This window comes from Pseudomonas sp. AL10 (assembly GCF_029960685.1).
Taxonomy (GTDB): domain Bacteria; phylum Pseudomonadota; class Gammaproteobacteria; order Pseudomonadales; family Pseudomonadaceae; genus Aquipseudomonas; species Aquipseudomonas lactis.
The window spans coordinates 112,627-170,297 of record NZ_JASBQZ010000005.1; the positions used below are offsets into that span (position 1 = coordinate 112,627).

The window sequence follows — 57,671 nt, forward strand, 5'->3', positions numbered from 1 at the left end:
GGCATCGCCAGGGCGGTGATCACCACCGGCGCTGCCACCGTAATGTCGTCCCAGTCGATTTCGGCCAGGCCCTGGCTCATCAGCACCGCCACAAACAGCAAGGCTGGCGCGGTGGCATAGGCCGGCACGCTGGCAGCCAGTGGCGAGAAGAACAACGCCAGCAAAAACAGGATCGCGACCACGATGGCGGTCAAGCCGGTGCGGCCACCGGCGCTCACGCCTGCGGCCGATTCGATGTAGCTGGTGGTGGTCGAGGTACCCAGCAGGGAACCGGCCATGGCAGCGGTACTGTCGGCAATCAGCGCACGGCCCATTTTCGGCATATGGCCGTCCTTGCCCATCAGGCCGGCGCGCTTGGCGACGCCGATCAGGGTGCCGGAGTTGTCGAACAGGTCAACGAACAGAAAGGCGAAGATCACGCTGACCAGGCCGATGTCCAGCGCGCCCTTGATGTCCAGCTGCAGGAAGGTCGGGGCCAGAGACGGCGGTACCGAAGTCACACCGATGAACGGCGTGAAGCCCAGGACGATGGAGGCGACGGTCACCGCCAGGATGCCGATCAGCACCGCGCCGCGTACGGCCAGGGCTTCCAGCGCGACGATCAGCACGAAACCCAGGGTGGCCAGGATCGGTGCCGGTTGTTTCAAATCGCCCAGGCCGAGCATGGTGGCTGGGTTGCTCACCACGATACCGGCGTTATGCAGGGCGATCAGCGCCAGGAACAGGCCGATGCCGGCGGCAATCGCCGAGCGCAGCGGCAGCGGGATGGCATTGATGATCCACTCGCGGATGCGGAAGATCGACAGCAGGAAAAACAGCACCGCCGAAATGAATACCGCGCCCAGCGCCACCTGCCAGGTGTGGCCCATGTGCAAGACCACGGTGTAGGTGAAGAAGGCGTTGAGGCCCATGCCCGGTGCCAGGGCAATCGGGTAGTTGGCGATCAGGCCCATCACGGTCGAACCAATGGCCGCCGCCAGGCAGGTGGCAACAAACACCGCGCCCTTGTCCATGCCGGTCTCGCCGAGGATGCTCGGGTTCACGAACAGGATGTAGGCCATGGCCAGAAAGGTGGTGATCCCCGCGAGAATCTCGGTGCGCACATTCGTATTGTGGGCTTTGAGTTGAAACAGCTTTTCCAGCATGCCGGCTCCCTGTGACGCTAGTGTGCGTCGTGATTTGTTGACCTCTAAGTCAAAGCACAAACTGCGCCAAGCGCTTGTGGATTCAGAGAGGATCGGAAAAAGCGGCGCATCATACCAGCAGCCGAGGCTGTGTGGCGCATGGGCTTGAGGCATACTGCGCCGACGTTCAACAGCCGGTCATCGACAGCATGAAAAAAGCCAACCCGTGGAGTCTAGCTCTGATCGTCAGTATCAGCCTGTGGCTGGGCGCGGCACCGGTATGGGGCGCGGCTGCACCGGCCTTGAGCGAGGTGCGAGTGTTCAAGGTGGAATCGGCCAAGTGCAGCGAAGCGATCCCGGAGCGGGTCAACACTACCCAGATGTGCGAGCACCGCGGGCCCACCCAGGTCTCGGTGATGGAAGTTGGCCTGGGCAACAGCCCCATGGGCCGCTTCAACGGCGCAGAGTTGAATGGGCAACGCACAGCGGTGTGCCAGGTCGGCAACATCAGTGAGGCGTGCAACGGCGTCGGCACCTTGATGGGCTACATCTATGTGTTCGACCTGAACGTCCAGGCCCAGGGCTGGTTCGAATTCACCAATACCTCGATCAACCCGCCGCAAAACACCCTGAAAGCCCAGCTCAATATCCGCTGATCAATCATCTTGAACGCTCAAAAAACCGGGAAGTCGTACCCCTAAGACGGCGATTTTCCAGAACGCCGCGGACGTACACCAACCCGTGAGGTGTTTATGAGCGCGACCCCCAATGGCGCGGCGGCCCAGCCGTTCGTCACCCACCCGATACGCCTGACACTCAACGGCCAGGCTCGCCAACTGAACGTGTTGCCCTGGACCACCTTGCTGGACTTGCTGCGCGAGCAGTTGGACCTGGTGGGCAGCAAAAAAGGCTGCGACCACGGCCAGTGCGGCGCTTGCACCGTGTTGCGTGACGGCAAACGCGTGAATGCCTGCCTGACCCTGGCCGTGATGTGCGACGGCGCCGAATTGATCACCATCGAAGGCCTGGCCGACGGCGACCAACTGCACCCCATGCAACAGGCCTTTATCCAGCACGACGCTTTCCAGTGCGGCTATTGCACCCCCGGCCAGATCTGTTCTGCCGTGGGCCTGGCCAATGAAGGCCGCGCCCACGACCGTGCGCAGATCCAGGAATTGATGAGCGGCAACCTGTGCCGCTGCGGCGCCTACAACAACATCCGTGATGCCATCGAAGACGCGCTGCCGGCCTGCCGTCGCCAGGGAGGTGAGTCATGAATCCCTTCCACTACAGCAGGCCGACCGATGTGCAGCAGGCCGTACAGCTGAGCAGTGCCGCCTCACGCTTTATCGCCGGTGGCACCAACCTGCTGGACCTGATGAAAGAAAACATCAGCCATCCCGAGCACCTGATCGACATCACCGGCTTGCCGCTGCATGACATTCAAGAGACCGCCGAGGGTGGCCTGCGTATCGGTGCGCTGGTGAGCAACGCCGACCTGGCCTGGCACCCGCTGATTGAGCAGCGTTACCCGTTGCTGTCCCAGGCCATCCTCGCCGGGGCGTCGCCGCAGTTACGCAACATGGCCAGTACCGGCGGCAACCTGTTGCAGCGCACCCGTTGCTATTACTTCTACGACGCCGCGGTGCCGTGCAACAAGCGCCACCCCGGCAGTGGCTGCCCGGCGCGCAACGGCTTGAACCGTATCCATGCGATCCTCGGCGCCAGTGAACAGTGCGTGGCCACCCATCCTTCGGACATGTGCGTGGCCCTGGCGGCGCTGGCGGCGCGGGTGCATGTAGAAGGACGCGGCGGCGCGCGGATGATCGAGTTCGCCGACTTCCATCGCTTGCCAGGCGATGCGCCGCAACGTGACAACCAATTGGCCGACGATGAGCTGATCACGGCCATTGAGCTGCCCGCCGATCACCTGGCCCGCCACAGCCATTACCTGAAAATCCGTGACCGTGCCTCCTATGCCTTCGCCCTGGTGTCGGTGGCCGCCGCCTTGGAACTGGACGGCGATGAAATCATCGACGCCCGCCTGGCCTTGGGCGGCGTGGCGCATAAACCCTGGCGTGACCGCGCAGTGGAAGCCTTGCTGATTGGCCGCACGGTCAGCCGCGAAACCTTCAGCGCTGCCGCCGACGCCCTGCTGCAAGACGCCGAACCGTTGGAACACAACGGCTTCAAGGTCAAGCTGGCCCGGCGCGCAATCATTCGTGCCCTGAGCGACGCCGCCGTCGCAGGAGAACAGCCATGAGCGCCATCGGTAAACCCCTGGACCGTGTCGACGGTCTGCTCAAGGTCACCGGCCAAGCACGCTACGCCGGTGAATTTCCCGAGGACGGCCTGCTGCATGGCAGCGTGGTGTCGAGCACTATCGCCAAAGGCCGAGTGCTGCGCATCGATGCGTCCAAGGCGTTGGCGTTGCCGGGTGTGGTGGACGTGATCCATCACCTCAATCGGCCGAAAATCGCCAGCTATGATGAGGCGTTCGCCGATGCCGATGCGGCCGATGGCTCGCCTTTTCGCCCGCTGTATAACGACCGCGTACTCTACAGTGGCCAGCCCCTGGCCTTGGTGATTGCCGATAACCTCGAACTGGCGCGGCACGCTGGCTCGCTGGTGCAGATCGACTACGCGCCTGAAGCCTTCGAAACCGACCTGCTCACCCAGCAAGCGGCGGCGCACCCGTCGCCCCAGACCCCACCCAAACCGCGAGGCAACTTCGAGGCTGAATGGGCCGGTGCCGCAATCAGTCTGGACTTGCACTACAGCACGCCCATCGAGCACCACAACCCGATGGAGCCCCACGCCAGCACCGTGCTGTATCAGCCCGACGGCACCCTGCATATTCACGACAAGACCCAGGGCCCGCAGAACTGCCAGGCCTATGTGCAAAAAGTCTTCGGCCTGGACAAGCACCAGGTGCGTATCTTTGCTGCCTTTGTCGGGGGCGCCTTCGGTTCGGGCCTGCGCCCGCAATACCAATTGCCGCTCGCGGTGATGGCGGCCATGGCGCTCAAGCGCTCGGTGCGCGTTACCCTGACCCGCCAGCAGATGTTCACCTTCGGCTATCGCCCGCGCACCTTGCAGCGTTTGCAGATGGGCGCCGCCGCCAATGGGCGCTTGCTGGCGCTGGGGCATACCGCGATTGGCCAGACCTCGCGCTTTGAGGATTTCAGCGAGCACGTGGTGGAGTGGAGCGGCATGCTCTATCACTGCGACAACGTGCAGCTGACCTACAAGCTGGTGCCGCTGGACGTCTTTACTCCGCTGGATATGCGCGCGCCCGGTGCGGCACTGGGCGTGATCGGCCTGGAGTGTGCCATGGACGAACTGGCCTGCGCCTTTGCCATCGATCCGGTGCAATTGCGCCTGATCAACTACGCCGAACGCAACCAGAACGAAGACAAACCCTGGTCGAGCAAAGCCCTGCGCGAATGCTATAGCGAAGGCGCCGAACGCTTCGGCTGGAGCCAGCGCAACCCGGAACCGCGCAGCATGCGTGACGGCCGCCAGTTGATCGGCTGGGGCATGGCCGGCGGCGTGTGGGAAGCCATGCAGATGAAAGCCAGCGCCAAGGCGCGCCTCGACGCGGACGGCAAGCTCACCGTCAGCAGCGCCACCACCGACATTGGCACCGGCACCTACACCGTGATGACCCAGATCGCCGCCCAGGCCAGCGGGGTGGCCATGGCCGACGTACGTTTTGTGCTGGGCGATTCGTCGTTGCCCACTGCGCCGTTGCAGGGCGGCTCGTTTACCGTCTCGTCCGTCGGCACTGCCGTGCAGCAAGCGTGCGAAGCGCTGAATGCCAGGTTACTGGAGATCGCCCGCCAGACTTACCCGGTATTCAAGGATGCCGATTCGGTTCGGTTTGAAGACGGCCAGCTACACTGCGGTGACGTGAGCGTGTCGTTGGCGCAATTGGTCAAGGACAGCGGTGAAGAAGCCCTGGAGGTACAGGTCGACAGCCAGCCCGACAAGAAGCGCGAGGGTTATGCCAGCGCTACTCACTCGGCGGTGTTCGTCGAAGTGCGGGTGGATGAAGACCTGGGCACCATCAAGGTCAGCCGTGTGGTCAGCGCTATTGCCGCCGGGCGCGTGGTCAACCCCAAGATGGCCCGCAGCCAGATCCTCGGCGGCGTGGTGTGGGGCATTGGCATGGCCCTGCATGAAGAGACCCAGGTGGACCATGAGCTGGGGCGCTACATGAACCACAGCCTGGCCGAGTACCATATCCCGGTGAACGCCGATATTGGCGAGATTGACGTGCTGTTTGTCGAAGAGCACGACGAGATCGTCAATGCGCTCGGGTCCAAGGGCGTGGGGGAAATCGGCATTGTCGGGGTGGCGGCTGCGGTGGCGAATGCGGTTTACCACGCCACCGGCAAGCGGGTGCGGGAGTTTCCGATTACCTTGGATAAGGTGTTGTAGCGCAAACCGTCAGGTCAATGAAGTTCCAATGTGGGAGCTGGCTTGCCCGCGATAGCGGTGTATCAGCCACCAGAAAGTTGCCTGATACACCGCTATCGCGGGCAAGCCCGGCTCCCACAGGGTATGGCGGTGACGCCTATAACTTGGTTTCTTCCACCGGCACATGCATGCGATCCCGGTTAGCCAGGGTCGGGAACAGCTTGATCCACACCCCGGTCACCACCAGCGTACCAACCCCGCCCATCACCACCGCAGGCACCGTCCCAAACCAGTGGGCGGTTATCCCGGATTCGAACTCGCCCAATTGATTTGAGGCGCCGATAAACAGGCCATTGACCGCACTCACCCGCCCGCGCATTTCATCTGGGGTTTCCAACTGCACGAACGACGCACGGATCACCATGCTGATCATGTCCGCCGCGCCCAGTACCACCAGCACCGCCAGGGAAAACCAGAACGAGGTCGACAGGCCGAAGGCAATGGTTGCCACCCCGAACACGCCGACGGCAGTGAACATCACGCGGCCCACCTGGCGGTCGACCGAAAAGCGCGCCAGCCACAGTGACATCAGCAACGCGCCCACGGCCGGTGCCGACCGCAGCAGGCCCAGGCCCCAGGCGCCGGTCAGCAGGATGTCCTTGGCGAACACCGGCAACAGCGCGGTGGCGCCGCCCAGCAGCACGGCAAACAGGTCCAGGGAGATGGCGCCGAGAATGTCCGGGCGGCTGCGGATAAAACGAATGCCGGCCAGCAGCGAGTCCAGGGTGGCCTTGGCTTTGTTCAGCGGAGTCTGGCGCGCGGGCAAGTTCAGGGTCAGCACGCAGGCGATCAGGTACAGCGCCACGGTGGGGCCGTACACCCACACGCTGCCAAACGCGTAAAGCAAACCGCCCACGGCCGGTGCGACGATGGTCGCCAGTTGCTGGGCCGATTGCGAGGCGGCCACCGCGCGGGGGAACAGCGTGCTTGGCACGATGCTGGGCAAGAGCGCCTGGGTGGTGGGCATTTCAAACGAGCGCGCGGCGCCCAGCAGGAAGGCGAGGATAAAGATCATGTCGCGGGTCACGTTGCCGGTCAGGCCACCGATGGCCAGGGACAAGGCAATCAGCGCCTGCAAGGTCTGGCAGATAGCGGCGACCCGGCGGCGTTCATAGCGATCAGCCACGTGCCCGGTGTGCAGCATGAACAGCACGCGCGGTATGAATTCCACCAGGCCGACCAGGCCCAGGTCCAGCACATTGCCGGTCAGTTGGTAGAGGTTCCAGCCGATCGCCACGGTGAGCATCTGGAAGCCGCTGGCGGTAAAGATCCGCGCCAGCCAGAACGCGATGAAAGGGCGGTGGTGACGTAACAGCAACGCAGGTTCACTGGGCATCGGCAATCAGGTCGGCAACGGGAGAAGGGCGAGATTAGCATCAAGCTGTAACAAATAGTTGCAAGAACTGAGCTGAGGCAAGCTGTCACGCGGCAAAAGACCACACAGTCCTACCGCAAAAATGGGACTATTCTTTCAACGATGCTTGATCCAGATCAAAACCTGCCCCGGGATTGTTCTGGTGGTCGAAAGGCCAGATTCCCCACGCGATGGGTAATAAAAGAAACGAATTGAAATTCGCCACACTCCATATCCGTGGGGGCAGTGGGTGCAGGCTCCCAGCCAGCAGCCGGTATTACCTGACAGAGGAAGACTTATGTTCGGTTTGGAGGCGCTAGATCTCGCCCGAATTCAATTCGCGTTCACCATCTCATTCCACATCCTGTTCCCGGCGATCACCATCGGCCTGGCCAGTTACCTTGCGGTGCTGGAGGGCTTGTGGCTCAAGACTCATAACGATACTTACCGTGACCTCTACCATTTCTGGTCGAAGATCTTTGCCGTCAACTTCGGAATGGGTGTGGTATCGGGCCTGGTCATGGCCTACCAGTTCGGCACCAACTGGAGCCGGTTCTCGGACTTCGCCGGCTCTGTCACCGGGCCGTTGCTGACGTACGAAGTGCTCACGGCCTTCTTCCTCGAGGCCGGTTTCCTGGGCGTGATGTTGTTCGGCTGGAACAAGGTGGGGCGCAAGCTGCACTTCTTCGCCACGGTGATGGTGGCCGTGGGTACGTTGATCTCCACGTTCTGGATTCTTGCCTCCAACAGCTGGATGCAGACGCCCCAGGGCTTTGAAATCATCGATGGCCGCGTAATACCGACTGACTGGCTGGCGGTGATCTTCAACCCGTCGTTCCCCTACCGCCTGATGCACATGGCCACGGCTGCTTTTGTTGCCACGGCGTTCTTCGTCGGCTCGTCGGCGGCCTGGCATTTGCTGCGCGGCAAGGACAACCCAGCGATCCGCAAAATGCTTTCGATGGCGATGTGGATGGCGCTGATCGTTGCGCCCATCCAGGCGGTGATCGGCGACTTCCATGGCCTTAATACCCTCAAGCATCAGCCGGCCAAAATCGCCGCGATTGAAGGTCACTGGGAAAATATCGGCAACGAGCCCACGCCGTTGATCCTGTTCGGCTGGCCGGACATGAAAGCCGAGAAAACCAAATATGCCGTCGAGATTCCGTACCTGGGCAGCCTGATCCTGACTCACTCCCTGGACAAGCAGGTGCCGGCGCTCAAAGAGTTCCCGCCTGAAGACCGCCCCAACTCGACCATTGTGTTCTGGTCGTTCCGGGTCATGGTCGGCCTGGGGTTCCTGATGATCTTCACCGGTCTGTTCAGCCTGTGGCTGCGCCGGGGCGACAAGATGTACACGTCCAAGCCGTTCCTGTACCTGGCGTTGTGGATGGGCCCATCTGGCCTGATTGCGATTCTGGCCGGTTGGTTCACCACCGAAATCGGTCGCCAGCCCTGGGTGGTCTACGGGTTGATGCGCACGGCGGATGCCTCCTCCGGGCATAGCCTGACGCAGATGACCATTACCCTGGTGTTGTTCGTGGTGGTGTACTTCGCGCTGTTCGGCGCGGGCCTGGGCTACATGATGCGCCTGGTGCGCAAAGGCCCCGTGACCCACGACAGTACCGAGCCAGCCCACGGCGGCCCTGGCCAGAAACGCACCCCCGCGCGTCCGTTGTCTGCTGCCGACGATGGCAGTGATAACGACCACGACCACATCCAGCACAAGGGGAATTGAGATGGGTATTGATCTTCCGCTGATCTGGGCCGTGATCATCATCTTCGGCATCATGATGTACGTGGTCATGGACGGCTTCGACCTGGGGATCGGCATTCTTTTCCCGTTTATCCCGGGCAAAGTCGACCGTGACGTGATGATGAACACCGTGGCGCCCGTATGGGACGGCAACGAAACCTGGCTGGTACTTGGCGGCGCGGCGTTGTTCGGCGCGTTCCCGCTGGCCTATTCGGTGGTGTTGTCGGCGCTGTACCTGCCGCTGATCCTGATGCTGATCGGGCTGATTTTTCGCGGCGTGGCCTTTGAGTTTCGCTTCAAGGCCAAGGACCACAAGCGTCACCTGTGGGACAAGGCGTTTATTGGCGGCTCGCTGGCGGCGACCTTCTTCCAGGGCGTGGCGTTGGGCGCCTTTATCGACGGTATTCCGGTGGTGGACCGCCAGTTTGCCGGCGGCTCACTGGACTGGCTCACGCCGTTCACGATGTTCTGCGGCGTGGCGCTGATCGTGGCGTATGCCTTGCTCGGCTGCACCTGGCTGATCATGAAGACCGAAGGCAAGCTGCAGGAGCAGATGCACAACCTGGCGCGGCCTTTGGCCTTTGTAGTGTTGGCGGTGATCGGCATCGTCAGCATCTGGACGCCGCTGACCCACCCGGAAATCGCGTCGCGCTGGTTTACCCTGCCGAACCTGTTCTGGTTCCTGCCGGTGCCGATCCTGGTGCTGGTCACCATGTACGGGCTGATCCGCGCTGTGGCACGTAATGCGCACTACACGCCGTTCTTGCTGACGCTGGTGCTGATCTTCCTCGGCTACAGCGGCCTGGGGATCAGCCTGTGGCCGAACATCATCCCGCCGTCCGTATCGATCTGGGATGCCGCCGCGCCGCCGCAAAGCCAGGGCTTCATGCTGGTGGGCACGCTGTTCATCATCCCGTTCATCCTGGGCTACACCTTCTGGAGCTACTACGTGTTCCGCGGCAAGGTCACCCACGAAGACGGCTATCACTAGGAGGGTTGAAACATGTCCAAACCTTCGTTGCACGAGATTGAACAGGCCGAGAAGCAGCCGTTGTGGCGGCGCCTGGGGTGGCTGGCGATGATCTGGACCGGCAGCGTGCTGGCCCTGTTCGTGGTGGCCAGCCTGATGCGCATGTTCATGAATGCGGCAGGCCTGAGCACGCACTGACACCCATACCAATAATGTAGGAGCGAGCTTGCTCGCGAAAAACGTCAAAGATAACGCGGGGTGCCTGGCGCCCCGCGGTATTCTCAGGTTTTTCGCGAGCAAGCTCGCTCCTACAAGTAAGCAGGGGTTTTTTATTTACGCGCTTTGAGGATGACAAACTTGGGCGTGGCCGCTACTTGCTCGACGCCACGGAACAGCCGCGCCAGCTTGCTGTGGTAGCCCAGGTGACGATTGCCGACGATGTACAAGGCGCCGCCGACCACCAGCGCTTCGCGTGCCTGCTGGAACATGCGCCAGGCCAGGAAGTCACCGACCACTTGTTGTTGGTGGAACGGTGGGTTGCACAGCACCACGTCCAGCGACTGCGGCTCCTGGCCGGCCAGGCCGTCGCCGGCATGCACGGTGACGTCCCGTTCACCCAAGGCGGCTTGCCAGTTTTCGGCGGCCGATTGCACCGCCATGTACGACTCATCCACCAAGGTGTAGTGCGCATCCGGGTTGTGCAGGGCGCTGGCAATTGCCAGTACGCCGTTGCCGCAACCCAGGTCCGCCACGCGGGCGCTGCCCAGGTTTTTTGGCAGATGTGGCAGGAAGGCGCGGGTGCCGATGTCCAGGCCTTCGCGGCAAAACACGTTGGCGTGGTTACGCAACTCGATGACCGGAGCATCCAGGGTATAGCGGGTCGGGTAGGGCGAGACCGCAGCAGGACGGGCCTCGACGCTTGCGATCAACAGCCGCGCCTTTTTGACCGCCAATGAGGCGTGCATGGGGCCGATGTAACGCTCCAGCAACTCGCCTGCGGCCCTGGGCAAATGCTTGACCATCGCACCTGCGATCACCTCGGCGCCGGGCGCCAGTTGCCCTTGCAGGCGGATCAGTTGTTCTTCCAGCAACGCCAGGGTTTTCGGCACGCGGATCAACACGCGATCGAACGGCCCGGTCGCGAGCTGGCTAGCCGGTATGAAGGGCACGGCATCGAAGGGCTTGCCGTTGCGCACCAGGTTTTTTTCCAGGCCCTGGGCGGCGAGGAACGAGTCACCGCTGGAGGTCACCTGCACCTGGCCTTGAAGGCTGGCCGCCAGGGCGCCGAAGCTGTCATTGAGGACCAGCACGCGGGTGGCGGCAGTAGGCTGCTGCGCGGCGAGGTGGCTGAGCAGGTATTCGTCGGCGGCATCGAAGGCTTGCAGCGGATCATTGTGTTGCTCTGGCTGACGAATCAGGTCGAGCTGGGCGAAAGGGCTGTCAAGCAGGGGCATGGCGGGGCAAGGCTCTGGGTAATCGACGGACCGTCTGAGTGAACGGCGGGGCAACCATGGGAAGCGCACCCTCAACACTCAGAATTGGCCGTAAATGTTACGTTTTTTTCAACGCGATGACATGCGGTGTTTTGCGTAGGTTAAAACAGCCCGGCTTTAGCGGCACGCAGCACCGCCTGGATCTTGTTATGCACGCCCAGCTTCTTGAAGGTACTGCTGATATGAAAGCCCACGGTGCGTTCGGACAGGCAAAGAATCGCGGCAATCTCGGAGGCCGTCTTGCCCATCGCAGACCACTTGAGGATTTCCGTTTCACGGGCGGTCAATTTTCTGGGCGCTTTGATGTCGGGCGCGTCGGCGTACTTCTGCGCGACGACCGCATGCATTGCATGGCAAAGCCACAACACCTGGCCGGCTTTTTCGTAAAGCTCTTGCGGGCTGACCTCGCCCTTGCTGCGAACCAGGGTCAGCATGCTGAATACACCCTGGAAATCATGCACGGCTTGGGTCCAGCCTAAATGCACCCCGCAGGACTGGGCCAGCTCCCACAACTGGGGGGTGTTGGCAAAGGTTTTTTGCTCCCAGAGAATGGGCAGTACCGAACTTTTGCAGTGGGTTACAACGGGGTCTACATCGAAGTAGTGTGCTTGTTTATAAATGTGGCTCCATTCGTTTGGATAGTTACTAAATAGAATGGGTTTTGTTTGAGTGTCTTGTGACTGGGAGCTCATCGTAAAAGAGCAATATTCGAAACCCAGTTCATAGGTGTGGTTAATCACCATCTCAAACACACTGGTGATTTCACTCTCGCCTTCCAGCTTGGGCAGCCGGGTGTTATGCCAATTGACCATCGATGACTCTCCATAGGTTTCTGTGTGACTTGGGTACGTCCTGATCTCCCAATGCAACTCGAAAACAAGTGTAGGGGAAGTCCTACAACTGAGTCTGAAAAATATTTTACTTACAGGGTTTGTTTCGCACGCCGGTTTTGTACAAGGCTTGAAGTTTTGTATAAGGGAGTTTGTCGGCTTTTTTTTCTTCAATATTCTTAATGGCTTGGAGGTAATATTGAAATGATATTGTCGTGGATGCCGTTTCATCTAGTGAGGTGTGCGAAGCGTGCTAATAGCCAAATAGTTAGTGCCAGGGTGGCGCGCAGGGTTCACGTGTGACTGTGCCAAAAACGGCCAGGCTCGCCCGCAAGGTGGCTGCCCGTACCTTGGACGATTTTAAATGCCAGTACCAATCATCGGTGTTTGCGCGGTCTGTTTTGAGGGACACTAAAGGTCTGTGCAAAACGGAGCCCCCCATGACGGCCAGTGCTGAGAAATTTACCCGCCAGACCCTGCTCGATGTGCAATCGCTGACCCCCAGCCTGTTCACCCTGCGCACCACCCGCGATGCCGGTTTTCGTTTTACCGCCGGCCAGTTCGTGCGCCTGGGCGTTACCAAGGCGGATGGCAGTACCGTCTGGCGTGCCTATTCCATCGTGTCTTCGCCGTTTGACGAGCATCTGGATTTCTTTTCCATCGTGGTCCCCGGTGGTGAGTTCACCAGTGAACTGAGCCGCCTGAAGGTGGGCGATACCTTGCTGGTAGAGCGCCAGGCCACCGGTTTTCTGACCCTCAACCGCTTTGTCGACGGGCGCGACCTGTGGATGCTGGGAACCGGTACGGGCATTGCGCCGTTCCTGTCGATCCTGCAGGACTTCGAAGCCTGGGAAAAATTCGAGCGCATCATCCTGGTGTACAGCGCCCGGGAAGCCAAAGAGCTGGCCTACCAGTCGCTGATCAACACATTGGGTGAGCGCGAATACCTGACCGAATACGCCCACAAACTCACCTACATCCCCATCGTCACCCGTGAGCAGCATCCGGGCGCGTTGAATGGGCGTATTACGGCCTTGATCGAAAATGGCGAATTGGAGCGGGCCGCCGGCGTGGAGTTGACGGCGCAGGATTCGCGCGTATTGATTTGCGGCAACCCGCAGATGGTCGATGACACGCGCCAGTTGCTCAAGCAGCGGGACATGCAACTGAGCCTGAGCCGACGGCCTGGCCAGGTTGCGGTAGAAAACTATTGGTAGAAAAAAGGCGCCTTGCGAGGCGCCTTTTTTTTGCAACCGCGGGTTAAAGCGGCTTGTTGTTCTGTGCCTTGAGCAGATCGCGGATCTCGCCCAGCAGCACTTCTTCCTTGCTCGGCGTCGGCGGCAGGCTTGGGGCCACGGCTTCTTCGCGCTTCAGACGGTTGATCGCCTTCACGCCCATGAAGATTGCAAACGCGACGATCACAAAGTCGATGATGCTCTGGATGAACTTGCCGTACGCCAGGACAACAGCGGGGACATCACCCTGTGCGGCCTTGAGCGTGATGGCCAGATCGGCAAAGTCCACACCACCGATCAGCAGGCCGATGGGAGGCATTATCACGTCGCCTACAAATGAGGAAACAATCTTACCGAAGGCAGCACCGATGATGATACCGACGGCCATGTCGACCACATTACCTTTGACCGCGAAGGCCTTGAACTCACTGATCACGCCCATAGGTTATTCCTTGTTACAGTTGAGGAGGGTGGAGGTCAGTGTAATTCAGTCGAACAGCGCTTGCTCGACACAACTGTTAACACTGTCGGTTTTTATCGACACATCAAATCGCAAATAGTTTGCAAAGTGCCATCAATCGCGCGCGAATTACCGGCTATTTCAGCGAGTTACCAGATTATTTTCTTAATCGGTCCTGTGGTGTTTTTCTATTTATCTTCTGACTCGCAGGTCACTAGCCTCTGACAAGCACAACAGAATGTGCGCTAAAAAAACCAGAGGAAACCTCGATGAACACTCCAATCAGCCGCAGGCCCGTGTCGGCGCGCCATGCGCTGGCACTGGTGACCGCCAGCCTGCTTTCCCTCTCCGTACAAGCCGCGAACCTGACCCGCGATAACGGGGCCAACGTCGGTGATAACCAGAACTCCCAGACCGCCGGCGCCAATGGCCCGGTGCTGCTGCAAGATGTGCAACTGATCCAGAAGCTGCAGCGTTTCGACCGCGAACGCATTCCCGAGCGCGTAGTACACGCGCGCGGCACGGGCGCCCATGGCACCTTCACCGTAACCGACAACCTCAGCGACCTGACCAAGGCCAAAGTATTCGCCGCCGGTGAAACCACACCGGTGTTCGTGCGCTTCTCGGCTGTGGTGCATGGCAACCACTCCCCCGAAACCCTGCGGGACCCACGGGGCTTCGCCACCAAGTTCTATACCGCCGAAGGTAACTGGGACCTGGTCGGCAATAACTTCCCCACGTTCTTTATTCGCGATGCCATCAAGTTCCCGGACATGGTCCATGCCTTTAAACCGGACCCGCGCACTAACCTGGACGATGACTCGCGCCGTTTCGACTTTTTCTCACATGTTCCAGAGTCCACTCGTACACTGACCGAGTTGTATTCGGACTCCGGCACCCCAGCCAGTTACCGCGAAATGGACGGCAATGGCGTACATGCCTACAAGTTGATTAACACTAAAGGTGAAGTGCACTACGTCAAGTTCCATTGGAAGAGCCTGCAGGGCATCAAGAATTTGGATCCAAAACAGGTCAGCGAAGTGCAAGGCCGTGACTACAGCCATATGACCAATGACTTGGTCACGCACATCAACAAAGGCGACTTCCCTAAGTGGGACTTGTATGTGCAGGTGCTCAAGCCTGAAGACCTGGCCAAGTTTGATTTTGACCCACTGGATGCCACCAAGATCTGGCCGAATGTGCCCGAGCGCAAAGTCGGGCAAATGGTGCTGAACCGCAACCCGGCCAATGTGTTCCAGGAAACCGAGCAAGTGGCGATGGCCCCGGCCAACCTGGTACCCGGTATCGAGCCGTCGGAAGACCGCTTGCTGCAAGGGCGGGTGTTCTCCTACGCCGATACGCAGATGTACCGCCTGGGCGCGAACGCCCTGCAACTGCCGATCAACGCTCCACGGGTCACCGTCAACAACGGCAACCAGGATGGTGCGATGAACTTCGGCAAGACCACCACTGGCGTGAACTACCAGCCAAGCCGCCTGTTGCCACGCGAAGAGCCACAAACCGCGCGCTACAGCCAGGCGCCGCTGTCGGGCAGCACCCAGCAGGCCAAGATCCAGCGTGAGCAGAACTTCAAGCAGGCCGGTGATCTGTACCGTTCCTACACCAAGAAAGAGCGCGAGGACTTGATCAACAACTTCGGCGGCTCATTGGCCACCACCGATGACGAGAGCAAGCACATCATCCTGTCGTTCCTCTACAAGGCGGATCCGGAATACGGCACCGGCGTGGCCAAGGTCGCCAAGGGCGATCTGGCTCGCGTGAAGGCGCTGGCGGAAAAACTGACTGACTGATTCGTTGGTTGCGGTCGGCGCCTTCACGGGCGTCGACCTTTGGCAGGAGAACACCCTATGCGCATCTCTATCGGTTTACTGATGGCCATGCTGGCCTTCGCTGCCCATGCCGAGTCTCCCGACCCGGTGGCGCTCAAGGCGCAGTTGCAGGACTACTATTTCGACGCCGCCCGTCGTGGCGACCTCGACATGCTCAACACCTTCATTGAGTCCGGCTACGGTCTCAATACCCAGGACGACAAGGGCTACACCGCGTTGATCCTGGCTGCTTATCACGGCCAGGGCCCGTATGTGGAGCGTCTGCTCGATGCCGGCGCCGACGCCTGTGTGCAGGATAAACGCGGCAACACAGCGTTGATGGGCGCCATCTTCAAAGGCGAGCTGAAAATCGCCCAGCGCCTGTTGGCCACCGACTGCAACCCTGACCAACGCAACGGCGCAGGGCAGACCGCCGCCATGTATGCCGGGCTATTCAAGCGCGTCGAGTTGCTGGGGGCGCTGCAAGCCAAAGGCGCCGATCTGAACGCCGAAGACCCGGTCGGGAACAGCGCTTCACGTTTAGCCAAGGGCGAAATCCGGACCCCAGCGTCGCGCTGAGCTATCATCGCGGTTTTTCGGTTGGAGGTTCTCATATGGCAAAGGCCAAGCGCATGTACGGCTGCACAGAGTGCGGCGCGACCTTTCCCAAATGGGCGGGCCAGTGCTCCGAATGCGGCGCGTGGAACACCCTGACTGAAACCATGATCGAGAGCGGCGGTGCCGCGGCCCCCACCGGCCGTGCCGGCTGGACCGGGCAACAGGCGCAGATCAAGACCCTGGCCGAAGTCAGCGTCGAAGAGATCCCGCGCTTTTCCACCGCCTCCGGCGAACTGGACCGGGTCTTGGGCGGTGGCCTGGTGGACGGCTCGGTGGTGCTGATCGGCGGTGACCCTGGCATCGGCAAGTCCACGATCCTGCTGCAAACCCTGTGCAGCATCGCCAGCCGCATGCCTGCGCTGTACGTCACGGGCGAAGAGTCCCAGCAGCAAGTGGCCATGCGCGCCCGGCGCCTGGGCTTGCCTCAGGATCAGTTGCGGGTGATGACCGAAACCTGCATCGAAAGCATCATCGCCACGGCGCGCATCGAAAAGCCCAAAGTCATGGTCATTGACTCGATCCAGACGATTTTCACCGAACAACTGCAATCGGCACCCGGCGGCGTGTCCCAGGTGCGCGAAAGCGCGGCGCTGCTGGTGCGTTACGCCAAGCAGAGCGGCACGGCGATCTTCCTGGTCGGCCACGTCACCAAGGAAGGCGCACTGGCCGGGCCACGGGTGTTGGAACACATGGTCGACACCGTGCTGTATTTCGAAGGGGAATCCGACGGTCGCCTGCGCCTGCTGCGGGCGGTGAAGAACCGCTTTGGCGCCGTCAACGAACTGGGTGTGTTCGCCATGACTGACCGGGGGCTGAAAGAAGTCTCGAACCCCTCGGCGATTTTTCTCACCCGCGCCCAGGAAGAAGTCCCAGGCAGTGTGGTGATGGCGACGTGGGAAGGCACCCGGCCGATGTTGGTGGAAGTCCAGGCGCTGGTGGATGACAGCCATTTGGCCAACCCTCGGCGGGTCACGCTGGGCCTGGACCAGAACCGCCTGGCGATGCTGCTGGCGGTGCTGCACCGGCATGGCGGCATTCCGACCCACGACCAGGATGTGTTCCTTAACGTGGTGGGCGGGGTCAAGGTGCTGGAGACCGCGTCCGACTTGGCGTTGATGGCGGCGGTGATGTCCAGCCTGCGTAACCGCCCGTTGCCCCATGACTTGCTGGTGTTCGGCGAGGTGGGGTTGTCGGGCGAAGTGCGCCCGGTGCCGAGTGGGCAGGAGCGGTTGAAGGAAGCGGCCAAGCATGGCTTCAAACGGGCGATTGTGCCCAAGGGCAATGCCCCGAAGGAGGCGCCGCCGGGGTTACAGATCATTGCTGTGACACGCTTGGAACAGGCGTTGGATGCGCTGTTCGAATAATCCGCAACACTGCTGAACCCCTGTGGGAGCTGGCTTGCCTGCGATAGCGGCGGGTCAGCTTACCCATCCTTGCCTGATACACCGTCATCGCAGGCAAGCCAGCTCCCACCCTTGATTCATGTTGGCAGCTAGATCTCCAGCAGGGCGCCCAGCTCGCGCTCCAGCTCTTGCTCATCACCCAGGTTCAACTCAACGAACCTGCGCAAATGGCTGATCGAATCCAGATCAATGTGTTTGCACACAAAGCCCAATTGACCAGGATCTTCATGGGTCAGCCGCGCTTGCATCTTTATATGCGTCTTCTGATCCAGGCGTATGTCGACTTCAAAGGGCAGCGCTTTATTTCCCTTCCAGTCGTCAGGCCGTTCCACCAGTAAACCCTTGAGTGATAGATCCAGCAGTTTCACCGGCGATTCGCTGCCGTTTTGCCGAAGTTCGGCCGTGGCATCAAAGGCAATCCGGCGAAAACGGCGACGTTCAGACGCATGCTCGGTCATGGTAAAACCCTCTGTGAATTGGGGGAGTGTAGCCCGGGGCCATCAAGGGGCGATTATTTCGGCTTTTTTTACCGGTTGAAGGCTCTAGACCAACGTAGGGGGCTGGTCTTTAAGGCCAGTAGCGCTAAACTCGGGCTGGCTGTCCTTTCTGTCCACCCTGGCTGGAATATAAAAATGAAAAATAATAATAGCCTGCTACGCCACTTACCCTGGCTGGTGCTGGCAATTGTAGGAGCGTGCGCCCTGGGCGTAGTGGCCTTGCGCCGCGGCGAGGCGATCAACGCCTTGTGGATTGTGGTCGCTGCAGTGGCCATCTACCTGGTTGCGTACCGTTACTACAGTCTGTTCATCGCCAACAACGTGATGCAACTCGACCCTCGGCGGGCAACCCCTGCGGTGGTCAACAACGATGGTCTGGACTATGTACCGACCAACAAACACATTCTTTTCGGTCACCACTTTGCGGCGATTGCCGGTGCAGGCCCGTTGGTCGGCCCGGTGTTGGCGGCGCAAATGGGCTATCTGCCCGGTACCCTGTGGCTGATTGCCGGGGTGGTGCTGGCCGGTGCGGTGCAAGACTTTATGGTCCTGTTCCTGTCCACCCGTCGCGACGGCCGTTCCCTGGGGGACATGGTTCGCGAAGAGATGGGCCGCATTCCCGGGACCATCGCGCTGTTCGGCTGCTTCCTGATCATGATCATCATCCTCGCGGTGCTGGCGCTGATCGTGGTCAAGGCCCTGGCCGAGAGCCCATGGGGCATCTTCACGGTGATGGCGACCATCCCGATTGCGATGTTCATGGGCGTCTACATGCGCTACATCCGCCCGGGCCGCATCGGTGAAATCTCGATCATCGGCGTGCTGTTGCTGCTGGGTTCGATCTGGCTGGGCGGGCAGATTGCCGCTGATCCGGTGTGGGCCAAGGCGTTCACCTTCACCGGTATCCAGATCACCTGGATGCTGATCGGCTACGGTTTCGTGGCCGCTGTGCTGCCGGTGTGGCTGATTCTGGCGCCCCGCGACTACCTGTCGACGTTCCTGAAAATCGGCACCATCATCGCCCTGGCGATTGGCATCCTGGTCACCATGCCTGACCTGAAAATGCCGGCACTCACCCAGTTCATCGACGGCACCGGCCCGGTGTGGAAGGGCGGCCTGTTCCCGTTCCTGTTCATCACCATTGCCTGTGGCGCGGTCTCGGGCTTCCACGCGCTGATCTCTTCGGGCACCACGCCCAAGTTGCTCGCCAGTGAAAGCCATGCCCGTTACATCGGTTACGGCGGCATGCTGATGGAGTCGTTCGTGGCCATCATGGCGATGGTTGCCGCCTCGGTGATCGAGCCTGGCGTGTACTTCGCCATGAACAGCCCGGCTGCCATTGTCGGCACCGACGTGGTTACCGTGGCGCAGACGGTCAGCAGTTGGGGCTTTGCCATTACGCCTGAGGCGCTCTCTGCCGTGGCCCACGATATCGGTGAAACCACCATCCTGGCGCGTGCCGGCGGTGCGCCGACGTTGGCGGTGGGTATCGCGCAGATCCTGCACAGTGTGCTGCCGGGTGAAAACACCATGGCGTTCTGGTACCACTTTGCGATCCTGTTCGAAGCGCTGTTCATCCTCACGGCCGTGGACGCCGGCACCCGTGCCGGTCGCTTCATGCTGCAAGACCTGCTGGGTTCGTTCGTGCCGGCGCTCAAACGCACCGAGTCCTGGACCGCCAACCTGATCGCGACGGCCGGTTGTGTGGCGATGTGGGGTTACCTGCTGTACCAAGGTGTGATCGACCCGCTGGGTGGGATCAATACCTTGTGGCCGCTGTTCGGTATCTCCAACCAGATGCTGGCGGGTATCGCGTTGATGCTGGCAACCGTTGTGCTGATCAAAATGAAACGCCAGCGCTACATCTGGGTGACCATGTTGCCGGCGGTGTGGCTGTTGATCTGCACCACCACGGCAGGCTTCATCAAGCTGTTCGACGCCAACCCGGCGATCGGCTTCCTGTCGTTGGCCAAGAAATACAGCGATGCCCTGGCTAACGGCCAGATCCTGGCCCCGGCCAAGAGCATCGACCAGATGCAGCACGTGATCTGGAACGCCTACACCAACGCAACGCTGACGGCGCTGTTCCTGTTCGTGGTGTTCAGCATCCTGTTCTATGCGCTCAAAGTCGGCGTAGCCGCCTGGGGCAACAAAGAGCGTACGGATAAAGAAGCCCCGTTCCAGGCTGTACCGGACGCGTAAACGAGGATTGCAAACATGTTCAATGACATCAGTCGCCTCGGTAAATACCTCGGTCAGGCCGCCCGCCTGATGGTCGGCATGCCCGACTACGACACCTACGTCGAGCATATGCAAACCAAACACCCGGACAAGCCGGTGATGGACTACAAGGCGTTCTTCCGGGAACGCCAGGAAGCCCGTTACGGCGGCAAGGGTGGGCCCAAGTGCTGCTAGCCTGGTAACGCGGGTCAATGCGATACCCCCTGTGGGAGCAGGGTTTTCTGTGGGAGCTGGCTTGCCTGCGATAGCATCACCTCGGTCTGACGCAAGCACCGAGTTGTCTGCATCGCAGGCAATCCAGCTCCCACAGGGGCCTTTGCTCCCACATTTGTTTCTGTGTTTCTTCAAGGAGAATCTCTTTGTCCTCTCCCATCCCCGTCACTATCCTCAGCGGCTTCCTCGGCGCCGGCAAGACCACCTTGCTGCGCCACCTGCTCAAAGCCGAGCACGGCTTGAAAATCGCCGTGATCGAAAACGAATTCAGTGATGCCGGTATCGACACCCAATTGCTGGGCGACGAGCCGGTGCAAGTGATGACCCTGTCCAACGGCTGCGTGTGCTGCACCATTCACACCGACCTGACCAAAGCCCTGTACCTGCTGCTTGAACGCCTGGACAGCGGCGAGATCGCCTTCGATCGGCTGGTGATCGAATGCACCGGCCTGGCCGACCCGGCGCCGGTGGCCCAGACGTTCTTCATCGACGAAGAACTGCGCGAGCGTTATATCCTCGACGGCATCATCACCTTGGTGGATGCGGCCCACGCCGAGCATCACCTGACCCAGACCATCGCCCAGGCCCAGATTGGCTTTGCCGACCGCCTGCTGGTGAGCAAGCGCGACCTGGTGGACGATGCCGCCTTCGAGGCCCTCAGCCAGCGCCTCACCCGCATCAACCGCCGTGCGCCGATTCGTGTGGTGGACCATGGCAAGATTGACCTGGCCGAGTTGCTGGATGTGCGCGGCTTCAACCTCAACGCCGGCATGAGCCTGCGCCCGGTGAATGCAGCGCCTTCGGTCGACCGCATTTCCAGCCTGGTGCTGCGCACCGACCAGCCGCTGGATATCGACCGCCTCAGCGAGTTCATGAACGAACTGCTGGAAGATCATGGCAAGCAACTGCTGCGCTACAAAGGTGTGTTGAATATTGCCGGGGAAGACCGGCGCATGGTGTTCCAGGGCGTGCTGAAGCTGTATGGCTTCGACTGGGATACCGAATGGGCCGAGGGCGAAGTGCGCGAAAGTGTCATTGTGTTTATTGCCGATGAGTTGCCCGAAGACAAAATTCGCCAAGGCTTTGAGCGGGTCTACCAATAAACCCGGCTTGAAATGCACTCCAATGTGGGAGCTGGCTTGCCTGCGATAGCGGTGGGGCAATCACTGATGGGCTGACTGCAAAACCGCCATCGCAGGCAAGCCAGCTCCCACACTTGACCCTGTTTCAAATTGAAATCGGCATAAAAAAGCCCGGCTCATGAGCCGGGCTTCTTATTCACGCAACTGCCATCAAGCGCCGTATACCGGCAGCTTCTTGCAAATGGCCTTGACCTTCTCACGTACCGCGTCGATCACGGCTTCGTTGTTCAGGTCGGCCAGGATGTCGCAGATCCAGCCTGCCAGTTCCTTGCACTCGGCTTCCTTGAAGCCACGGGTGGTCACTGCCGGGGTGCCGAAGCGCAGGCCGGAGGTGACGAACGGCGAACGTGGGTCGTTCGGCACGGAGTTCTTGTTTACGGTGATGAAGGCTTTGCCCAGGGCAGCATCAGCATCTTTACCAGAAATGTCCTGCTTGATCAGCGACAGCAGGAACAGGTGGTTTTCAGTACCGCCGGACACCACGTCAAAACCGCGCTCGATGAACACGCTGGCCATGGTCTTGGCGTTCTTGACCACTTGCTGCTGGTAGGTCTTGAACTCAGGCTGCAGTGCTTCCTTGAAGCAGATCGCCTTGGCCGCGATCACGTGCTCCAGCGGGCCACCTTGGGCGCCCGGGAAAACGGCGGAGTTGAGCTTCTTCTCGATCTCGGCGTTGGCACGCGCCAGGATCAGGCCGCCACGTGGACCGCGCAGGGTCTTGTGGGTCGTGGTGGTGACCACGTCAGCGTAAGGCACTGGGTTGGGGTAAACGCCCGCAGCCACCAGACCGGCCACGTGGGCCATGTCCACGAACAGGTAGGCACCGACCTTGTCGGCGATTTCACGGAAACGTGGGAAGTCCAGGATCTGCGAGTAGGCAGAGAAACCGGCCACGATCATTTTTGGCTTGTGCTCGACCGCCAGGCGCTCGACTTCGTCGTAGTCGATCAGGCCGTTGGCATCGATACCGTACTGAACGGCGTTGTACAGCTTGCCGGAGGACGAAACCGTGGCGCCGTGGGTCAGGTGACCGCCGTGGGCCAGGCTCATGCCCAGAATAGTGTCGCCGCCTTGCAGCAGGGCCAGGTACACGGCGCTGTTGGCTTGGGAGCCGGCATGTGGCTGGACGTTGGCGTAATCGGCGCCGAACAGCTCTTTTGCACGGTCGATGGCCAACTGCTCAACCACGTCGACGTACTCGCAGCCACCGTAGTAGCGCTTGCCTGGGTAGCCTTCGGCGTACTTGTTGGTCAGAACCGAACCTTGAGCCTCCATCACCGCAGGGCTGGTGTAGTTTTCCGAAGCGATCAGCTCAATGTGCTCTTCCTGGCGCACGGCTTCTTGCTCCATGGCGGCGAAGAGATCGGCGTCGTACTTGGCAATAGTCAAATCACGGCTGAACATGGCGGTCCTCAAGGATCGGGGGCAGAAAAGGAGGGCATTCTAACCCAATGGGTTTTAGATGGCATATGAAAGGACATCATGTCGCGGACAAGTGGTTTTCACTCAGCCCCTGATCGTTCCCACGCTCTGCGTGGGAATGCATCCCGTGGCGCTCTGCGTCACATTTAAAAGCGGACGCAGAGCGTCCAGAATTGCGTTCCCACGCGGAGCGTGGGAACGATCAGGGACGGCACTTTCAGTCAAACATGAACAGCGCATCATTACTGAACTGCACCTCAAACCGATTCGCCGGCATTGGCCGCCCGAACAGGTAGCCCTGCACCTCATCACAGCCATGCTCACGCAGGAAGTCCAACTGCTCATGGGTTTCCACCCCTTCGGCAATCACCGCCAGGTTCAGGCTGTGGGCCATGGCAATGATCGCCCGGGCAATCTGCGCGTCCTGCTCACCCGAGGGCAGGCCGTCGACGAAGGTGCGGTCGATCTTCAGCACATCGATGGGGAATTGCTTGAGGTAGTTGAGCGATGAGTAGCCGGTGCCAAAGTCATCCACCGCGATGCTCAGGCCCAGGTTTTTCAGGCTGGCGAGGATCTGCAGGGCTTCGTTGACTTCACGCATCAGGATGCTTTCGGTCAGCTCCAGCTCCAGGCACGCCGGCGGCAGGCCGGTGTCCTTGAGAATGGTGGCGATACGCGTGCCCAGTTGGCCGTCGGAGAACTGCCGCGCCGAGATGTTTACCGAGACTTTAGGGACTCGCACCTTGTTCTGGTGCCAGGTCTTGAGCTGGCGACAGGCTTCGCCGATCACCCAGTCGCCCACATCCACCACCAGCCCGAGCTCTTCCAGCACCGGGATAAAGTCCCCGGGCGGTACCAGGCCACGGCGCGGGTGGCGCCAGCGCAGCAGGGCTTCGGCGCCGGTCAGGCGTTTGCCGTCGCCGCTGAATTGCGGCTGGTAATAGAGCACGAATTCGTTCTGGTCCAAGGCGTGGCGCAGGTCGCTTTCCAGCTCCAGGCGCTCCAGGGCGCTGGCGTTCATGTCGGCCTGGTAGAACTGGAAGTTGTTCTTGCCGCGTTCTTTAGCGTGATACATCGCCGTGTCGGCGTTTTTCATCAATTGGCTCAGCTCGTTGCCGTCTTGCGGGCTCAGGGCGATGCCGATACTGGCGGTCACGAAGAACTCGCGGCCCTCCAGCACAAAGGGTTTGACCAGGCTGGCGAGGATCTGCTCGGCCACATGGATCGCACGGTTCAGCGCCATTTCACGGCTGACTCGCGGTTGCAGGAGCAAAGTGAATTCGTCGCCGCCCATACGCGCCACGGTGTCGTCCTCGGCCACACAGCCGAGCAGGCGCGTGGCCATTTCCTTGAGCATACGGTCGCCGGCGGCGTGGCCGAGGGAGTCGTTGATCGGCTTGAAGCGGTCAAGGTCGAGGAACATCAGCACCACCCACGACTTCTGCCGTTCGGCGGACTGCAACGCGGTGTGCAGGCGGTCCTGGAACAGGGTGCGGTTGGGCAGGTGGGTCAGGGCGTCGTAGTAGGCCAGACGGTGGATGCGCTGCTCACTGGCCTTGCGCTCGCTGATATCGCTGAAGAAACACACGTAGCTGGCCAGGTCGCCTTCATCGTCGAACACCGCGGTAATGCCCACCCAGGCCGGGTAATGCTCGCCATTGCGGCGCTTGAGCCACACTTCACCTTCCCAGGTGCTGTGCTGATGCAGCTGTTTGAGTACATAACGCAGATGGGCTTCCTGCTGCTCGTCGACGGTGAGCATGTTCGGCAATTGGTCGAGCACATCCGCCACTTCATAGCCGCTGACCCGGCTGAACGCCTCGTTGGCCTGCACGATGTAGCCGGCCGGGTCGGTGATCAGGATCGCCGAGGTGGAATGTTCGAACACCGTGGCCGCCATGCGCAGGTCTTTTTCGGCGCGACGTTGCTGGCTGATATCGCGGCCCACGCCGAGGATGCCTTCAAACCCGCCATGCTCATCCCACACCAGCACCAGGCGCAGTTCTATCGGCACCTTGCGCCCGTCGGCGCGCAGGCAGTCGAACAGAAACAGTTGGGTCTGGACTTCATCGCGCAAGGTGTTCAAGGCGTCGGGGTTGCCGAGGGCGCGGCTGACCTGTTCCATCAGGTTGTAGATGCCGGTCAACTGCTGAGGGTTGGCAACGATCGACTGCCAGCCGTTCTTGAACACCCAGTCCACGTCATAGCCCAGCACGGTGTTGACCGATGGGCTGATGTAGTTGAGGGCCAGTTGGCTGTCGGTGGAGCAGATCACGTCGCTGATGCTTTCGGCCAGCATCCGGTAGCGCTGTTCACTGTCGCGCAGCGATTCACTGGCCTCGATCTGGTCGGTGATGTCCTTGGCCACGCCGATGATCCGAGTGACCACCGTAGACGTATCCCGGGCCAGGGCCTGTTCGCGGATATCGAAGCGGCGCCACTGGTTATTGCGGTGACGAAAGCGCAGTTGGCAGTGCAGTTGGGTCGTATAAGCGGCTTGGCGTTGCTGCTGGCGCAAGTCGTGGTAATGCTCGGCGTCTTCGGGGTGCAGCAGGATTTCCCAGAAGTACTCACCCATTTGCTGCAGTTCGGCCTTGTTGTAGCCCAGGGTGTGGCCCAGATGGTGGTTGCTGAAAATCATGCGCTGGCTGATCACGTCTTGCACATACAGGTGATCGGGCACCGTGCGCACCACATCCGACCAGAAGCTTTCACGCTCCACCAGCGACAGCTCGATCAGCTTGCGGCTGGTGATGTCGCTGATGCTGAGGATCACCGCCTTGACGTCATCTTGCTGCTCCGGCAAACGCATCACCAGCCACAGGTACTGTTCGTTGCCGGCCACGTCGTTGAGCTGGATTTCCAGTTCCAGCTGCTTTTGCCGGGTCAGTACGGCTTCCAGCACCTGATAGCCGATGGACGTGGCATTGCGCGGGCAATCGTCGATCAGGCGTTCCCAGGCCTGCTCGCAGGACGCGACGTTCAGCAGGCGCACGGCCATCTGGTTGACCTCGGTGACGCGCAACTCCTTGAGCAGTTGCTTGCGCTGCGTGGGGTTGGCCTGCAACCAGGCGTGCAACTGCTCGCGGCTTTGCACCTGGGTTTTGTCGCAAAACGCCTTGAGCCCCGACAGGTCCAGCACGCACAAGGCCACGCCGGTGCCTTCGAAGATGTCCTGATAGCGCCGCCGGCCTTCATTCACCTGGCGTTGGCGGCGGCGCATGTTGAGCAGCACGATCACCGGGATCAGCGAAAACGCCAGGCCGAGCAGGCACTTGCCGATAAAGGCCGGCAGCAGTTGCTCCAGCACCGCACTGCGGTCAAACATGCCGCGCAGTTGCCAGTCGCTTTTGCTCAACGGCGTGACCAGCACGCTGCGGTTCAATTCTTCCGGCGTCAGGGCGCCGGACCACTGCGCCGGCATTCCGCTGTCACGGCTGACCACACGATGGTTCAGGCTGTTCTCGATCGCCCACATCGGGCGCTGGCCCTGGACATCCTGGCGGGTGAGGTTGGCCAGATAATTGGGCGCCAGGCGCAAGGCCCAGTACACCTTGGAGCCACCGCTGGGTTGGTGCAGCAACAGATAGATGACCGTGCCGTCATTGTCGTTGCTCAGGTAGTAGGACTGGGCGTGACTGCGCTTGACCAGGTCTTCGAGCAGGGCACTGTCTTGGCTGCCTTCGGCGGTGTCGCTGATCAGTGCGCCGCTGGGGGCGAGCAGGGCGAAGCTGCGCAGGTCTGGCAACGAGCGCTGCAAGGTGCGCATCAGGGCCTGCTGCTGTTCGGCATTGCGCGGCGGCTCGACAATCGGCAACAGGTTCAGGGCGATCTGTGCGCTCAGGGCCATGTTCTGGCTGATTTGCTCGGCCAGGTCGGCGCTGTAGTCGATGGTGTATTGCTGCTGGTTTTTCTGGTTTTGCTGTAATTGATCAAGCAATTGCCAAAACAACAAGGCGAGCAACAGCAGCACAAGCGTCGCCAACGCGCCTTTCAAGGTGCCGTGCAGGGGCGCTCCCGGCGCAATATGAGCGGCGCGCAAGGGCGTGGGCGGCGTGACGTTGGACAAACTGTGATCCTGCGGTTTGGCTGGACTGGCGCGCGACGTGCACTATAAGCCGGACGCCCGAAGGGCGGCTAGCATGCCTTGAGTTGTGGCAAAGTGCCAGTCCTGCCTGGCTGGACTGCCCCAGCGCATTCAGGTAGCTTTGCCGGTTACGCGGGGGCGTTCCAGCCCCAGACATTCAGGCTTTTTTTGCTCGCTGGCATTGATGATAGTCAAAGGCCCGCGCGGCGCATGGCCTGGCACGGGCTTCGTCCGCTTAATTCATCAGTCACTGACGCTAGGTTCACCATGGCTCAATACGTCTTCACCATGCATCGGCTGGGAAAAGTAGTTCCGCCGAAGCGGGAAATCCTGAAAAACATTTCGCTGTCCTTCTTCCCAGGCGCCAAGATCGGCGTGCTCGGCCTCAACGGTTCGGGTAAGTCCACCCTGCTGAAAATCATGGCAGGCGTCGACACCGAGTTCGAAGGCGAAGCCCGCCCGATGCCGGAGCTGAACATCGGTTACCTGCCGCAAGAGCCGATCCTGGACCCGACCAAGACCGTGCGTGAAGTGGTCGAAGAAGCCGTCAGCGTGATCAAGGACGCCCAGGCCCGCCTCGATGAGGTGTACGCCGCCTACGCCGAACCGGATGCCGACTTCGACAAACTGGCCGCTGAACAGGCCAAGCTCGAAGCGATCCTGCAAGCGGGCGATGGTCACAACCTGGAGCGCCAACTGGAAGTCGCCGCCGATGCGCTGCGCCTGCCAGCCTGGGACGCCAAGGTCGAGCACCTGTCCGGTGGTGAGAAGCGTCGTGTGGCCCTGTGCCGCCTGCTGCTGTCGGCCCCTGACATGCTGCTGCTCGACGAACCGACCAACCACTTGGACGCCGATTCCGTCGCCTGGCTGGAGCACTTCCTCCACGATTTCCCGGGCACCGTGGTTGCGATCACGCACGACCGTTACTTCCTGGACAACGTCGCCGGCTGGATCCTCGAGCTCGACCGCGGCGCTGGTATTCCTTACGAGGGCAACTACTCCGGTTGGCTGGAAGCCAAGTCCGACCGTCTGGCCGCCGAATCCAAGCAGCAATCGGCCCACGAAAAAGCCATGAAGGAAGAACTGGAGTGGGTGCGCAAAGGCGCCAAGGCTCGCCAGTCCAAATCCAAGGCCCGTCTGCAACGCTTTGAAGAAATGCAGTCGCAGGAATTCCAGAAGCGCAGCGAAACCAACGAGATCTATATCCCGGCCGGCCCGCGCCTGGGTGACAAGGTCATCGAGTTCAAGAACGTGACCAAAGGCTATGGCGACCGTGTGCTGATCGACAACCTGTCGTTCGCCATGCCAAAAGGCGCGATCGTCGGCGTTATCGGTGGTAACGGTGCGGGTAAATCCACGCTCTTCCGCATGCTGATGGGCAAGGAAACCCCGGACTCGGGCAGCATCGAGATCGGCGACACCGTGCAGTTGGCCTGTGTGGACCAGAGCCGCGACGACCTCGACGGCAGCAAGACGGTGTTCCAGCAGATCTCCGACGGTTCCGACCAGATCCGCATCGGCAACTATGAAATCCCGTCGCGCACCTACGTCGGCCGTTTCAACTTCAAGGGCGGCGACCAGCAGAAGTTCGTCAAGGACCTGTCCGGTGGTGAGCGTGGTCGCTTGCACCTGGCCCTGACCCTGAAAGAGGGCGGCAACGTCCTGCTGCTCGACGAACCGTCCAACGACCTCGACGTTGAAACCCTGCGTTCCCTGGAAGAAGCCCTGCTGGACTTCCCGGGCGCCGCCATTGTGATCTCTCACGATCGGTGGTTCCTTGACCGCGTCGCGACCCACATCCTGGCGTACGAAGATGACTCCCAAGCGGTGTTCTTCGAAGGCAACTACACCGAGTACGAAGCCGACCGTAAGAAGCGCTTGGGTGAGGCCGCTGCCCAGCCGCACCGTGTGCGTCATAAAAAGCTGGCCTGATGCTGCAATAGCCGCAGCAGCCTGTTGAAAAAATACCCCTCACGCAGGGGTATTTTTTTGCCCCCGTTATGCCGGAAGCGTCGTGGGCGCCAGGGCCGGGCGGCTGCGCAGCAATTCTTCGACCACCCCCATAAAGGCCTCTACCAACAATGAGCGTGATGGTGAGCGTGTGAGTATCAGCAGGTGTACCCAGGCTTCGGGGTCTGCCAAGGGGCGGTAGACCACGCCTTCCCTGGCCAGGGTGCGGGTGCACTGGGGCACGAGCGAGACACCTTGGCCTGCCGCCACCAGGGCGATGATCGAGGTGATCTGGCGCCCCGCTGGGCCCGGGCGCAGCGCCAGGCCGCGGCGTTGATACAGGTGCTCGATGGAGCCGTTGAGGCCCGAACCGTAATCGCTGGGAAACAGAATCAACGGGTACTCACTGAGCTGGGCGAGGGTGACTTCGTCCTGCTCCGCCAGCGGGTTGTCGCTGCAAAGCGCCGCCACCAGCGGTTCTTGCCCCAACGACAAAGCCTCGACGCCGGTTTGCCCGGCCTCCGGCAGCAGGCGGCTCATGCCGACGTCGATGCGCCCGTCCAGCACGTGCGTGTGCAGGCTGCCGGAAGCGCTCTCTACCAGGGTCAGTTGCACATCGGGAAAACGCTGGGCGAAGGCTTGCAGGGTTTGGCTGAAGAGTTCCGACAACGCGATCGAGCTGGCATAGCCTACGACCAGTTGGCCGGTCGAGCCGGCAGCCAGCTTGGCGGCGATGTCTTGTGCAAGCCTGGCGTGCTCCAGCGCCGCGCGGGCATAGGGCAAAAAGTGCTGGCCCTGGGCAGTCAGTGTGACCGTGCGGCTGGTGCGGTCGAACAGGCGAAAGCCAAGCTCGGTTTCCAGGGCCGAGATCTGCCGCGTCAGGGGCGGCTGGGCAAGGTGCAGGCGCTGGGCTGCGCGGCCGAAGTGCAGCTCTTCGGCGACCGTCAGGAAGTAACGTAACTTGCGTAGATCAAGCATTCTGTTTCCTGGGTATTGATCGGTCCGAATTCGGTATTGGTGTTCCCTGCGCTGGGTATTCTATAAACATCCTCGACTATAAGACGAGAGGTCACATGAACCCGCGCATGCATCACGCCCGCTTCGCCGTGTTCCTGTGTGGCTGTGCGGCGTTTCTGAATCTCTATGCGACACAGAGCATCCTGCCTGCGTTTGCCGAAAGCTTCCAGGTGAGCGCCCGGCAGGCAGGGTGGAGCATCACGGTGACCACGCTGGCCGTGGCGCTGACTGCGCCGTTTGTCGGGCGTCTGACCGGACGTTTCGAGCAACGCACCGTGATTGCCGTGGCCGCGTTACTGCTGGCGCTGCCGACGCTGCTGACGGCCTATGTGGACGGCTTTGCCGAGCTGCTGGTGTGGCGTTTTGTCGAAGGGATGTTGATCCCCGTGGTGTTCGCCACCAGCGTGGCCTATATCGGCGATCGCTGGCGTGCGGCCAGCGTTACCGAGATCACCAGTTTGTACGTCGCGGGTACGGTGCTCGGTGGGTTTGCCGGGCGCTTTGTCTCGGGTGTCATGACCCAATATGTGGGCTGGCGCGAAGCCTTCGAACTGTTGGCGGTGATCAGCCTGCTGGTCGGCCTGCTGGTCGGCCTGCTGATTGTGTGGCTGTTGCCGGCCAACCCGGTGGCGCGGCCCTGCGTCGCGGCCGTGGGCATGCACGGGGTGCGCCGGCTTCTGCGCAAACCCTTGCTGGCGGCCTATGGCGTCGGTTTCTGCGTGCTGTTCTCGCAAGTCGCAACCTTTACCTATGCCGGCCTGTACCTCAGCCAGGCCCCGTTCAACCTGGGCGCCGCCGCCTTGGGCACTTTGTATGCGGTGTTCCTGCTGGCGCTGGTGGTCATTCCTATTGCGGGGCGCTTGAGCAAATCGCGACCACAATCGCAGTTACTGACCGGCGCTGTGGCGCTCGGCATCTGTGGCTCGGCGCTGACATTGTTGCCGTCCCTGTGGCTGATCGTGCTGGGGCTGGCCCTGAGCTCGACCGGCGTATTCCTGGCGCAGGCATCCGCCAATGCGTATATCGCCACCACGGCAGGCCCTGACAAATCCGGCGCCGTGGGGCTGTACCTGACCGGCTATTACCTGGGCGGCAGCGCTGGCGCCGTGGTCCCGGCCATGCTCTGGAATCAATGGGGCTGGCCGGGCTGCGTGGCGTTGGTCGCAGGTTTTCAGCTGTTGTCGCTGGCGATTGCCCTGCTGGGCTGGAAACCGGTAACGCCCCAGGCCCTGATCGCCGGACAGCGCGGCAAGCCAGCCTGATTTTTCATCCAATAAAGGACTATGCATCTGTAACTGCACCACCGCTATCGCAGGCAAGCCAGCTCCCACATGACCGGTGTACTCGATCAAATGTGTGAGCTGGCTTGCCTGCGATAACGGCCTACCTGTTGGTGCAAAACTCAGAGTGAAATCCCCATTTAAGGGCAGAAAATGGGAGTTATTTATACTTGTTGCACCATTTAATTTCATAAAGGCGACATTTCGCCCTGTCGCGGTGCGAAACGAATTGATAAAGTCCGGCTCATTCTCTGTTTAACAACAATCAATTTGCCGAGACTTTTCATGACCGAATCCGTCGACTCCTTCCTTGCCCGCCTCAAGAAACGCGACCCGGACCAACCGGAATTCCACCAGGCTGTAGAAGAAGTCCTGCGCAGCCTGTGGCCCTTTCTTGAAGCCAACCCCCGTTATCTGACCTCGGGCATCCTGGAGCGCATCTGCGAGCCGGAGCGCGCGATCACGTTCCGGGTATCGTGGGTGGATGATCACGGCAAGGTTCAGGTCAATCGCGGTTTCCGTATCCAGATGAACAGCGCCATTGGGCCCTACAAAGGCGGCTTGCGCTTTCACCCTTCGGTCAACCTGGGCGTGCTGAAATTCCTTGCCTTCGAACAGACCTTCAAGAACTCCCTGACCTCGCTGCCCATGGGCGGCGGCAAAGGCGGCTCGGACTTCGACCCCAAGGGCAAAAGCGACGCCGAAGTGATGCGCTTCTGCCAGGCGTTCATGAGCGAGCTGTACCGCCATATCGGTGCGGACGTGGACGTACCGGCCGGTGATATCGGTGTGGGCGCACGGGAAATCGGCTTCCTGTTCGGCCAGTACAAACGCCTGAGTAACCAATTCACCTCAGTGCTGACCGGCAAGGGCATGACCTACGGCGGCAGCCTGATCCGCCCGGAAGCCACTGGTTTTGGCTGTGTGTATTTCGCCGAGGAAATGCTCAAGCGCCAAGGCCAGCGCGTCGAAGGCAAGCGGGTGGCGGTGTCCGGCTCTGGCAACGTGGCGCAGTACGCGGCGCGCAAGGTCATGGACCTGGGCGGCAAGGTCATTTCCCTGTCGGACTCCGAAGGCACCCTGTACGCCGAAAGCGGTTTGACCGAAGAACAATGGTCGGCGCTGCTGGAGTTGAAGAACGTACAGCGCGGGCGTATCAGTGAACTGGCCACACGTTTCGGCCTGGAGTTCCGCAAAGGCCAGACGCCTTGGGAGCTGGCCTGCGATATCGCGCTGCCCTGCGCCACCCAGAACGAACTCGACGCCGACGCTGCGCGCACCCTGCTGCGCAACGGCTGCCTCTGCGTGGCCGAAGGCGCGAACATGCCGACCACGTTGAAGGCTGTGGATATCTTTATCGACGCGGGCATTCTGTTTGCGCCGGGCAAGGCGTCCAATGCCGGTGGTGTGGCGGTGAGCGGCCTGGAGATGTCGCAGAACGCCATGCGCCTGCTGTGGACTGCAGGGGAGGTGGACAGCAAGCTGCACAACATCATGCAGTCGATCCACCATGCCTGCGTGCATTACGGTGAAGAAAACGGCCGCATCAACTACGTCAAGGGCGCGAACATCGCGGGCTTCGTGAAAGTGGCTGACGCGATGCTGGCCCAGGGTATCGTCTAGGCCTCGGGTTCGATACGCAGCACTTCGATCAACTGATCGCCGACGGGGCGCTGCCACAGCACCTCGTCCCCCACCTGGGCGCCCAACAAGGCGCGGCCCAGGGGCGAGCCCCAATTGATCAAGCCTGCGTTGGCATCGGCCTGGTCTTCACCGACCAACTGGATGCGCTGCTGTTCGTCCTGCTCGTTGGCGAACGTGACCCAACTGCCGATCTGTACCTTGTCGGTGGACGTGGCCGGCGCGACTACCTGAGCGCTTTGCACCCGTTGGTTGAAGTAACGCAGGTCCCGCTCAAGGTCAGCCTGACGCTGTTGATCAGCCTGTTCGCCCTTGGCGGCTTCGTCGCTGTGCTCCCCTTGCAACTGTGCCACCCTGGCCTGCAACTGCGCCAACCCTTGCGCGGTCAGGCGGTTGGGCTGTTCGCTGACCTGGCGCTCCACCGGCTGATCGGCCTGGGCCGCCGCGTTATCTTCATTTACAAAAGCTCGGCTCATGGCGTTCTCCTTCCTATGGAAGTTGGGCCACGATCAGCGTCGATCAGCGCGAGCGATAGGCTTTGGCAGCGTCGCGATCTTTTTCCTGCTGCCAATCGTGTTCGCGGTCGTCCCTGCGGTTTTCCTCGTAGTCACGCAATTCCTGGTTCTCGCGCATGGCCTTGCACTGACGAAACCCGTCTTCCCAACCTTCGGCGTATGGCCGGTCTTTAAGGTAGCGCGGCACATTCTTGCGAAACGCTCCGGTAATCACACCAGCGGCCTGGCGACCACTGCTGCAACCGTCATCAAAACCGTCGGCGAAGGCCGGTGGATAACCTTTGGCCAGTAATTCCTGATGGGTTGACTGGCAACCCGACAACCCCACCACAGCGCACAGCATGACCGCATACCGCCACATGGCGTACTCCCTGGCCGTTTTACGGCTGATAAGGGAAGTCTAGAAGGAGATTTGTTGGGCGAGTGTGAAAGGCTGGTGGACGTTGTGTTGATTCAATGCATAACCCCATGTGGGAGCGAGCAAGCCCGCTCCCACATTTTGATCGTTGTAAGGCTTGAGTCAGTAGTGGTACCACTTCAGCTCAAGCATCACTTCATTCACTGGCGTGGACAGGTGGCTGAACTCACGCTGGGCACTCAGGCGCAGGCCCAGGTTGCGCGACAGTTCCCACTGCTGGTTGAGGCTGATGCTGCGCCGCACTTCGCCGTTGGTGAAGAAATCGCCCTTGGCTTCCAGGCTCAGGTTGCCCAACGGGTTTTTCCACAGCACGCCGGTATTGAAACCGGCGGCGGGGGAGATGGCTTCGCTGAAGTCGTTGTTGTGTTCCACGCGCACGGTGCCGAGGGCGAAGCCGAGCATGTCGTCGGAGAGTTGCCAGGTGCCACCGGCGCCGCCATTGACGTGGGCCACGAGGGTTTCGTCGTCGTGTTTGCCCGGCACGCGTTCCAGGCCGCCGGTGACTTGCCATGACCAGGGCTGCAGCAGTGCATTGCGTGGCGTCAGCGAGCGGATGGTGGCCAGGTCCAGTTGCTGGAGTTGCCAGTGATTGCCCTCGTACTGGCGCAATTTCATTTGCAAAATTTCGATCTGCGCGCCCAGGGGGAAGCCTTCGGCGTTGTCGTTGAGGTCGTGGTAGGCCATGCGCAGGCCGTATTCGCCGAAGGCTTTGTCGCCGCGGGTGCCGATGCCGGCTTGCCAGGTGCGCGATTCATGGCCGTTTTCCGGCAGGCCAGGCGGGGTGATCTTCAGGTCTGGCGCCGGGTTCTGGTTGATCGCGCGCAGCAGTTCGAAGCTGCGCTGGGAGCGTGTCGCATCGCGCTCCAGGCCATTGGCGCGGTAGCGGCCCAGGCGGTAAGCGGCGTCCACAATCAATGCCTGGCGCTCGCGGGGCAGGGCTTTGAATGCAGGCTCCTGCAGTTGCTTTTGGTCATCGCTGATTTTCAACACCCACTGCTGCTCATCGCTGTCCAGCGGCTTGGCGCGTTCGAGCAGTTCACGTTCACGCGAAGGCCGATAGTCGATCTTTTCCACTAGCCCCGCATCCTTTACCGCTTTGACGGTATCGGTAGGGATCGCGGTGAGTGGGAATTGCTCAGTCAAACGCAGGCCAGGGCGGGCCACTTGCAGCAGTTCCAGCAGGCGATAGGAGCAGTTTTCGTCGAAGAAGAAGTAATCGAACTGGATCTGTTTGAGCTCCCACACATGTTCGACCATCCGCTTGGTTTCGACATCCGTGAGGTTCAGGCGGTATTCCCACAAATCGCGGTTTTCGAGGCTACGGTATTCCGAGAGCTTTTGCTGGTAAGGCACCAGGGCGAACAGGCCGGGATAACCGCCCATCAGGCCCTTCCAGGCATAGAGGATGCTGTTGTCGGAGCCTTCGATATAGGCGCCGAAGTTGATCGCATAGCTGAGCAGCGCGGTGTTGTTGCTTTGCACGTCGGCCTGGTCGATGCGCAGCAGGGTGTGGCCGAACATCGACGACGGGCTGTTGAGGTAGGCCGCCGGGAAGATCATCACCGCACTATGGGGCGCGACGTCCTTGAACCACTGGGTGAACTCTTTGCATTCCAGGGCGGGCAGGTCGTTCAGTTGCAACTGCGCCTTGAGCCAGCGGGTACGTGCGGGGTAAACACATTGGGCGTGCTTTTCACCCAGGCTGGCCGGTGCATACAGCGCATCAACGGTGGCCTTGAGTTCCGCATCCGGATGGTGTGCGCCATCGGGAGCGATGAAGAATTTCTTGTCGCTGACATAGCTGCGCCAGCCACTGACTTTGCCGGCTTCGTAGTGCCCCAGCGACAGCCAGAACGGATCATTGGCCAGTTGCTGCAAACGTTGATCATCAAGGTGCGGGGCCGCGTACAGCGGGGCGCAGGCGAAGAGTGCCAACCAGGCAAAGCGTTTGAGCATAGGGGCAACTTAAGTCAAAAAAGTGAGACCCAAAGGGGAGGCGGGTCCAAAAATAGTACCCGCGCCTCGAAAGGCGCGGGCAGGTCGAGCTTAAGCCTGGGTTGCGTATTTCGCCAGACGGGCATCGCTTTTCAGTACAGCAATGGTGTTGTTGTGCACGTCGTCAGCGGTCACGTCAGCCTTGCTGAAGATCTGCTGGAAGTGCTCGTGGGTCACGGCCGCGAAGTGATCGCGATCTTCCGGCGCAACACCCAGTACCACCGCGTAGGTGGTCAGCGCTTCGCCGTTGCCTTTGGCCATGTCTTCGGACAGCTCGTTCATCATGCCATTCATGGCAATCCAGGACTTGCCGCCGTAGGTCAGGGCGCTGTTGGTGCTGCAACCGTTGGTGCCCGAGGTCATGCCGAAGGTGGCGTTACCCGAAGTACCGTTGGTGGTGGAGGCGAGGAAGTGGGCCGGAGTACCGCGCTGGCCTTCAAACAACATGTTGCCCCAACCGCAGTTCGGGCCACCTGGTGCTTCTGCCATTGCATTGAGGGAGACGACGGTGAAGAGAGTACCAAGAAGGATCCGTTTCATAGCTTTGTTCTCTTTGTGTGCAAACCAATGGACAAGGGTTCAGGTGCTCAACGCACCCTAGGGGCCAGTTATTAGTCCAACCCGCGCAGTTTGGAGTTTAGGCACGTTCCCAGGGTTCCGTGTTTTTTTATAAACATTCAGTGGCGGGCGATTTTTTTGTAGGACGCGTGCCGTGTCTATGCTTTCCCGAAAGCGCGCCTTGCCAGAGCGCTCAACCGGGAGCCAGAATGCCCCATCTGCCCCGCCTGATGTAAGGAAGCCCGATGCCTGATCCTGTTGCTGCCAGCTTGCGTCTAGCGCCCGAAGCGCTGACTCGCCCTTTCTCCGCTGAACAGTTCAGCTTCTCGACCACCAATGATTTGGAGCCCTTTCGCGGTGTGCTTGGCCAGGAACGTGCGGTTGAAGCCTTGCAGTTCGGCGTGGCCATGCCACGCCCCGGTTACAACGTGTTTGTCATGGGCGAGCCGGGCACCGGCCGCTTTTCGTTCGTCAAACGCTACCTGAAAGCCGAAGGCAAGCGCCTGCAAACCCCGGCGGACTGGGTTTATGTGAATAATTTCGATGAGCCCCGCGAGCCCCGCGCCCTGGAATTACCGGGTGGCGCCGCCGCGGCGTTTATTGCCGATATCAACGGCCTGGTCGACAACCTGGTCGCCACCTTCCCGGCGGTGTTCGAGCACCCGACTTATCAACAGCGTAAAAGCGCCATCGACCGGGCTTTCAACCAGCGCTACGACAAGGCGCTGGACGTGATCGAGCGCCTGGCCCTGGAAAAAGACGTGGCGCTGTACCGCGACAGCTCCAATATCGCCTTTACGCCGATGCTCGACGGCAAGGCGCTGGACGAAGCCGAGTTTTCGCAACTGCCGGAAGCCGATCGCGAGCGCTTCCACACCGATATCTCCGAGCTGGAAGAGCGCCTCAACGAAGAGCTGGCCAGCCTGCCGCAGTGGAAGCGTGAGTCCAACAACCAGCTGCGCCAGTTCAACGAAGAAACCATCACCCTGGCCCTGCAGCCGTTGCTGGCACCGTTGTCGGAAAAGTATGCAGAAAACGCCGGGGTCTGTGGCTATCTGCAGGCCATGCAGGTGTACTTGCTCAAAACCGTGGTCGAGCAATTGGTGGACGACGCCAAGACCGACGCCCAGGCGCGCAAGCTGCTTGAGGAGCAATACTGCCCGAGCCTGGTAGTGGGCCACTCGGTCAACGGTGGCGCGCCGGTGGTGTTTGAACCGCACCCGACCTACGACAACCTGTTCGGCCGTATCGAATACAGCACCGACCAGGGCGCGCTCTATACCACCTACCGCCAGCTGCGTCCCGGCGCGTTGCACCGCGCCAATGGCGGCTTCCTGATTCTGGAAGCCGAAAAAATGCTCAGCGAGCCCTTTGTGTGGGATGCGCTCAAGCGTTCCCTGCAATCGCGCAAGCTGAAGATGGAATCGCCCCTGGGCGAACTCGGCCGCCTGGCTACCGTGACCCTCAACCCGCAGATGATTCCCTTGCAGGTGAAGGTGATCATCATCGGTTCGCGCCAGTTGTATTACGCGCTGCAAGACGCCGACCCGGACTTCCAGGAGATGTTCCGGGTGCTGGTGGATTTCGACGAAGACATCCCGATGGTCGACGAGAGCCTGGAGCAGTTCGCCCAGTTGCTCAAAACCCGCACGTCGGAAGAAGGCATGGCGCCGCTGACCTCGGATGCGGTCGCGCGCCTGGCGACCTACAGCGCACGCCTGGCCGAACATCAGGGCCGCTTGTCGGCGCGTATTGGCGACCTGTTCCAGCTGGTCAGCGAGGCGGATTTCATTCGCCATCTGGCGGGCGATGAGATGACCGATGCCGGGCATATCGAGCGCGCCCTCAAGGCCAAGGCCACGCGCACCGGCCGTGTGTCGGCGCGGATTCTCGACGACATGCTCGCCGGCGTCATCCTGATCGACACCGCCGGTGCGGCTGTGGGCAAGTGCAACGGCTTGACGGTGCTGGAAGTGGGCGACTCGGCATTCGGCGTACCGGCGCGGATTTCCGCCACGGTGTACCCGGGCGGCAGCGGCATTGTCGACATCGAGCGCGAAGTTAACCTCGGTCAGCCGATTCACTCCAAGGGTGTGATGATCCTCACCGGTTACCTGGGCAGCCGCTATGCCCAGGAATTCCCGTTGGCCATCTCCGCCAGTATTGCCCTGGAGCAGTCCTACGGGTACGTGGACGGCGACAGTGCGTCCCTGGGCGAGGCGTGCACCTTGATCTCGGCCTTGTCGAAGACGCCGCTCAAGCAATGTTTTGCCATCACCGGCTCGATCAACCAGTTTGGTGAAGTGCAGGCGGTGGGCGGGGTCAACGAGAAGATCGAAGGCTTCTTCCGCCTCTGCGAAGCCCGTGGGTTGACCGGTGAGCAGGGGGCGATCATCCCTCAGGCCAACGTCGCCACGCTGATGCTCGACGAGAAAGTGTTGCAGGCTGTGCGTGCCGGGCAATTCCATATCTATGCGGTGCGCCAGGCCGATGAGGCCTTGAGCCTGCTGGTGGGCGAGGATGCCGGTGAGCCGGACGCCGAGGGGCAATTCCCGGAAGGCACCGTGAATGCGCGGGTGGTGGAGCGCTTGCGGGCGATTGCCGAGATGATCAGTGAGGAGGATTTGAAGGAGGCGGAGAAAGAGCTGGCGCAGCAGGCGTTGGCAGAAGCCAAGCCGACCTGATTGCTGTCATCACTCGGTCAAGGTGGGAGCTGGCTTGCCTGCGATAGCGGTGTATCAGTCAACTGGGAGGTTGGCTGTGAGTCTGTCATCGCAGGCAAGCCAGCTCCCACACTGGTCCGTGGTGTTTTTGGGAACGTTTAGCGTGCCACAAAATTGACTTCACCCTCAGGGACCAACGCCCGTTGGTCTCTACAACCTTGGATTGTCGTGTTTTTCTTCTATTCTCAGAATCAGGGATATCCACAGGAGTCGCAGGATAGAAACAGCCTCGCCGTGCGCTGGGGCTGAACACCGATCTACCGAGGGTCGCCGCCATGTCGCGCAACCTTTGCCTTACCCGCCAGTGCCTGGGCCTGGTCACCCGTATCGAATGCTCCATTCGCCCTCTGGCCGGGGATAACGGGATGTGGACGCTGCTATTTGCCGCCGGCATGTCGGGCGAACAGCCTTCCACCGTCAAATCCCAGGGCCCGTTTCATGGGCCCTTCGTGGCAGAACGCATGCTGGGCACCATCGTCGATAGCCTGACCTTGCACGGCTACGAGCAAATGGACGAACCGCAGATCTGGTGCCTGCACCTGCAGGCCCATCTGCGCCAACTCAATGGCGGCCAGGAGCGGCTGGCCCTCTGAGGATCGTTCCCACGCTCCGCGTGGTAACGCCGCCCCGGACGCTCCGCGTCCACCCAGGGCTATTTGCTCTCAGGCCTGTCCAGCTTCACCTCAAAACCGTACTGCACGGTGCTGAGGTCGGTGCGCTGGTAACTTTCCAGCGTGGTCGGCTGGCCGTAGAAGTAATGCACGTCAAACATCGCCGTGCCGTATTCCTCGGCGCGGTGGCTGACGCCGAGGATCTCCTTGAGGTAATTGCCGCTGGCATCCTTGGCGTAGAAGCGCCAGCTGTCGGCGGGGAAGTCCTTCTGGTCGACGATCAGCGCGTTGTCCTTCAGCGACAGGCCCTTGGGCAGCTTGGCGGCGTCAATCGTGGCCTTCTCGATGGTGGCCAAAAACAACGGTACCGAGCCCACCACAAACGCCGGGGTCTCCGGGAACAGATTAAGGTCGTAAGTCAGTGTGCCGTTTACTGCGTTCAGCTCGAAAGCCTCGGTCGGCAGCTCGATGGGCTCGCCGCGCTCGCCCTTGTCATCGGCGGTGAAAAAGGTGATAGGCGCGTCACTGTTGTTGCGCTCGGCACCGACCAGGTCGTCATTGAAGGTGAACGGGTGGTCGAACACGATTTTTGCGGCACTGGCGTCTTCGGTCGATTGGCTGAGGGTGACGCTGTTTTTCAGTTGCTCCTCGGTCATCGAGGCATCTTTGAGCCAACTGGCGGCGCCGTCGTCATACACCGTGACCGGCATTGGCAGGGGCTGTACGGTCTTTTGCAGGCTATTCCTGTCAAAGCGCATCACCGGCAGGTCCAGGTCTTTACGGGTGAGCGTGGCCTTGGAGAAATCCAGCACGTTCACCTGCAGGTTATCGATCAGCCCGTTGAAATACACCTTGGCGTAATGGCTTGTCTGCTGGCGCTCGAAGGCTTTTTGCGCGTCGGTCAGCTGTTTATCGAAGGCATCGGACCACGCGGTTTGTTTCTGCATCTCGGCCAGTTGTTTCTCATAGAACGCCACTTGCGCGGCACTCTCGTTGATCGAGCCTGAGCGGGTCAGAAATTGCCCGGTGCTGTCCCGTGCCTGCACCAGCAGCGGATTGGGTGACGCGTCGCCGACTTCGGCGGCCAGGGGCTGGCTGTTGGTCAATTCGATCTCGGCGTAGTTCTTTTCCAGCGTCAGCAGGTTGAGGGTGATATTGCCATCTGTGCGTTTATGGCCCACGTCTTGTTTGGTCAGGTCGAACGTCAGCACCTTGCCCGGGGTGATCACCTCCACCGCGCCCTTGAGGCTGATGGGTTGTGGCTGGCTCTTGTTTTCCGTCTCGATGCCTTCGATAAACGGGTAGGTCACCGTCAGGTCGTCGGGGTTGGTCAGGTTGGAGCTGCTGGGGCTCAGCTGGATGCCGGGGTCGGTTTCTGACCATTCCGGCTGGAAGGGAATGACTTTATTGTTGCTCAGGGTGACCGACTGCCATTCCAGGCCATGGGGGAAGGGGAACTGGTCCGGGGCGTTGAAGTTGAACGGGAAGACCGGCTGCAAATCCGTCAGGTAGTCGGAGTGCGAGGTTTTGCGCAGTACGAACAGGCCATTGATGTAGGTGTCCACCAGCGCTTGGGGCGTAGGGTAATGCTTGAGCAGGGCCAGGCTGTCTTCGCCGTATTCGGCTTCGATGGGCTTGCTGGCGAGCTTGACGCGCGCACGTTCCAGCAACAGCAGCGAGCCGCCCAGGTCCGCAATGGCATCGCGCAGTTTAGGGTCCTGGATGCTGTCCAGGGACTGTTCGAACTTCGTGGTTTTCTCTTCGAGGGTCGCCTGCTTCTGCTCTTCTTTGGGGGAGCAGCCGCTGGCCATCAGCAACGCCGCGCACAGGCCGAGAGCGGCCAAAGGGGATCGCACATCCATCATCTGAGTTTTCCTGTCCGACATCATCGAGCCGAGTGAATGGTCTCGACACTAGCAGAAAAATTCTCTTACAGATGCCACTTGGGTCAGTTTTCTCGCGGTGACAGGGGCCGGGTGGCGGCTGGTATACTCGGCACCATTTTTAGCCAAGCTGTGTGAGATTCAATGGAACGCTTTATCGAAAATACGATGTACGCCTCGCGTTGGCTGCTGGCGCCGATCTACCTGGGCCTGTCCCTGGGCTTGCTGGTCCTGGCGCTGAAATTCTTCCAGGAAATCATTCATGTGATTCCCAACATCTTCACCATGTTGGAAGCCGAAGTGATCCTGCTGCTGCTGTCGTTGATCGACATGGCCCTGGTGGGCGGCTTGCTGGTGATGGTGATGATCTCCGGCTACGAGAACTTCGTTTCGCAGCTGGATATCGACGAAAACAAGGAAAAGCTCAACTGGCTGGGCACCATGGACTCTTCGTCGCTGAAGATGAAAGTGGCGGCCTCCATCGTGGCGATTTCCTCCATCCACCTGCTGCGCATCTTCATGGACGCCAAGAACGTCGATCCACAACACCTGATGTGGTACGTGATCATCCACATGACGTTCGTGGTCTCGGCGTTTGCCATGGGCTACCTGGACAAACTTACCAAGCATTGATACCCCGCGCTGGCCTTACTGCTCCACGAAGTAATAAGGCTGGCGGTTGACTGCCATTTGCTTGATCACCGTAACCGGCTTTTTCAGCCGGTCGGTGTGGTCCGTCAACGCAACGTTGCCGGGCTTGGCGCTGAGGAAGGTACGCAGTTCGGCTTCGGTGTTCAGGATCGGCAAGTAGGCCTGCAGGTAGAACACGCTGGCGCCGTCGATGCGCTCGTTGGGTTGATACATCGCTACCGTCCTGCCTTCGTCTTGCAGGGCCTGGATCTGACTCATCACTGGTACGAATGAATGGCGCACATCGGCTTTGGGTGCAAACCAGAACGCTGCGCTCAGGTAGCAGGCGATGGCCAGGGCGAAAACCCCGCCAATAATGCGCCGATGATAACGGTACAGCCCCGGCTTATGGTCTTTGACCCACTCCAACAGCACCCGCGCATATTCGGCGGCTAATACCGCGGCGGCTGGCGTCAGCGCCATCAAATACACCGTGCGTTTGCTGGACGCCAGGGTCAGCAGGGTGAACTGCGCCACCAGCCACACACTGAAAAACAATCGGTAGCGGTTGCGCACCAGGCTTTTGCGGAAGTGCCACAGGCCCAGGTACACCAGGATGTTCCAGGGCAGGAAGGCCTCGGGTAGTTTCGCGAGGTAATAGTAAAACGGCTCGTAATGCCCGGCTTCTACGAACGAACCACTGAAGCGCCCGACGCTATTGGTCCATAACACTTCACCCACCGCCTGCATCCCACCGCGCTGAAACAGAAACCCCAGCCAGATCAGCAACGGCACCAACGCCAACAAGGTGAACAGCGCCGGCTTGAGCCAATCGCCCAGCCGCAGGCGCTTATCCATTAGGCTGGTGCTGAACAGGTACGCGAAAATCACAATGCCCGGCATCGCCAGGCCCAACACGCCCTTGCTCAACGTAGCGATGACCATCCCGGCGGTAAACAACGCCCAGGCCCAGGTACTCGAACCTTCGCGCTCGGGCCGTACCGCCTGGTAAAACCCCAGCAGGGCCGCGGTGACACCGAGGCTGAGCAACGAATCCTCACCCACACCCCGCACATTGCCCCAATAACTGGCCATGGTCGCCAGGATCAGCGCAGCGCTGAACGCCAGCGTCTGCGGCCGCCCAAATCGCCGCAGCATCCCGTACAACAGCATCACACTGAACAACCCGGCAAACGCTGAGGCCAGGCGCACCGCCCCGGTGCTAGCGCCAAACAAACGAATCGCCCCGGCATCCAGCCATAGGCTCAGGGGCGGTTTTTCCAAGAAGGGTTCACGAAACAGGCGCGGCACCACCCAGTCATCGTCCAAGTGCATCGCCATGGCGATCCCGGACACCCGAGCCTCGGTAGAGCCTTGCAGCTCATGGTTGCCGAGGGCGAAGAAGAACAACAGAGCAGCAAGCAAGAGCAGCAGGGGAGCGGGGCGCGTCATGGGGTCTGGCTACCGGGGCATGAGACCGGTCGGGCGACCGGTCATAGGTAGTCAGGGAGTATACGAGCGCGATTCTTAACCTTTGGTGAACGGCCGTGGGGTTTTTCTCCGGCGGATCAAGGCAGTTTCAAGCTGGGCACCGCCGCTTTGCCTTGTGCGGTCAGCACCGGCTCCAACTGCTCCCAGGTGAAGGCCAAGTCGTTGTCGCAACCGTCACCATTGGCCGGTGTCGAGAGTTGCAGGCCCTGGGTGTTGAAGCTGAGGTGAAAGATGGAGTAATCGGTGATCGCCGGGCAGCCCTCGTCAGTGGTGGTTTGCTTGGCGAGCCAAGTGCTGAAGGCGGCCGGCAGCTTCAAGTGGCCGGAATAGGCGTCATGCCATTGCTGATGGCCGCCGAGCCAGGTCCATGGGTCCACACTGTCACCGGTTTGCAGGTTCCAGGAGTGCAGGCCCCAACTGATGCCCATGGCGCCTTGGCCTGCGGCCCAGCGGTAGAACCGCACGGTGAGAAATTGCGATGACCAATAGGCAGGCTCAACCTCGATCTCACTGGTATAGACCGAGCCGTTTCGACCCAGGTATTCACGCCGTTCATAAAAATAGTCGGTTAGATCTTCGTCATTGACGGCCAACGCGGCGAGTTGCTGGTTGATCTTCTGCACCGCCGGGCTATCGCGCTCCAGCTTGAGCGTGACGCGTGGGCCTTGGGTCTTGAGCTGGTAGGTGTGGTTGTGGAAAGTCTTCTTCTCGGTCTTGATCGGCAACGGCGCGGCTTCCATGGGCGCGTTATAGGCATCGCTACCGCAGCCGTCCGTGCCAATGCGGCGCAGGGCCAGTGGCAGCGGCGTGCCGCCATCGGTTTTGCTCCAGGCACCAGAAAGGGTATCGCCCTGAGGTTTTTGCAGGGCCCAGAAACCGGTGTTGCCTTCCTCCACCCAAGGGGCGTTGTCGTTGGCCTGGGTCAGCTGAATCGGGGTACGAATGCGCTGGTAGTAATAACTGCCATGCTCCCCGTCGGCGCCGTTGAAACACACGGTGATAGCGGACTTGCCCAAAGTACCTTGCCAAACCCCGGCCAACTCGGCAGCGGTGGCGAGTGAAGGGATGACGGCGAGGGCGATGACGGCGAAGGGCTTGAACACGGGTATCTGACTTCCGGTTGTCTGATAAAGGCCGTCAGGGTAATGGGAAGTGTGAGGGGATGCCAGCGGGCGAGATGCGGTGAGGCAGCTCGCCCGTTTGCGTGTTTTAGGGCTGTGGTGTCTGGGTAGTGAATGGTTGGGTGTTCAAGACCCGTTCTACGAGTAACTCGCCTAGAACGATCAATTGCTGAGCGGCCAGCAGCTTGTGGCGGTGCGCGCCTTCAAGTTCGAAAGCCAGGTCGGTGGTCATGGCGTTGAGGGAGGCGAGGGTTTCGCTGGCTTGGATTAGCAGGGTTTCGGGGTGGATGTTTTCGGCGAGGATGAAGAGGGTGGTTGGGGGATTGGGGGTGATTTTTTTCATGATGAAGCTCCCACACTGTTTAAGGAGCTGCCTCCTCCCTGCTGTCAAACAGGGTTGGGTGGCAGCTGTACGCGGGTTGACAGACCGGAAGTGTAGGAACCCGGCGCACCCGAAGATGCCCCACGCACAGCCGCCATGAACGGAGCGGAATGCGCAAGCATGCCGTCTTATCACGGGGTGTGAAAGGTTACACTTTTCGGCCTGTCAAAGCCGGACGCTGATCGTCAGCGACGCAGAGAAGTTAGCGTTGTGAAGGGGGTTGCGCCAGTTCACCAACAGCGCGGCAACTTGCGGGAAAATTCCGAAGCTCGGCCCTGTTGGCGTCCCCCGTCGTCAGGCTCTGTTAAAAGCTCCAGTCCTCAGCCCGAACCAACTGGCAGAACGGCCCGTTGAGCGTGGCATTGTGATGAGCCACGATGGCCTCGGCTTTCATCAAGGGCGTATCAGAACAGGTATGGCCGTCGGCGATAAGCACCGCATCGAAGCCAAGATCCCGTGCGGCACGGCAGGTGCTGTCGACGCAGTACTGCGTTTTCATCCCGGTAACTACCACGCCGGTGGCGCCGCTGGAGCGCAGATTGTCCGCCAGGTCAGTCATCGCAAAAGCGTTAGGCCGCCGTTTTTCGAACACCACTTCCCCACCCAGCAACTTCAGTTCCTCTGCAATCAGCGTAAGCGGGCTGCCCGATTCGATTGGCGAGCCTGCGGGCCCGATATGACGCGCGAGAAAAATCGGCGCGTCTGCGCTGCGGGCCTTGTCCATCAGGGTATTGAGCGTTTCTAACAGCTCGTCGCAGCGCCAGGGTTTTTCCGGGCCGTGGACGAGTCCGACTTGGATATCGAGTATCAACAGGGCGTACATGGGTGCATCTCCTTGCGTGTGAACCAGCGACACAAGGCATAAAAAAAGGCCCTGTCCATCGCTGGCGGGCCTTTGAAGTGTTCGTTGGTTATTGGCTCACGACACCTCGCACGCTCCGCTTGATGCGGTCGTGGTGGTGGTTGTCGATGTGAGGCAATAGGTAGTCATGGGGCGACGCTAGCATTGTGGTTGATGGAATGCCAGGTACAAAAAAGACGTCTTTGGACGTCTTTTTTGTTGATTCCGGGGGAAGCTGAAAAGCTTTCTCACCTTATTAATTTATATAAAGAATAAGAATCTTAAAAAGTTGAGCTGGAATATTTTGTAAGAAGTTTCCTCATTTTTGGTAGGCTTTTGCCATCAGTCGAGAGGAAATGGAATGCCCGCAGTCATCGTTGAAAACGACACATCGCAATGGCAAGACGAGACCGGTGCTGTCTATCACTTCCCCAAGCGGTACCAAGCCTGGCTTGCTGAAGCAACCGAAGTGATCTATTACAAAGGACGCATCAAGGACAAAACCTTTGCTTCTGCCCGCCTCAGCGCCGATCCGCATTATTTTGGTATGGCACGCATCGGCAAGGTCTACTCAGACCCGAGGAGTGATAAGGGGGACCTTTTTGCTTTGATCGAAAACTTCACTCCGTTTGAAGGCGCTATCCCCTCGAAAATTAACGGAGCGTACCTGGAGACGATCCCCGCTACTCGCGTGAACAACTATTGGCGTGACGGGGTTCGGTCCATTTCCCAACTGGATTACGATGCAATCCTAAGTCACGCGAAGCTCTTGTCTCCCCAGGCTGACCAGGGCACACCAAATATCGAAGGCGATCCATTGACCTTTGAATCGGCCAATGAAGGCAGCAAATCAAGTTACTTTGGAACCCGTTACGAACGCCGGAAAGATCTAAGGGTGAAGGCCATTGCTATCCACGGGCTTGGCTGCAAGGCATGTGGCTTTGATTTCGAAAAGGCGTACGGCGAGCACGCGAAGGGGTTCATTCACGTTCACCATATAGTGCCGATTTCGGACTTTGGTGGTGAGAAAGCCGTGAATCCTGAGACTGACCTCGTTACGTTGTGCGCCAACTGTCACGCGGTGGTCCATCGCAAGCGGGATATGACGCTGAGCGTTGATGAGCTGAAAGGCATATTGCGCGGGCGATGGGTGATCGAGTCTTAGCTTTCTGCTGTGTTCAGCCTACGATTTTTTGTAAGGCTGAACCCTGGATAGTGACATCCTACCGGCGGGCCCATTCGTCGTAACTGTACTCCGCAAGTCGGCTCTCAAAGTATTGCTCTGTCTACTGATCAGTACAGTATAGGCAGCGGCCTTTCATCCCGTTGAAAAATGAAACTGGAGGAAGGAGACGGATTTATTTTTTCCCGTGTTTCTTGACTTCAGGCACAAAAAAAGACGTCAATAGACGTCTTTTTTCGTTCTTTGCCGGGGTAATCTGAAACAAGTCGGTATCTATCTGTTTTTGCAAGTTAATAATTGATTGGTCAACTTGCTTGGAATACCAGTTGGAACGCTACGTGGTCTGGATTCCGATGGACGGTGCTTTTTGAGCTCCGTCCCCAGAAACGAATCGGGATTGAATCTATCAAGCAAATGGTCGCACCGTTGATTGTTGCCCCTGCGCGTACGATGTCCCCACTCGCAGGTACAGGGGGCCCTAGCAAACGATACCGTCAATGATTGCTGTGTTGGCTAAGCCGACTCTCGAAGTACTGCGCAGTCTCTTTGTCGGTGCAGTACAGGTAGCAACCCTTCATCCCACGTGTCATCAGAGTTCGGTATGTATTTTTGATGATCAGGTCTGTTTCTTTTTTCGCCAGGGTAGGTTGCTCTTTCATCATTTTTTTCCAGCCGCGAATCGATTTATCGTGCTTGTCGCGCTCGTCCGGGGATGTCACTACCTTACCGTCACGTACAATTAGGTCTGGCCCGATGATCACCCCGATGTAGTCGACTTCCAAACCTTGGCAGGTATGAATACAGCCAACTTGCTCAATGGAGTTCTCAGCGATGATCCATAGGCTGCCATCCTGATCCAGGTTCCATTGGCGTTTGTAGTCACCAATGACGATATCAGCAGCGGTGGAGTCTTTCTTGCTCAGCCAAGGCCAGCAATAGCCCGCGACCACACGAGCTTTGTTTCCGTGGTTTTTCTCGTTGATTGCTTCATGCATCGCCTGAGGTGAGTCGAACACCTTAAACTCGTACTCTTGAGTCTCAAGCGTCGGATTTGCCGTCGAGCGAATGCCTAGCGTGTCATCCAGCCATGCTAGGTAACCGTCAGAACCACTGCAGCGAAACTGCGAAGACAGCACGTGTTCTTCAACCACAGCACCCTTGGCTTTTGCAAAGGCGCGTATCGCCTGCTTGCTGCCGATATCGCTCAAGGTTACACGCTGGTCTTCATCAATGAAGAAAATTGAGCATTTCGCTGAATCAATCAGCTCCTTGATCTGGTTTTCCCCAAGGTTTCCATAAAGCCCGCTTTTCTCATTCAGCCGGTGAGCTTCGTCCACGATAAGCGCATCGAATGTGTTGGGCTCAGTGTCGATGAATGCCCCAGAGCCTGAAAAGAAATTCGAGAATTGGCTGCGCTTGATGGTGCCAACCAGTTTGCTCTCGTAGACCTTGCGCGGGGCTGCGTTCTTGGAGACGTATTTGCTCATCAGCTTCAATTCGGTGAGCTTCACGAGCAGATTGATAGCCAGAACGGTCTTCCCGGTGCCCGGTCCACCTTCGATGATCATCACCTTGGGTGCTTGGTCCGAGGCCTCGCTTGCCGCTGCCAGCGCCGACTCAAAAATTGCTTTCTGATCGTCAATCAATACGAACTCTGGTTTGCCTTTCATCAGCCCACCGAGGGCATCGGCTAGCGCCTTGGACGGGCGAACTTTTCCAGCGGACAGCTCGTAAAGAACCTCTTTGTTGTCGCCATGACTTATATGCTTTTTCAGAAAGCTCCTGAGTTTGCTGAGCTCTTCCGGGCCTTTCAGAAACAGCGGAGCTTTGCTGATGTGGGGCTCGTAGTGAGCTGAGTCTATGATGCCGTCGCTGACGTAGTTATGGAGGTAGGCACACGGACGGATTTCGATGCTTTTGTCATACACCGCCTCGTTGAAGCCTTCCAGCAGCGCTGCATATGACCATACCTGATAGGACGGGTGAATGGTCTCAATGAGGCCGCCACCCAAGGCCGTTTTGACGATGGCATCCTTGGTTGTGGCGTTGGCCTTACTCCATTGCTTCAATTCGATCAGTACGGCTTTTTTTGCCTGGTTTTCGTCGCGACCGGTGAGTAGAAAGTCGATTCGCTTCGACGACTGCGGAATGTGCAATTCGATGGCCAGGCCTGCGTCGCTCGGCAGGCCCTCATCTCTAAGGACCTTGGCCATGTACGTTAGAGATCCTTGCCACGACCTGATTTCCGAGGTGCCAACGTTTTTGCCGGTAGCTTCCTTGTAATGCCTGAGGATCACCTCCTCGATATCATCGTTATCGTTGTCTTTAAGAAATTGCTGTTTGGTCGCAGCGTAAACGATCACGGGTTGTCCTTAGATTCGGGGTGGTCAGAGTCGGTCGTACTTTTTGCTGTTGCTTTTGGCTTTATCCACGGGGTACTTCTGGCCATTCGAGGCGAGTTTTCGTGTCACCGCCTCGTTGAGGTCAATGCCGAGTACGCTGCTCAGGCGAACCAGGTACATCAATACGTCCGCCAATTCGTCCTTAACGGCTTGGCCGATTTCGGGGTCTGTTGCGGCGGAGATCGAATCGGCATCGCTCATCCATTGGAAAATCTCGCACAGCTCTCCTACCTCGCCAGTGAGAGCCAGGATGAGATTTTTGGGGGAGTGGAACTGCTGCCAGTCGCGATCATCTGCGAACTGCTGAAGGGATGCGGCAAGCTTCATTACGTCAACCAGTGGCGCGGATGAGCTGTCTGAGTCACTCACGGGGCTATCTCTTGGGCATCAGTGGGGGGAAATGTGTAGGAAATCCGGCCTTGGATTGTAAGAGTTTTTTCTGCTTTCGCAGATTTTTTTGTATTTTCTCTCACCTGTTGGCTGCCGGCCGGATTGCTTGCCATTGTTCGCTATCTGCATTGAGCGTGGCAGCGATTCGTACTTGCAAGATAGGTGGGCGGTCCAATTATGGTGATCGACTGAGTAATTGCATGGACTTGACCAACAGACCGGGTGGCCATCGACAGAAATCGACCCAGGCTGTGTGAAAACGCTTATCGAAAACTGAAGTGCGCGCTTCTACGCAAAATCTGAAAATGGTCGGCTGGTTAGCAGAGTCAGATTTCACGTAGAGGCACGGTTTCCGCCCTCGTTCTTGGCGGTCTCTACGACCAAAAACGTTTTCACACAGCCTGGACCCAAAGCAGCCATTCGCCGAGGTCGGCTGACGGCCATGAGCAGGCGTTTAGAGTAGAGAAAATAAATCTGTCCCCTTTTTAGTCCCCTTTTTAATCGGTGACAGGCAGGAAGGCCGCGTGGGTCGGCGCTCTGGTGCTGCCTTCACAGGACTTTGCTTCGCGGTCACCGAAGCATACGAAAGGCGACCGTCCTCATTTATCGAAGCCCCGTAAGGCTGGTAGCGGGACCTCGGCTTGAGGCGAGTTAGATGAGGCCACTGGCGAGGGCACTAGCGACCGGGTTTGAACGCCAGGAAGTCCTCCATGGCGTGGAACTCCAACTGCTTGGCCTTGCGCGTGGGAGACAAGTACGCCGCAATGTCGTCAAAGATGGCATCGGGATCCTTCAGATCTGTATCTGTGTAGACAATGATGGGGATGCCACGCTTGCGGAAATATGCCTTGAGCTTGCGCATCTCCTTCTCGAAGTTTGCCTGAGCCTCTTCATTGATTTGCTTTTGGGTCTTGTCACGGGTGCCCTCGAGCCTGCCATGGGTTGACCAGGGCGAAAGCTCGAACCCGACCTTCGACAGGGTAAAAGGATCAATGATGGTGAAGTCGAGGCGATGCTCATGGCGCGCCACCTTTCCACCATAGCGCAGTTCTGGAATCAACAGCGGCACTTCCAGTGGGTTCTCGCTATTGCGCACGAAATTGCAGTAGCGCCTGGCAATCGCCATTTCATGTTCGGAGCCGGAGTTGCGCACCAAGGTCTGGCGGAAAAATTTCAGGTAGTGATCGACGGAGGGAAACTCGATGCGGTCATCTTCATCGGGTATCACGAATCCAGTCTGCAGGATGTGCCCGATGGTCCAGTAGTTCGGTTTGAAATGTCGAATTTCACTCTTATCGTTCTCCCAGGCTCCGTTCTTGAACCGGGGGGTCACCAGGATGCCGTAGGACGCATTCTTTTGACCTATCCATATCTCTGCATCCTCCACTTCCGGACGCTTGCGGGCCAGAGCATCGAACTGACGCAGGTAGGTTCGAGTGAGAAATAGCTTGAACCAGCGACGCACCTTCTTGAAGTTCTTGATATGCGCGTGGGCCTCGTAATAGGGGTTGCCAGGCCGCGCGGCAGGTCCGAGGTTCTCCAGAGCCTCGAGGAACCCGCGGAGATAAAGCGCGATGAACTGCTCGGGCGAATCGATGACTTCATTCTTGATGTCGATGTACTCGGCGTGCTTCCCGCCATAAGTGGCGTTCAACGAATGTTCGCTGGGATAGCCGGTGATATCTAGGACGTCCTCCTTGAGTTCATTTATCTGCACCGTGAGTTCGTTAATCTGGCGATTGCGCTGCGTTTTTACCGGGTCTCTGGGTGCCACCGTAACTGTCCCTTTCCTTGGTCGTCACGCCGCAGGGTGTTCCTAGCGCGGAGCTGGAGTGCGGCGATTCGCGGTTTAAAATCCATGGATTTTCGCACGCACGGGCCAATGTCACCACAGCAGCGTAAGGGCAAGGAGCGCCGAGTTAGACTGGCAAGGGCATCACTGGTCGACAGGCTGCAGGGCGGGCACGACTTGCACTAGGTACAATCAGCACAAGACGCCGCAGGTCCAACCCATAGCCACTCCCAGTCGGCCAATAAGGCTCTTTTACGCGCTGAGCACAGCGCGCGCATAGAAGGCGGGGGCTTCGCGCTGCGCATAGTGGAGGCTTGCGTCCGCGACTGTTCGGTAATACGCAGCATGGCGTCCAGGTTCGGAGGAGAAATGTTTGTTGGCTACGAGGATGGCTCAGTTGACTATCAAGACGCCTATTCTGAGTTCCATAGTCAGGCCTGTGGAACAGCGGGGCAGACGATTCATCACAACTTCTACGGATTGATCGACTTGAAACCTCAGCTCTCCTCTCTATCACCGATCTTGTTGCCGAGCTTGATGTCCAGTTGGTACAAGATTCGGTCTGCCAGGTGGAACGGCAAACGGTCGGAAACGATGGCGTGCATCGCATCGAGGTATTCGAAATAGATGCGGATCGAGTTTTTCAGATACCCAGCAAGATTGTTTCCATTGGCTGGTTTGCTTGGGTATAGGGGTTCGCTTGGGCGGAGCATACGGTAAGCCCTGTCATCGATGATTTGGAAAACCTCGGGATTTAGAAATCGGAGGATGGTCGATGCCATTGGCAGGCGGATACCTGGGGAGGCCAGGAGCTTGCGCAGCAATTCTTCTGCTTGCCGGTGCGTCTTTGGTTTGAAGTCAGCGACGACTTTAAGCTCTTCCAGTAGCGCCGGTTCAACACGCGGAAACCTGTTGAGCTTCCATAATACGATTTCAAGTAGCGTTTCTTGGTCGAAATCTTTAGGGATCAGAGCGTCGAGCTTAGCCGTTAGCTGAAGCTGGTACCGGTAATCTTCGACCAGGCTGGTGGGGTCATCACCCCAAACATTGCTGTACTGCTTGATGATGCCATCCATGGAGCTCTCTCTCATTTCAAGTTCTTCAGTCGTTGTCCCGGGGAGTCCGTTGGCTGTGGGGGAAATTCAAAGTTCCATGCAAGAGCTTGGCTGTGCGGATTGGTGCAGGCCATCGACTAAGCCACTACCCTTTGGGTACGGGTAGCAAGCTGACGAAGCCAGTAATCCCACGTTGTAGAGCTCCTAGGCATGCGGTTCCGCAGTCCTCGCAGCCGCTCATAATCAAGGCGCGTAGCTACATTACCTCGACTTCATCCTCTCGTAGCCAGCCACCACTTACAAGCTTACGGCGTGTTGTTTCTGGATCTTGGGTGTAGAAGACTAGCGCCAAGCTTTCTTGCGCTCGACTGCATGTTACGTAGAGCAGTCGACGTGTTCGTGTCGAAGAGTTGTCCGCACCTGCGGCCACCTTTTTAAGGTCATCAGGGGAGGGAGGTTTAACGCCGAGCGCTTTCTCGTAGTTCCAGCCGAACCCTCCAGCCTCCTCGTCATCGATGATGACCATGACCCTTGGGAACTCTAGTCCTTTCACACCTTGATGCGTGCCGTAGGGTGATAAGTCATTGCAGTACTTCGCGTAGGCACGAACCTGCGAGAAGGGGCTTCCCATCATCATTCTGTAGGCATGGATTTCCAATTCCTCGCGATCAGTGCTTTCCGGCAAACCGTCGGTGGTAATTCCCAATTCAAATGCTGCCCGAAGTCTGTCCGGTACGGGAAGCAGGCGGGTGCGTACCAAAACGCCAAGAACGTCGTAAATCAGCGGGTCATCTTCAGCAAGGGTCGTTAGGAGTTCGTGGGTGCCGTTGCGTGCTTGTTCTATGGCCGATCCTTGGTCAGGTGCGGCCGCTAGCCAATCTCGCGCTAGTAGCGGCGAGCGTAGCCTTACAGCCTCCATAAGCTTGAAGCCGTCTTCCCGAGCAGCATCAATGATCGGGATGACGCCTTCGACGAATACCTTCAATGCAGGGAGATCGCCATCCAACAGCGCAGTCCGGAGATGTTCAACTTTGTAGAGTGGTGGGAACAGATCGTTGAACCCCATTCGGCGGCTCGCCATCTTGTGTTCCAAAATTAGGGTTTTCCTGCCTTCAATCCCGTTTGCCCAAGCGTCGTCACCCGTAATGTCGGCCATACGGCGGGCCACCTGATCTTCCAGCTCGAAGGTCGAAGCAGGTTGGCTTCGGACGCAGTACATCCGGACGGTACCTTCGGGGGCACCTGGTAGCGGTATCTGCTGGTGTGTGTCGACTTCTGACCTGATGGCGTTAATCAGCTCGATGACCCGTACAGGGCAGCGACGATTCACAATCTTTTCAGGCTTTGCCCAGTCGCTCGGAACCGCAGCGTCGAGACGCCCCATTCCATGGCCGTAGATGCTCTGCATCGTGTCACCCAACAAGCCCAAGCAAAACCGGTCGGATGCCTGGGCCTGAACATTCAAGAATGCCTGCATTAGTGGCGCCATGGTGTCTTGGCTTTCATCGATCAGAAGCACCGGGTGCTTATCCACCAATACATCCAACAGTGGGCTCCGTTGGATGAAGGCTGCCGCAAGCTTAATTACATCTTCGTGCGGGAGCGCTTGGTGGCCGCTCCTTTCACCTGTCGGGCTGTAGGTAAAGTCTAGGACGTGCTCAATATTTGCGAGCCGTTTGATCTTCCGATCCCGCTTGGCCTTATTCTCTCTAAAAGTCTTGTTTTCTCCGCGGGCCTTCGACAGCGCCACGTCAAGCGCCTCGATATCCGCCGCAAGCTTAGTCCTCAGCCAGGCCCGAATGTCATCGTTGAATCCCTTGATCATCTCCCAGGCAAAGGAATGGATAGTCGAGACCCAAATCAACGGATCATGTTCCAACCGATGCATGACCTCTTCGGCGGCGGCATTAGTGTACGTGATGATCGCAATCTGACGTCCCTCGACAGTTAGCCGCTCGTGCGCTCGTTTTTTGAAGCCGCGCACGGCTTCCACCAAGGAGTAGGTTTTTCCTGATCCAGCGCCCGCGTAGAGGAAAAAGCTCTGGGGGTTGTCCAGGTCGAGGCATTGTTGGATAACTTCATCCGCATCTGGCAGCGAGCTCATGGCTGCACCTCATCGGGTGTAGCTGCTACGAGCACCAGTTCCGATTGCTTTTTACGCAGCTTCGACTCAAGCCATTCCAGGCCCTCCCGGATGTACTTGGGCACAGTCAACGCAGCAAATTTGGGGTTACCTAACACTTCGAGCGAGAACTCTCCCTTATTGCCATCACGCAGTGCATCGAACAAGTCGTCGGCCAGCTTGTCTGCGGTCTTGGCGGCCTGAAGTGCCCTAGAAAAACGTCCCAACAATCCGCGGCCGGCATTCTCAGAAAAGAGGGCAGCATTGCTGAGTACCAGGCTGTCCTCGAACGTATTGGCAAGAACCTCAACCGGGACTGGCCCAAGGCTTGGAAGCTGGACTGAGATCGGTGTCTGGTACGCCACGCGGATGGCAAACAGCTCATCAATTTCTTCCCACTTCTGGTCTTCAGGTAGCCGAAGCAAGTTGTCTACTTTCACCGACGCGTTCTTTGTCCTTAACCAGTGTTTGAGCGTGGGGTTCGTGGTCGATAGATCTGCGCCCCAGCGCGCTGGATGCGCAGCTTTTGCTTTCCCGGCATCCAGATCGGTGATCACCAGGGTCACGATGCCCAGTGCATCAATCAGTGGTCTGAGGCGATGCGCGTGGCTGCCTCCTATGTCAAGGATGGAGATGTAGCACTGGTCTAGGAACTTGAAATGCGTGCGCAGGAACTGGGGGAGCATCATGCGCTCTGCAGCTCCCTCCACAAGTATTACAGCGTCAGCAAAGAAGAGCTCGGCGTGATGGGCGCGTAGATATCGGGTCACGAATTGTTTGGTGTGGGAGCCATCGCCAAACACGTTTGACAAGTTGGCGACCGTGGACACTGGCACCTGCACATTGTCCATACCGGCCGGCAGGCGGCGGAAATAGCGAAGGTGCTCGTACTCGATTTCATGCGTGACATGGCTGGAGTGCGTGCTGACTAGGAGCTGAGTCTTCAAGTTGGGGAATCGTTTGATCAGTTCGTCTTCGCAGAGCACCTCATAGGCGTGCCGAACAAAGACCTGCTGAACTTGGACGTGCAAGTGCGCTTCTGGCTCCTCGATCAATACCAGGTGGATGGGCTCTAAGCCTGTGGTGGTCTGCTCGTCGGGATTTCGATGTTTCTTGAGCCAATCGTCACGAAAGCTCATGAGCCTGAAAATCATCCAGATCAGGTTTTGGTAACCCAGCCCGTTTGAGGTTTCCGGAAGCCTTAATACAGATGCGCCTGGAGATGTGTCTTTGGTATCCACCTGAAATTGGACGGCTGCTTCGTGAGTGAGCCCGTCAGTGGCGGCCAGTTTGGCTTGGAGGGTGATCATAGGATCACTTCGTCCGGGATATCCTAATGTTTGAACCTGCAGCAGCGCCGGCCCGAAGCTGGTGCTGAGTCGAGAGTTAAAAGCGGATTGAGCCACTTCAATAGCGCGCATGGCTTCAAGATCAGACACCTCTGGCGTATCGCCTGGATCGAGGTGCTTGTCGTAGTAGGCGCGAAGTTGCTCAGAAAGCTTCTTGCCGCCGGTAGGCTTGCCGTCGGTTTGACCTTCATCTCCGTGGTCGCCAAACCCTCGTTGAGCGTTGATCTCATGGATCTTGATCAAGCCTTCCAGAGGGTTCTTTTCGAGGGGGAGGGCGGTGGCCGATAATTTCTGCGGCACTGCTCTACGCTTCAACAGAGTAGGCGAATGGAGCTTCGCAGGATCCAGCCGATAAGACCGCACCTTGAACATCTTCCACAATCGCCGGCTCAGGTAGTCCGTGAAGCTCTGGGGCCAAAGGCTGAGCTTGATTTGAGATGACTGTTCGGCTTTTTTGGGTGATTCAGGATCGATTACGATGGATTGAATGCTTGCAGCTGAATCTGCTGCCAGCACAGCCTCAAGTGTTGCAACGCGCTCACGCTGCTTGCGGTAGTCATTGAAAAGCTCCGCGATGTCTTCCGGCTCAACACGGAACCGCATCCCTACGAGGCCACCGTTCCACTCGAAGTTAGGAATTAGGTCGCGCACATGATGGTATTCACCTGGATCGGCTGAGAGCCAGATATCGAGGTGGGGAAGCCAGTCGTCCCAGTCATTTACCACTGGGAGATCCTCTGTAGTGGTACCAGCTTCCCACAGGCGGCCGATCTGATCGATTCGATCAAAATGGCAGAGCGTTAAGTCTTGCAGGCGGATACCAGAGGATTTACTGCTCAGGAATTTGCGCAAGGCGAGCATCGCTGAGGACTTCCCGCTGTTGTTGGCGCCCACCAGCAGCGTCGTTTTTTCGGAAAGGTCTATCCGTACGGCGTGAAGCTTGCGGAAGTTGGCGATTTCCAGATGCTTGATCTGCATGTGTCATCCCTGAGCTTGAGTGGTGTCACGATGCTACCTCATGGCGTGATCTGTGGACGAGTGTCTTTCGGGTTGTGAGACTTGAGGGTTGAACCCTGAATCCTCTAGCGCTAACCGCAATGACTGAATCGAAACGGAGAGTTGCTCAGTGGATCGTCACTGGGTGTTCCACGGGGCCGTTGGTAGTG

Annotated in this window: 45 protein-coding genes (1 of these 45 running past the window's edge); 21 read left to right on the plus strand and 24 right to left on the minus strand. The window is 59.2% G+C overall.

The window, feature by feature from the left end; genetic code table 11:
- Positions 1 to 1,145: the 5' portion of an NCS2 family permease gene (locus QK296_RS08050; RefSeq protein WP_192002507.1), read on the minus strand. The gene continues 151 nt to the left of window position 1, outside the view; 1,145 of the gene's 1,296 nt are visible here — the first part of the coding sequence; it begins with the start codon at positions 1,143 to 1,145; its stop codon lies beyond the left edge, outside the window.
- Between the two features lie 188 nt (positions 1,146 to 1,333).
- On the opposite strand from QK296_RS08050, the gene QK296_RS08055 reads away from it, so the two are divergent.
- The 4 genes from QK296_RS08055 (at position 1,334) to QK296_RS08070 (ending at position 5,567) form a co-directional block, all read left to right on the plus strand.
- A complete protein-coding gene (locus QK296_RS08055) occupies positions 1,334 to 1,780 on the plus strand; it encodes a DUF4879 domain-containing protein (RefSeq protein ID WP_169856619.1) in 447 nt (148 codons plus the stop codon).
- Between the two features lie 96 nt (positions 1,781 to 1,876).
- Complete coding sequence (locus QK296_RS08060) at positions 1,877 to 2,401, plus strand: (2Fe-2S)-binding protein (RefSeq protein WP_003194338.1); 525 nt, start codon at positions 1,877 to 1,879, stop codon at positions 2,399 to 2,401.
- Positions 2,398 to 3,387 carry a xanthine dehydrogenase family protein subunit M gene (locus QK296_RS08065; RefSeq protein ID WP_169856621.1) on the plus strand — a complete coding sequence of 330 codons (990 nt, stop codon included), beginning with the start codon at positions 2,398 to 2,400 and terminating at the stop codon, positions 3,385 to 3,387. The genes QK296_RS08060 and QK296_RS08065 overlap by 4 nt, the downstream gene beginning before the upstream one ends.
- Positions 3,384 to 5,567: a xanthine dehydrogenase family protein molybdopterin-binding subunit gene (locus QK296_RS08070; RefSeq protein WP_282390785.1), complete on the plus strand. Its 2,184-nt coding sequence runs from the start codon at positions 3,384 to 3,386 to the stop codon at positions 5,565 to 5,567. Before QK296_RS08065 ends, QK296_RS08070 begins: the two co-directional genes overlap by 4 nt.
- A gap of 136 nt (positions 5,568 to 5,703) precedes the next feature.
- On the opposite strand, the gene QK296_RS08075 is transcribed toward QK296_RS08070, so the two are convergent.
- Positions 5,704 to 6,942, minus strand: a complete 1,239-nt coding sequence (locus QK296_RS08075; protein ID WP_169856625.1) for an MFS transporter — start codon at positions 6,940 to 6,942, stop codon at positions 5,704 to 5,706.
- A gap of 316 nt (positions 6,943 to 7,258) precedes the next feature.
- On the opposite strand from QK296_RS08075, the gene QK296_RS08080 reads away from it, so the two are divergent.
- The 3 genes from QK296_RS08080 to QK296_RS08090 are packed head-to-tail and all read left to right on the plus strand — an operon-like array spanning position 7,259 to position 9,884.
- Positions 7,259 to 8,698, plus strand: coding sequence for a cytochrome ubiquinol oxidase subunit I (locus QK296_RS08080; RefSeq protein ID WP_044268827.1), 1,440 nt, complete (start codon positions 7,259 to 7,261; stop codon positions 8,696 to 8,698).
- A 1-nt stretch (position 8,699) separates the two neighbouring features.
- Complete coding sequence (cydB, locus tag QK296_RS08085; protein ID WP_014720024.1) at positions 8,700 to 9,707, plus strand: cytochrome d ubiquinol oxidase subunit II; 1,008 nt, start codon at positions 8,700 to 8,702, stop codon at positions 9,705 to 9,707.
- A 12-nt stretch (positions 9,708 to 9,719) separates the two neighbouring features.
- A complete protein-coding gene (locus QK296_RS08090; protein ID WP_003194328.1) occupies positions 9,720 to 9,884 on the plus strand; it encodes a DUF2474 domain-containing protein in 165 nt (54 codons plus the stop codon).
- A 131-nt stretch (positions 9,885 to 10,015) separates the two neighbouring features.
- On the opposite strand, the gene QK296_RS08095 is transcribed toward QK296_RS08090, so the two are convergent.
- A complete protein-coding gene (locus QK296_RS08095; protein WP_169856627.1) occupies positions 10,016 to 11,140 on the minus strand; it encodes a class I SAM-dependent methyltransferase in 1,125 nt (374 codons plus the stop codon).
- A 140-nt stretch (positions 11,141 to 11,280) separates the two neighbouring features.
- Positions 11,281 to 11,991: a LuxR family transcriptional regulator gene (locus tag QK296_RS08100; protein ID WP_169856629.1), complete on the minus strand. Its 711-nt coding sequence runs from the start codon at positions 11,989 to 11,991 to the stop codon at positions 11,281 to 11,283.
- A gap of 458 nt (positions 11,992 to 12,449) precedes the next feature.
- Between QK296_RS08100 and QK296_RS08105 the strand changes: the two genes are divergently transcribed.
- Entirely contained in the window at positions 12,450 to 13,226 is a 777-nt protein-coding gene (locus QK296_RS08105) for a ferredoxin--NADP reductase (protein ID WP_094774579.1), read from the plus strand.
- 43 nt (positions 13,227 to 13,269) lie between these two features.
- On the opposite strand, the gene mscL is transcribed toward QK296_RS08105, so the two are convergent.
- Complete coding sequence (gene mscL / locus QK296_RS08110; protein ID WP_003194320.1) at positions 13,270 to 13,686, minus strand: large-conductance mechanosensitive channel protein MscL; 417 nt, start codon at positions 13,684 to 13,686, stop codon at positions 13,270 to 13,272.
- Positions 13,687 to 13,973: 287 nt separating this feature from the next.
- Here mscL and katB point away from each other — a divergent pair, with 287 nt between their 5' ends.
- Genes katB through radA form a run of 3 tightly spaced genes read left to right on the plus strand, consistent with a single transcriptional unit; the run spans position 13,974 to position 17,515 of the window.
- Positions 13,974 to 15,515 (plus strand): catalase KatB, encoded by a 1,542-nt coding sequence (gene katB, locus QK296_RS08115; protein ID WP_003194318.1) that lies wholly within the window; start codon positions 13,974 to 13,976, stop codon positions 15,513 to 15,515.
- Between the two features lie 57 nt (positions 15,516 to 15,572).
- A complete protein-coding gene (locus QK296_RS08120; protein WP_094774580.1) occupies positions 15,573 to 16,112 on the plus strand; it encodes an ankyrin repeat domain-containing protein in 540 nt (179 codons plus the stop codon).
- A 35-nt stretch (positions 16,113 to 16,147) separates the two neighbouring features.
- Positions 16,148 to 17,515, plus strand: a complete 1,368-nt coding sequence (gene radA, locus QK296_RS08125; protein WP_003194313.1) for a DNA repair protein RadA — start codon at positions 16,148 to 16,150, stop codon at positions 17,513 to 17,515.
- 128 nt (positions 17,516 to 17,643) lie between these two features.
- Here the strand turns inward: radA and QK296_RS08130 are convergent, their stop codons facing one another.
- On the minus strand, positions 17,644 to 18,012 hold the full coding sequence (locus QK296_RS08130) for a PilZ domain-containing protein (RefSeq protein ID WP_034133740.1): 369 nt from the start codon (positions 18,010 to 18,012) through the stop codon (positions 17,644 to 17,646).
- Positions 18,013 to 18,186: 174 nt separating this feature from the next.
- Here QK296_RS08130 and QK296_RS08135 point away from each other — a divergent pair, with 174 nt between their 5' ends.
- The 3 genes from QK296_RS08135 (at position 18,187) to yjiA (ending at position 21,608) form a co-directional block, all read left to right on the plus strand.
- Positions 18,187 to 20,253, plus strand: a complete 2,067-nt coding sequence (locus QK296_RS08135) for a carbon starvation CstA family protein (protein ID WP_169856631.1) — start codon at positions 18,187 to 18,189, stop codon at positions 20,251 to 20,253.
- 15 nt (positions 20,254 to 20,268) lie between these two features.
- Positions 20,269 to 20,466: a YbdD/YjiX family protein gene (locus QK296_RS08140; protein ID WP_003194308.1), complete on the plus strand. Its 198-nt coding sequence runs from the start codon at positions 20,269 to 20,271 to the stop codon at positions 20,464 to 20,466.
- 185 nt (positions 20,467 to 20,651) lie between these two features.
- On the plus strand, positions 20,652 to 21,608 hold the full coding sequence (gene yjiA / locus QK296_RS08145) for a GTPase (RefSeq protein ID WP_003194306.1): 957 nt from the start codon (positions 20,652 to 20,654) through the stop codon (positions 21,606 to 21,608).
- 189 nt (positions 21,609 to 21,797) lie between these two features.
- On the opposite strand, the gene glyA is transcribed toward yjiA, so the two are convergent.
- Entirely contained in the window at positions 21,798 to 23,051 is a 1,254-nt protein-coding gene (glyA, locus tag QK296_RS08150) for a serine hydroxymethyltransferase (RefSeq protein WP_003194304.1), read from the minus strand.
- A 235-nt stretch (positions 23,052 to 23,286) separates the two neighbouring features.
- Complete coding sequence (locus tag QK296_RS08155; RefSeq protein WP_137204515.1) at positions 23,287 to 27,138, minus strand: EAL domain-containing protein; 3,852 nt, start codon at positions 27,136 to 27,138, stop codon at positions 23,287 to 23,289.
- Between the two features lie 285 nt (positions 27,139 to 27,423).
- On the opposite strand from QK296_RS08155, the gene ettA reads away from it, so the two are divergent.
- Entirely contained in the window at positions 27,424 to 29,088 is a 1,665-nt protein-coding gene (ettA, locus tag QK296_RS08160) for an energy-dependent translational throttle protein EttA (protein ID WP_003194297.1), read from the plus strand.
- Between the two features lie 66 nt (positions 29,089 to 29,154).
- Here ettA and QK296_RS08165 read toward each other — a convergent pair whose 3' ends face one another.
- Entirely contained in the window at positions 29,155 to 30,084 is a 930-nt protein-coding gene (locus QK296_RS08165; protein ID WP_034133738.1) for a LysR family transcriptional regulator, read from the minus strand.
- Between the two features lie 95 nt (positions 30,085 to 30,179).
- On the opposite strand from QK296_RS08165, the gene QK296_RS08170 reads away from it, so the two are divergent.
- Together QK296_RS08170 and gdhA are read left to right on the plus strand one after the other, a co-directional pair.
- Positions 30,180 to 31,385 (plus strand): MFS transporter, encoded by a 1,206-nt coding sequence (locus QK296_RS08170; RefSeq protein ID WP_282390787.1) that lies wholly within the window; start codon positions 30,180 to 30,182, stop codon positions 31,383 to 31,385.
- A 303-nt stretch (positions 31,386 to 31,688) separates the two neighbouring features.
- Positions 31,689 to 33,026 carry an NADP-specific glutamate dehydrogenase gene (gdhA, locus tag QK296_RS08175; protein WP_282390788.1) on the plus strand — a complete coding sequence of 446 codons (1,338 nt, stop codon included), beginning with the start codon at positions 31,689 to 31,691 and terminating at the stop codon, positions 33,024 to 33,026.
- Here the strand turns inward: gdhA and QK296_RS08180 are convergent.
- The 4 genes from QK296_RS08180 to QK296_RS08195 all read right to left on the minus strand — a co-directional run bounded on the left by QK296_RS08180 (position 33,023) and on the right by QK296_RS08195 (position 36,512).
- The gene (locus QK296_RS08180) at positions 33,023 to 33,520 is read right to left on the minus strand and encodes a GreA/GreB family elongation factor (protein ID WP_169856640.1); all 498 of its coding nucleotides are present in this window, start codon (positions 33,518 to 33,520) and stop codon (positions 33,023 to 33,025) included. The two genes, gdhA and QK296_RS08180, sit on opposite strands and share 4 nt — an antisense overlap.
- A 43-nt stretch (positions 33,521 to 33,563) precedes the next feature.
- Complete coding sequence (locus tag QK296_RS08185; RefSeq protein WP_120248812.1) at positions 33,564 to 33,920, minus strand: hypothetical protein; 357 nt, start codon at positions 33,918 to 33,920, stop codon at positions 33,564 to 33,566.
- Positions 33,921 to 34,079: 159 nt separating this feature from the next.
- On the minus strand, positions 34,080 to 35,933 hold the full coding sequence (locus tag QK296_RS08190; RefSeq protein WP_282390789.1) for a DUF4105 domain-containing protein: 1,854 nt from the start codon (positions 35,931 to 35,933) through the stop codon (positions 34,080 to 34,082).
- Between the two features lie 90 nt (positions 35,934 to 36,023).
- The gene (locus QK296_RS08195; RefSeq protein ID WP_003194274.1) at positions 36,024 to 36,512 is read right to left on the minus strand and encodes a DUF3015 domain-containing protein; all 489 of its coding nucleotides are present in this window, start codon (positions 36,510 to 36,512) and stop codon (positions 36,024 to 36,026) included.
- A gap of 263 nt (positions 36,513 to 36,775) precedes the next feature.
- Between QK296_RS08195 and QK296_RS08200 the strand changes: the two genes are divergently transcribed.
- Together QK296_RS08200 and QK296_RS08205 are read left to right on the plus strand one after the other, a co-directional pair.
- Entirely contained in the window at positions 36,776 to 39,214 is a 2,439-nt protein-coding gene (locus tag QK296_RS08200; RefSeq protein WP_014719999.1) for an ATP-binding protein, read from the plus strand.
- 314 nt (positions 39,215 to 39,528) lie between these two features.
- Positions 39,529 to 39,846 carry a hypothetical protein gene (locus tag QK296_RS08205; protein WP_003194269.1) on the plus strand — a complete coding sequence of 106 codons (318 nt, stop codon included), beginning with the start codon at positions 39,529 to 39,531 and terminating at the stop codon, positions 39,844 to 39,846.
- Between the two features lie 59 nt (positions 39,847 to 39,905).
- Here the strand turns inward: QK296_RS08205 and QK296_RS08210 are convergent, their stop codons facing one another.
- A complete protein-coding gene (locus QK296_RS08210) occupies positions 39,906 to 41,729 on the minus strand; it encodes a hypothetical protein (protein ID WP_212614744.1) in 1,824 nt (607 codons plus the stop codon).
- Positions 41,730 to 41,891: 162 nt separating this feature from the next.
- On the opposite strand from QK296_RS08210, the gene QK296_RS08215 reads away from it, so the two are divergent.
- Positions 41,892 to 42,380, plus strand: a complete 489-nt coding sequence (locus QK296_RS08215) for a TIGR00645 family protein (RefSeq protein WP_014719996.1) — start codon at positions 41,892 to 41,894, stop codon at positions 42,378 to 42,380.
- A gap of 15 nt (positions 42,381 to 42,395) precedes the next feature.
- Here the strand turns inward: QK296_RS08215 and QK296_RS08220 are convergent, their stop codons facing one another.
- From QK296_RS08220 to QK296_RS08235, 4 genes are all read right to left on the minus strand, one after another.
- On the minus strand, positions 42,396 to 43,829 hold the full coding sequence (locus QK296_RS08220; RefSeq protein WP_282390790.1) for a glycosyltransferase family 39 protein: 1,434 nt from the start codon (positions 43,827 to 43,829) through the stop codon (positions 42,396 to 42,398).
- Positions 43,830 to 43,945: 116 nt separating this feature from the next.
- Positions 43,946 to 44,971: a hypothetical protein gene (locus QK296_RS08225; protein WP_282390791.1), complete on the minus strand. Its 1,026-nt coding sequence runs from the start codon at positions 44,969 to 44,971 to the stop codon at positions 43,946 to 43,948.
- A gap of 106 nt (positions 44,972 to 45,077) precedes the next feature.
- The gene (locus tag QK296_RS08230; RefSeq protein ID WP_034133731.1) at positions 45,078 to 45,332 is read right to left on the minus strand and encodes a DUF6124 family protein; all 255 of its coding nucleotides are present in this window, start codon (positions 45,330 to 45,332) and stop codon (positions 45,078 to 45,080) included.
- Positions 45,333 to 45,675: 343 nt separating this feature from the next.
- Positions 45,676 to 46,194, minus strand: coding sequence for a cysteine hydrolase family protein (locus QK296_RS08235; protein WP_282390792.1), 519 nt, complete (start codon positions 46,192 to 46,194; stop codon positions 45,676 to 45,678).
- 379 nt (positions 46,195 to 46,573) lie between these two features.
- On the opposite strand from QK296_RS08235, the gene QK296_RS08240 reads away from it, so the two are divergent.
- On the plus strand, positions 46,574 to 47,377 hold the full coding sequence (locus QK296_RS08240; RefSeq protein WP_282390793.1) for an HNH endonuclease: 804 nt from the start codon (positions 46,574 to 46,576) through the stop codon (positions 47,375 to 47,377).
- A 512-nt stretch (positions 47,378 to 47,889) separates the two neighbouring features.
- Here QK296_RS08240 and QK296_RS08245 read toward each other — a convergent pair.
- The 6 genes from QK296_RS08245 to QK296_RS08270 form a co-directional block, all read right to left on the minus strand.
- Entirely contained in the window at positions 47,890 to 49,758 is a 1,869-nt protein-coding gene (locus tag QK296_RS08245; protein WP_282390794.1) for a DUF2075 domain-containing protein, read from the minus strand.
- A 24-nt stretch (positions 49,759 to 49,782) separates the two neighbouring features.
- Entirely contained in the window at positions 49,783 to 50,166 is a 384-nt protein-coding gene (locus QK296_RS08250; protein ID WP_126359929.1) for a nucleotide pyrophosphohydrolase, read from the minus strand.
- 697 nt (positions 50,167 to 50,863) lie between these two features.
- The gene (locus tag QK296_RS08255; RefSeq protein WP_282390795.1) at positions 50,864 to 51,961 is read right to left on the minus strand and encodes a topoisomerase; all 1,098 of its coding nucleotides are present in this window, start codon (positions 51,959 to 51,961) and stop codon (positions 50,864 to 50,866) included.
- A gap of 515 nt (positions 51,962 to 52,476) precedes the next feature.
- Complete coding sequence (locus tag QK296_RS08260; RefSeq protein ID WP_282390796.1) at positions 52,477 to 53,055, minus strand: hypothetical protein; 579 nt, start codon at positions 53,053 to 53,055, stop codon at positions 52,477 to 52,479.
- 235 nt (positions 53,056 to 53,290) lie between these two features.
- Positions 53,291 to 55,138: a UvrD-helicase domain-containing protein gene (locus tag QK296_RS08265; RefSeq protein WP_123375795.1), complete on the minus strand. Its 1,848-nt coding sequence runs from the start codon at positions 55,136 to 55,138 to the stop codon at positions 53,291 to 53,293.
- Positions 55,135 to 57,483, minus strand: a complete 2,349-nt coding sequence (locus QK296_RS08270) for an AAA family ATPase (protein WP_282390797.1) — start codon at positions 57,481 to 57,483, stop codon at positions 55,135 to 55,137. Before QK296_RS08270 ends, QK296_RS08265 begins: the two co-directional genes overlap by 4 nt.
- Positions 57,484 to 57,671 lie beyond the last annotated feature (188 nt).

What these genes read in the sequence shown, in the direction of transcription:
- QK296_RS08090 (WP_003194328.1), top strand. Translation starts at nt 9,720, where the DNA reads ATGTCCAAACCTTCGTTGCACGAGATTGAACAGGCCGAGAAGCAGCCG.
- radA (WP_003194313.1), top strand. Translation starts at nt 16,148, where the DNA reads ATGGCAAAGGCCAAGCGCATGTACGGCTGCACAGAGTGCGGCGCGACC.
- QK296_RS08165 (WP_034133738.1), bottom strand. Translation starts at nt 30,084, where the DNA reads ATGCTTGATCTACGCAAGTTACGTTACTTCCTGACGGTCGCCGAAGAG.
- QK296_RS08095 (WP_169856627.1), bottom strand. Translation starts at nt 11,140, where the DNA reads ATGCCCCTGCTTGACAGCCCTTTCGCCCAGCTCGACCTGATTCGTCAG.
- QK296_RS08060 (WP_003194338.1), top strand. Translation starts at nt 1,877, where the DNA reads ATGAGCGCGACCCCCAATGGCGCGGCGGCCCAGCCGTTCGTCACCCAC.
- QK296_RS08170 (WP_282390787.1), top strand. Translation starts at nt 30,180, where the DNA reads ATGAACCCGCGCATGCATCACGCCCGCTTCGCCGTGTTCCTGTGTGGC.
- gdhA (WP_282390788.1), top strand. Translation starts at nt 31,689, where the DNA reads ATGACCGAATCCGTCGACTCCTTCCTTGCCCGCCTCAAGAAACGCGAC.
- QK296_RS08200 (WP_014719999.1), top strand. Translation starts at nt 36,776, where the DNA reads ATGCCTGATCCTGTTGCTGCCAGCTTGCGTCTAGCGCCCGAAGCGCTG.
- QK296_RS08195 (WP_003194274.1), bottom strand. Translation starts at nt 36,512, where the DNA reads ATGAAACGGATCCTTCTTGGTACTCTCTTCACCGTCGTCTCCCTCAAT.
- QK296_RS08235 (WP_282390792.1), bottom strand. Translation starts at nt 46,194, where the DNA reads ATGTACGCCCTGTTGATACTCGATATCCAAGTCGGACTCGTCCACGGC.
- QK296_RS08265 (WP_123375795.1), bottom strand. Translation starts at nt 55,138, where the DNA reads ATGAGCTCGCTGCCAGATGCGGATGAAGTTATCCAACAATGCCTCGAC.
- QK296_RS08130 (WP_034133740.1), bottom strand. Translation starts at nt 18,012, where the DNA reads ATGACCGAGCATGCGTCTGAACGTCGCCGTTTTCGCCGGATTGCCTTT.
- QK296_RS08220 (WP_282390790.1), bottom strand. Translation starts at nt 43,829, where the DNA reads ATGACGCGCCCCGCTCCCCTGCTGCTCTTGCTTGCTGCTCTGTTGTTC.
- QK296_RS08100 (WP_169856629.1), bottom strand. Translation starts at nt 11,991, where the DNA reads ATGGTCAATTGGCATAACACCCGGCTGCCCAAGCTGGAAGGCGAGAGT.
- QK296_RS08205 (WP_003194269.1), top strand. Translation starts at nt 39,529, where the DNA reads ATGTCGCGCAACCTTTGCCTTACCCGCCAGTGCCTGGGCCTGGTCACC.
- QK296_RS08075 (WP_169856625.1), bottom strand. Translation starts at nt 6,942, where the DNA reads ATGCCCAGTGAACCTGCGTTGCTGTTACGTCACCACCGCCCTTTCATC.
- QK296_RS08185 (WP_120248812.1), bottom strand. Translation starts at nt 33,920, where the DNA reads ATGTGGCGGTATGCGGTCATGCTGTGCGCTGTGGTGGGGTTGTCGGGT.
- mscL (WP_003194320.1), bottom strand. Translation starts at nt 13,686, where the DNA reads ATGGGCGTGATCAGTGAGTTCAAGGCCTTCGCGGTCAAAGGTAATGTG.
- glyA (WP_003194304.1), bottom strand. Translation starts at nt 23,051, where the DNA reads ATGTTCAGCCGTGATTTGACTATTGCCAAGTACGACGCCGATCTCTTC.
- QK296_RS08190 (WP_282390789.1), bottom strand. Translation starts at nt 35,933, where the DNA reads ATGCTCAAACGCTTTGCCTGGTTGGCACTCTTCGCCTGCGCCCCGCTG.
- QK296_RS08065 (WP_169856621.1), top strand. Translation starts at nt 2,398, where the DNA reads ATGAATCCCTTCCACTACAGCAGGCCGACCGATGTGCAGCAGGCCGTA.
- QK296_RS08230 (WP_034133731.1), bottom strand. Translation starts at nt 45,332, where the DNA reads ATGAAAAAAATCACCCCCAATCCCCCAACCACCCTCTTCATCCTCGCC.
- QK296_RS08120 (WP_094774580.1), top strand. Translation starts at nt 15,573, where the DNA reads ATGCGCATCTCTATCGGTTTACTGATGGCCATGCTGGCCTTCGCTGCC.
- QK296_RS08180 (WP_169856640.1), bottom strand. Translation starts at nt 33,520, where the DNA reads ATGAGCCGAGCTTTTGTAAATGAAGATAACGCGGCGGCCCAGGCCGAT.
- QK296_RS08135 (WP_169856631.1), top strand. Translation starts at nt 18,187, where the DNA reads ATGAAAAATAATAATAGCCTGCTACGCCACTTACCCTGGCTGGTGCTG.
- QK296_RS08070 (WP_282390785.1), top strand. Translation starts at nt 3,384, where the DNA reads ATGAGCGCCATCGGTAAACCCCTGGACCGTGTCGACGGTCTGCTCAAG.
- ettA (WP_003194297.1), top strand. Translation starts at nt 27,424, where the DNA reads ATGGCTCAATACGTCTTCACCATGCATCGGCTGGGAAAAGTAGTTCCG.
- QK296_RS08105 (WP_094774579.1), top strand. Translation starts at nt 12,450, where the DNA reads ATGACGGCCAGTGCTGAGAAATTTACCCGCCAGACCCTGCTCGATGTG.
- QK296_RS08270 (WP_282390797.1), bottom strand. Translation starts at nt 57,483, where the DNA reads ATGCAGATCAAGCATCTGGAAATCGCCAACTTCCGCAAGCTTCACGCC.
- cydB (WP_014720024.1), top strand. Translation starts at nt 8,700, where the DNA reads ATGGGTATTGATCTTCCGCTGATCTGGGCCGTGATCATCATCTTCGGC.
- QK296_RS08260 (WP_282390796.1), bottom strand. Translation starts at nt 53,055, where the DNA reads ATGGATGGCATCATCAAGCAGTACAGCAATGTTTGGGGTGATGACCCC.
- QK296_RS08240 (WP_282390793.1), top strand. Translation starts at nt 46,574, where the DNA reads ATGCCCGCAGTCATCGTTGAAAACGACACATCGCAATGGCAAGACGAG.
- katB (WP_003194318.1), top strand. Translation starts at nt 13,974, where the DNA reads ATGAACACTCCAATCAGCCGCAGGCCCGTGTCGGCGCGCCATGCGCTG.
- QK296_RS08080 (WP_044268827.1), top strand. Translation starts at nt 7,259, where the DNA reads ATGTTCGGTTTGGAGGCGCTAGATCTCGCCCGAATTCAATTCGCGTTC.
- QK296_RS08140 (WP_003194308.1), top strand. Translation starts at nt 20,269, where the DNA reads ATGTTCAATGACATCAGTCGCCTCGGTAAATACCTCGGTCAGGCCGCC.
- QK296_RS08210 (WP_212614744.1), bottom strand. Translation starts at nt 41,729, where the DNA reads ATGATGGATGTGCGATCCCCTTTGGCCGCTCTCGGCCTGTGCGCGGCG.
- QK296_RS08055 (WP_169856619.1), top strand. Translation starts at nt 1,334, where the DNA reads ATGAAAAAAGCCAACCCGTGGAGTCTAGCTCTGATCGTCAGTATCAGC.
- QK296_RS08215 (WP_014719996.1), top strand. Translation starts at nt 41,892, where the DNA reads ATGGAACGCTTTATCGAAAATACGATGTACGCCTCGCGTTGGCTGCTG.